Source organism: Arthrobacter sp. SRS-W-1-2016, assembly GCF_002009585.1.
GTDB lineage: Bacteria > Actinomycetota > Actinomycetes > Actinomycetales > Micrococcaceae > Arthrobacter > Arthrobacter bambusae_A.
Genome location: NZ_MTPV01000020.1, coordinates 57,341 through 100,477, shown reverse-complemented (window position 1 = coordinate 100,477; position 43,137 = coordinate 57,341). Strand labels below are relative to the sequence as shown.

The window sequence follows — 43,137 nt, the reverse complement described above, 5'->3', positions numbered from 1 at the left end:
CACCGGGAGGCCTTCGTCATGCCGGAAATCTATGCCGTGTTCTCACACGACTTCAACCAATGTCCCTGGGCAGTACAGCTAGTTGGGTGGGCGGGCAAAACTCGGGCCAGAAATACGAAGCGAACACGAGCGGCCCGAGCCCGGCACCAACCCGCGAGAACGTGGATGCCCAGCCGAAGCCTGAGCCACGGAGTTCGGTGGGGTAGAGCTCCGACACGTAGGTGTAGAGCACCGGGATGGCCACCTGGATAACGAATCCGAACGCCAGGAGCCAGAACACGGCTGCGTCCGGAATGTCCACCACCAACGAAACGATCACCAGGGTCAACGCGGACAGCGGCCCCGTGATGGCCAGGATCCACTTGCGGCCCACCCGTTCCACCAGCTCTGCCGCGACCGCCACGCCCAGGAGCCCGACGCCGGCCATCCCGGCCGTCGTCACGAACGCCTTGTACTCCTCGAATCCGGCGCCGATCAGAATCCGCGGCATCCACGTCAAGCTCAAGTAGTAGACCAGGAGGACGCTGAAAAACTGGGCCCAGGCCGCCGTCGTGATCTTCCAGTCGAACTGCCAGATCCGTCGCAGCTGCTCGGCTCCCGTGGCCAGGACGAGACTGTCGATGACGTCGGCTGCCTCTTGGCGCCGGTCCCTCCGGATGAGGAAGAGCGGGGATTCGGGCACGCTCCGCCTCGCCCAAAACACCAGCAGGGCAGGCAACACCATGACGAGCATCGTCAGGCGCCAGTCCGCGAAGGCGGCGACGAGTCCTGCCGAAATGAAGCCGCACAGAGCGGCCCCTATGGGCCACCAACCATCCATGGCCGTCAGCACCTTGCCGCGCTGCTTCCGTGGAGTGAATTCACCGACCAACGCGTAGTCCACCGGAATGCATCCGCCCAGTCCGAAACCGGCCACGAAGCGGAAGACGCAGAACCAGACGATGTCCGGGGCGAGGACGCCCAGCACCGTGAAGAAGGAGAACACCAGAAGGGTCGCGGTGAAGGCCCGTTTCCGGCCGATCGTGTCCGCGATGCATTCATTTCCCCTTCTGGGGAAACTCTATCCGTGCTTCTGGATCGCCTTCCTCAGGAAGCCGCCGGCCTCATCCAAAGCGTTCTTCGCCTGCGCCGGATCGATCCCCGTGAGCACCACGAGGATGGCCGCCTTGACCGATCCACCCACCGAATCCAGCGCGCGAATCGCCGTCTCAGCGTCCACGCCGGTGGCGTGTTGGATGGTCCGTTGGGACCTCGCGAGGAGTTTGTTGTTGGTGGCACGCAGATCGACCATGAGGTTTCCGTAGGTCTTCCCGAGCTTGACCATGGCGAGCGTGCTGATCATGTTGAGGACGAGCTTTTGGGCGGTCCCCGCCTTAAGCCGCGTGGAACCGGCAACGAACTCGGGACCGACGACGACGTCGATCGCCACGTCCGCCAGTTTGCTGATCGGTGAGTCGTGGTTGCAGGCGAGCGATGCCGTGAAGGCGCCGCGGCTGCGGGCCTCCTCGAGCGCGCCGATCACGTACGGCGTGCGTCCCGAAGCCGAGATTCCGACGACGGCGTCCGCCTCGGTCACGCTGATGTCGTGCAGGTCCCGGGCCCCGGCCGTGGCGTTGTCCTCGGCGTACTCCACCGGTTTCTGGATGGCCTGGGTGCCGCCAGCGATAATCCCGACGACGAGGCCCGGGGGAGTGCCGAAAGTGGGCGGGCATTCGCTCGCGTCCAATACCCCGAGCCGTCCGGCCGTTCCGGCGCCGACGTAGAGCAGCCTGCCTCCGCGGGCGAGGCGTTCCGCAACGGCGTCGACCACTGCGGCGATCTGCCCGCTGGCTTGCTCGACGGCGGCCGGGACGCCGCGGTTTTGCTCGTTCATTGCGGCGACGAGCTCGGCCGTGCCCATGGTGTCCAATTCACTGAGCGCGGGCGATGCCGCTTCGGTTTGGAGGCCCGCGAGCTCGGAACGGAGTTCCTCGAGCGGGTCCGGGGAGCCGGGAGGAGCTGTTGCGTCAGGCTGTTCCGTCACGGTGAATGTACCTTTCCTGGAGGAGCCCGCGGCGGTTCGCTGCGAGGGCGGCCCCGTCCATGCCATCGCCGAGTGCCGCAACCACCTCAATCCCAGCCGAAGCGAGGGCGTTGTGCAAGAGCCCGCCGAAGAACTCCGATTTCACGACGCCGCCAACGAGTGCCACCTGCTTGGTGTCGCCGGAGGCAAGGGTCACGGTGTTCGTGAGGAGTCGGCAGGCTTCATCCACAATGCCGCGTGCGACGGCGTCTCCCGCCTCCGCTTCGTCCAGCACCGCGGGGGCGAAACGCGCCATCGTCCGGGCCGGGTTGCCGGATTCGGCGAGCCATGCCGGAAGCTGCGCGGGCGAGCCGATCAGCCCGGCAGCTGCGCCGAGCAACGACGTGGCAGGGCCGCCGTCGTGCGCTTGAAGTGCGGCCTGGAGACCCTGCTGGCCGATCCACCGGCCGCTTCCGCGATCACCCAACAGCGGTCCCCAACCGTCGGCGCGGTGGAGGGTCCCGGCGTCGTCGAAGCGGAAGGCAACCGCACCCGTGCCCACAATCAGCACGGTTCCGGGTGCGCCGTCCAAGGCGCCGAGTTGCGCCGCGGTGGCATCCGAGAGAACCGCGGCCGGGACCTTGAAGCTCTCGGAAAGGAGGACGGCCAGTTCGTGGGAGTTCTCCGCCGAAGCCTCAACCCCGGCAACGGCCGCGCCGATTCCACGCAAGGAACCTTCCGGGAATGCTGCCGGAAGCCCTCGCGGCAGCATGGCTGCAGTGTCCGCGAGCAGTTGGAAGGCGAGCCGGGCGCCGTTGTCCATGCCCAGGCCGGGGAAGCCGTGCTGGTCCGCCGAGCCCAACACCTCGTCGCCCTGCCTAAGCTCGATCCTGCATCGGCTCTTGCCGACGTCGGCCACCAAAAACACATCCGCGGATTCCATGGCCCAACCATATGTTGCGGGCGCCCCCACGTCTCGAACGACGAAGAGGAGCCACAACACGATAAACTCGTCAGTATCCCCAGCAACCGCGGATTCCCGCGATATAAGACGGAGACTTTTGTGAGCTTGACGCAGCTTGACCGTGTTCCCATCCGCCGTGCACTGATCTCGGTTTACGACAAGACGGGGCTGGAGGAACTTGCGAAGGGCCTGCATGCAGCAGGAGTCGCCATCGTCTCCACCGGCTCCACCGCGAAGAGGATTGCCGCGGCCGGTATTCCGGTCAAGGAAGTCGAAGAAGTCACCGGTTCCCCGGAGATGCTCGATGGCCGGGTCAAGACCCTGCACCCGCGCGTGCACGGCGGCATCCTGGCCGACCGCCGGGTTCCTGCCCACATGGAAACGCTGGCCAAGATGGAGATCGAGCCCTTCGACCTCGTGGTGGTCAACCTCTACCCGTTCGTGGAGACCGTCCGCTCCGGCGCCGCGCAGGACGACGTCGTCGAGCAGATCGACATCGGAGGCCCCGCCATGGTGCGTTCGGCCGCCAAGAACCATGCCGCCGTCGCGATCGTTGTGGACCCGAACTTCTACGGCGCCGTGGTGGAAGCTGCAGCAGCTGGTGGCTTCGACTTGAAGACGCGCCGCCGCCTGGCCGCGAAGGCCTTCGCCCACACCGCGACGTACGACACCGCCGTCGCTACCTGGACTGCCAGCCAGTTCCTCGACGAAGACGGCGACGGCATCATCGATTGGCCCGCGTACGCCGGCCTCGCCCTGGAACGCTCCGAGGTGCTGCGCTACGGCGAAAACCCGCACCAGCAGGCTGCCCTCTACGTGGACAAGGCCGCGCCCGCCGGCATCGCCCAGGCTGACCAGCTGCACGGCAAGGCCATGAGCTACAACAACTTCGTCGACGCCGACGCCGCCCTCCGCGCCGCGTTCGACTTCTCCGAGCCGGCCGTCGCCATCATCAAGCACGCCAACCCTTGCGGCGTGGCCGTTGGTTCCGTCGATGCAGCCGACCCCATCGCCGACGCCCACGCCAAGGCCCACGCTTGCGATCCGGTGTCCGCTTTCGGTGGCGTAATCGCGGCAAACAGCATTGTCACGGCGGGCATGGCGCAGACCGTGGCCGGGATCTTCACGGAGGTTGTCATCGCCCCGGGCTTCGAGCCGGAAGCCGTTGAAATCCTGTCCAAGAAGAAGAACATCCGCCTGCTGGCCCTCCCGGACGGTTACGGCCGCTACCCGACGGAGATCCGCCAGGTCTCGGGCGGCGTCCTCGTCCAGCAAGCCGACAAGGTGGATGCCGACGGCGACAACCCCGCCAACTGGACCCTCGCCGCCGGCCAAGCCGCCGACGACGCCACGCTGGCCGACCTCGCGTTCGCTTGGACCGCTTGCCGGGCCGCCAAGTCCAACGCGATCCTCCTCGCCAACAACGGAGCCGCAGTGGGCATCGGCATGGGCCAGGTCAACCGCCTGGACTCGTGCAAACTGGCCGTTGAGCGCGCCAACACCCTGGGTGTCCAGGTAGAGTCCGACGTCGATGGTGCCGGCGGTGCCTCCAACGTCGGGACGAGCAGCGCTCCCGAGCGTGCCCGCGGTGCCGTGGCCGCTTCCGACGCGTTCTTCCCGTTCGCCGATGGCCTGCAGATCCTGATCGACGCCGGTGTCCGCGCCGTCGTCCAGCCTGGTGGCTCAGTGCGCGACGAGGAAGTGATTGCCGCAGCCAACGCCGCCGGCATCACGATGTACTTCACCGGGGCAAGGCACTTCTTCCACTAGGTCCTTTCCCGGGTCCGGGTGCTCCACCTGCTCCGCCCGCTCCGCTCGTTCCTCTCGTTCCACCAAAAAATGGACATGTCCTCCCTTCCCGGGTGGACATGTCCATTTTTAGTGGTCAGGACTGGGCATATTCGCAATATGTCCAGTCCTGCGAGCGAACAGGGGGCATGTCCCGTGCGCTCGGGGTGGGGTTGTGGTGCCGGGGAGGTTACGGGGCTGTGGACGCGGTCTGGTACGTGCCTTGGATGACTGAGCCCCAGTACGGGCCGTACATGTTGGTGGAGTTGCTGCCGTAGCCGTAGCTGTTCACCGAGTTCTGGTACCCGGCGGAGCTGGTTCCCGTGAACCATGGGCCGCCGGAGGAACCGCCCGTCATGTTGCACGGGATTCCCTGAGTGTTGTACTGGGGGTTGTAGGGATCGTTGGCGGCCGTGCCGGAGCAGCTCATGAGTGACTCTCCGGTAAAGGGAGCCGCCGCGGGGTAGCCGAACGACTTGTATGCGAGTCCGCGGGCGGCATTGAACTGGACTCCTGAGGCACCCACGACGTCAGCGAGCTTTTGGCCATTGAGGGGGTTCATGACGGCGAATCCGGTGTCGTACTGCATGGCTCCACTCGAGGACCACTGGCTGGTGGTGTACAGCGCCTTGGCCGTCCACTTTCCGTAGGGTGCCACGCCGTTCTGGTAGGCAGGAACAAACGTGAAGTTGCTCGCGAACGCCCCGGGGCCTTCGTTCAGGCAGTGGCCGGCCGTGGACACTGTGCTCTGGTTTGCCGAGGTGACGGAGTTTCCGGAGCAGACATAATTCACGCCGCCGAGAGTGAAGAACACCTTCCCGATGTGCGGGACGGGAGCCTCACCGCCATTGGCCTTGCGGTCCACGGCCGGGGACGGCGTTGCCGGGCTGGCGGCTTGCTGGCCTTCGATGGTGGTCAGGGCGCTCCCCAGGCCCGGAAAAACCTGATCGGGAGAAACCGGGAGGTCGGCAAGTCCGAGTGCGGCTTGTGCCCGCGTGAGAGCCTTGGTCGCCAGGACGTCGCCGGAGACGGCGTTCTTCATCCGCTCAGGAGTCCAATAGTCAGCAGTGTTGCCGTCCGACGCCGGATTGCTGCTGACGGTCGACGCATCGGCGCCGTGGCTTGTGGACGGAGCCGCAGAAGCTCCGCTGCCGGCGCCCAGCGAAAGCAGGGCGGCGGCAGTCAGGCTGAGCAGGCTTGTGGCCAGGGTCTTGGTTCTCGTCACAGTTGTCCTAGATATCGGGGGAGAGGCGGCCGGTTTTGTGGTGGCCGCGTGGACTGACGGAACCGAAACTACCCAAGTCGTGACAAAGATGTAAAGGGATTGTGAGATTTGACTTTCGTTTTGACAAGAAGCGAATTCTGCCCTATTTCCGGGTGGCCGGAAGGCCTAGGATCCGGACGCCAGCTCGTAGGCATCCCGGATCACGGAGCCCCAGTAAGGACCGTAGATCACAGCCGGGCCGCCGGGGTAACCGTAGCTCGTAATGGAGTTTTGGTAGGAATCCCGTTCGGAGTCGACCATCCAAGGTCCGCCCGATGATCCACCGGTCATATCGCAGGGAATGCCCTGCGCCTTGAACTGGGGGTTGATGGGATCCTTGGTTGCGTCGCCGGAACAGCTCTTCAACGATTGGCCGTCGAACGGCGGGGCAGCAGGGTAGCCGAAGGCTTCATAGCTGAGTCCCCGGTCCTGGTTGAACTCCACGCCCGACGCCCCAACGACGTCGGCCAGGTGTTTGCCGTTGACGGTGGCAGTGACCGCGAAGCCTGTGTCATAACGGATGTCGCCCGTGGTGCGCCACTGGGGTGTCGTGTACAGGGCTTTGGCCGGCCAGATGCCGAATGGAGCCTTGCCGTTGAGATAGGCCGGTACGAAGACGAAGTTCTTCACGAATGCTCCCGGACCCTCGTTGACACAGTGGCCAGCGGTCGCCACCGTGCTGTCGTTATCCGACACGACGACGTTGCCGGAGCAGACATATGCGAAGGCGCCCATGGTGAAAAAGACCTTGCCGACGTGGTCAATGGGGTCTTCGTCTTGATGCAGGCTCCCGTTGCTGCCCTTGGCGCTCGCGATTTTCACGGGCGGCCCGGTTTCGACCGCGGCAGCGGAGGTGCTCGATGCGCCCGCTCTTACGAGGGCCTTGCCTGCGAGGACGTCGCCGGGGATTGCTGCTTGCATCCGTTCGGGAGTCCAGTACCCGGTGGGGTCGGTGTTTGTTGTCGCCAGACTGACGAGCTGCTGCGTCCCAGGCGCTGCGAAGCTCGAAACCGCATTGAAAGGCGTTGCGGCTGCCGCCCCTCCAGCGGCACAGAGGGTCAAAACGGCGGAGGTAAGGAGGCTCAGGAGACCAGTGATGGGGAGTGATTTCTTTGTCATGATTGTCCTGCCAATCGTTTGGCGGCCACGTGACGTCGGCCACAGTTTGACCCAATGAACCTACTCCGATTTGTCGCTGAGGTACATAAGGTTCGGCGAGGTATGACGTGGTAAAGGTCCCAAGAATCCGTCCCGGTACGCGCCAATCCGGCCCCCTCAGGTAAGTTAGAGATGTTGAAATCTGCAGACTTTCAGGGAGATGCCCCGCCAATGGCAAAGATTATCTATACCCACACTGACGAAGCGCCGATGCTGGCGACGTACTCGTTCCTGCCGATTGTGGAAGCTTTCGCCTCAACGGCCGGCGTGGAGGTCGAAACCCGCGACATTTCGCTGGCCGGCCGAATCATCGCCGTCTTCGGTGACTACCTGACTGAAGAGCAGCGGATCAGTGACGCACTCGCCGAACTGGGTGAACTGGCAAAGAAACCCGAAGCGAACATCATCAAGCTCCCCAACATCAGCGCCTCCGTCCCGCAGCTGAAGGCAGCCATTGCCGAGCTCCAGCGGCAGGGCTACGCGCTTCCGGACTACCCGGACAACCCCTCCTCTGACGAAGAGACGGACATCCGCTCGCGTTACGACAAGATCAAGGGCTCGGCCGTGAACCCGGTCCTGCGTGAAGGCAACTCGGACCGCCGCGCGCCCCTGTCGGTGAAGAACTACGCCCGCCAGAACCCGCATTCCATGGGTGCCTGGAGCGCGGACTCCAAGACCAACGTCGCGCACATGACGGCGAACGATTTCCGCTCCAACGAGAAGTCCGTGGTCATCCCCGCAGATGACACCGTCAAGATCCAGATTGTCCGCGAGGACGGCACCGTCAAGGTCCTCAAGCCGGCCTTCCCCGTGCTCGCCGGTGAAGTAGTGGACGGCACCGTGCTGCGCGCGGCCGCCTTGGACGAGTTCCTGGCTGCCCAGGTGGTTCGTGCCAAGGAAGAGGGCGTGCTGTTCTCGGCACACCTGAAGGCCACCATGATGAAGGTCTCCGACCCGATCATCTTCGGCCACGTCGTCAAGGCGTACTTCTCGGAGCTTTTCAACACCTACGGCAAGCAGATCGCTGCTGCCGGCCTGAGTGCCAACAACGGCCTGGCTTCCATCCTTAACGGCCTCGAAGAACTCCCCGAGGACGTTCGCGAAGGCATCAAGGCGGCCATCAAGAAGGGCCTGGAAGACGGCCCGGCACTGGCCATGGTCGATTCCGACAAGGGCATCACCAACCTCCATGTTCCCAGCGACATCATCGTTGACGCTTCGATGCCGGCTATGATCCGCAGCTCCGGCCACATGTGGGGACCGGACGGCAAGGAAGCCGACACCCTCGCTGTCATTCCGGACAGCTGTTACGCGGATGTCTACCAAGTGGTCATCGATGACTGCCGTGCCCACGGCGCCTTCGATCCCACCACCATGGGTACGGTTCCGAACGTCGGCCTGATGGCACAAGCCGCCGAAGAATACGGCAGCCACAATAAGACCTTCGAAGTTGAGTACGCGGGAACCATGCAGGTTGTGGATTCCTCTGGAACCGTGCTGATCGAACACCAGGTCTCCCCGGGTGACATCTGGCGCGCCTGCCAGACCAAGGACGTGCCGATCCGCGACTGGGTCAAGCTCGCTGTGACCCGCGCCCGCGCTTCCAAGATGCCGGCTGTCTTCTGGCTCGACGAAACCCGCGCCCACGACGCCCAGCTGATCGGCAAGGTCAAGGAATACCTGAAGGACCACGACACCGAGGGCCTTCAGATCGAAATCATGTCCCCGGAGAAGGCCACCGCGTTCACGCTTGAGCGGATCCGCAAGGGCGAAGACACCATCTCGGTGACCGGAAACGTGCTGCGTGACTACCTCACCGACCTGTTCCCGATCCTGGAACTCGGCACCAGCGCCAAGATGCTCTCCGTGGTCCCGCTGATCAACGGCGGCGGACTCTTCGAGACCGGTGCCGGCGGATCGGCTCCGAAGCACGTCCAGCAGCTCCTGCAGGAAAACCACCTGCGCTGGGACAGCCTGGGTGAGTTCCTCGCATTGGCAGTTAGCTTCGAGCACCTCGCCACTACCACCGGGAACGCGCGGGCCCAGGTCCTCGCCGACACACTCGACCGCGCCACGGGCACGTTCCTCCTGGATAACAAGTCCCCGAAGCGCAAGGTGGGCGAACTCGACAACCGGGGCAGCCACTACTACCTCGCGAAGTACTGGGCGCAGGAACTGGCCCAGCAGAGCGACGACGCCGAGCTCGCAGCGGCGTTCTCCGCCGTCGCCGGGGCCCTGACGTCCAATGAGGACACCATCATCGCCGAGCTGCTCGCAGTCCAGGGTTCGCCTGCCGACATCGGCGGCTACTACCGCCCCGACGCCGCCAAGGCAGAGGCCGTGATGCGTCCCTCCGCAAAGCTCAACGAGGTTGTCGCGACGCTGAACTAAGCGCCCGCCCCACCCAACTGACTCGCAGTTGTTGTCGTTTTGAGAGCTCAGAACGACAACAACTGCGAGTCAGTTGCGTTTAAGCGCGGCGGAAGCGGCGCGGCGCGTCTATCCCGTCGACGAGATCGGCAAGTACGCGGCCAATTGCCGGGGTGAACTTGAATCCGTGCCCGGAGAACCCGGCCCCGACCACCAGCGGTCCAAAACGGTCGAGCACGAAGTCTTCGTTGGCCGTGCTCGTGTAGGTGCAGCTGATGGGAACCGCCGATTCGGCGTCGACCCCTGGCAGCCATTCACGAGCGTAGCGGCGGAGGGCCTCCAGCTGGACCGGCTCGGGTTGGAACGTGCGGGCATCAGGATCGGTGACCGGTCCTACGCCATGCCACCCCGCCTTGACCCCTTCGCCCGGTGTGAGCATCCCATAGACGGGGCTGTACCAATAGTCGTCGCGGGGATCACCGGGGTCCGGTGCGTGGTTGAAACTCGGCCAGGACTGGGAATCATCGATGGGCGGGAAATGGGCAGGTTGCTCCTGGGTGACTACCAGGCGGGGGAGGGGCACCTGCGTCCCGACAAGCTTGCTGGTCCAGGCGCCCGCCGTGATGACAACCCGGCGCGCGGTGATCTCCAGCGAATCAGTCACGACGACGGCGCGATCGTCGCGGAGGACACGGATGTCGCGAACCGGTGTGGAATACGTGAAGCGAGCACCGTGCGCCTCAGCTGATGCGCGCAGCGCCCTGAGGGCCTCGGCCGCACGGACCCGGCCCGAGTCCGGCACAAACAGAACATCGCTTCGGAAGACCATGCCCTGCCAGCGGTCTGACGCCTCCTTTGCGGAGATGAAGTGGCTTGCGATTCCCCGCTGTGCGTGCGCGGTGCGAACTTCCCGGAGCCGGGCAATATTTCCGTGGTTGGCCAGACCCACAAGATCCAACAGTTGCATTTCGGTCTCCTCTGCGAGCCCGTCCCAGAGGTCCCTGGCCTCGCTGACCAGGGCGAGATAGGCGTCCTCCGCGTAGGCCGTGTTGAAGTTGCGCGTTGCACCGTGGGAAGCGCCCACATGGTGCCCCTCTTCAAACTGCTCTAGGAGAACCACCGATCGCCCCCTGAGTGCGAGCTGCCTGGCCGCAGCAGATCCCATTGCGCCTCCGCCGACTACGACGACGTCAACATCCATACCGGCTTCACCCATCCCGTCCGGGCCTCCCAGCGAGGCCCACCGCAGTTTCCATTCTGCCGTGGACGAAGCGCCCGTTTTTGAGCTGCGCCATCCGCATGGAAGATTGGACCGGGTGAAACTCCTCCTTCCTTCGCAGACATCGTCCTCGCGCGGCATCGCGTTTTTGAGGATCGTGTTCGGCGGCCTTCTGCTGCTGCATGGAGTCCAGAAGCTCCTGGCCGGGCAGCCTGCGTTCGAGGCAACCATCGCCGCGATGGGTGTCCAAAAAGCGGAACTGATGTCCTGGCTGGTCATCTGGGGTGAAACCGGGCTGGGTGCACTTTTGGTACTCGGCGCCATGACCAGGGTGGCTGGCTTCCTGGCAGCGCTCATGTACGCCGGGATCTGGTTTGTCACCGAATCAGGCAAGCCCCTGCTGAGCGATAGTCCCGGAATCAACGCTGAGCTGCTGATTCTGTATATCGCGTTGGCGTTGGCGTTTGCCTTCATCGGCTCCGGGGCGCTTTCGGTGGACCGGAAACTGTTTGCCGGGAAGCCGGCCCGAAAGCCACGGCGCTAGGCGCCCTTAGCGCCGACCCGTCTGGAGACCCGCCCGTGCCATGGCGTCCGCGTAGGAGCGGCCCATTTCGATCAGCCATTCAGTCTGGCGTTCCTTGGAACCGGCGAAAGCGCGACCGTGCAGCGAGCGGGCCTTGTAGACCTTCAAGCCGCGGCGCCAGATCAGCTGGTTGTCCGTCTTGAGAAGCATCTGCGCCAGGCGGTTGGCTTCCGTTCCATGCGCAACGATCGCCGAGGCGCGCGGAACGAGTTTGAGGAAAGCGATGAGCGGCTTGAGGCCTGCTGCGACCTGCTCGGGAGTCAGCTTTCCGTTCGCCTCGCCGGGGGTGAACCACGGGTGGGTGTTCCACGGCATCATCCATTCGGGACGCAGGCCGAGCTGGAACTGCAGGCCCAGCAGGCGTGTGGCAGCGGCGTCGTCGCCGGCCCAGACAACCCCCCGTGGGGAGGGCTCGCTCGTGTTGGAAAACAGGGTGACAATCCGGCAATCCTCCACTGAATGCATCGGATCCACATAGGGGACCTCGAAGCCCGGGCGGAGCTTGCGGAGGAATTCCACATGCTGGTTGACCGCGGCGATGTGCGGGGCGAAGAAGGGGCTGTCCGGAACCCCGGGCGTCACGGATTGCTCCGCGGGAGCCGCTTCGGAGCTTGCCGGTTCGACGGCGACCGGCTCGACGGCGACCGGCTCGACGGCGGCTGGTTCGACGACGGCGACAGTCGGCGTCTCGACAACAAGGCCCGGCTCGACGACGGGAGCGGCCGGTTCGACGGCGGGAGCGGCCATGGGTACCACCCTGCGGGTAATGACCGGACTGGCCTTGGGCAACGACGTCGACGACGCCTTCTTCGGCGTGGCCGCCTTTGCGGAAGTGGCCTTTGGAGCATCTTTCTTGGCCGGGGTCTTCTTTTCGGCCTTGGCCGGTGCGTCGAAGTCATCCTCGTCGTCGAACAAGCCATCGAAGAGCTTGTCGAGCTCGTCGTAGCCGTTTCCGTAGTCGTCGTCGAGCTCGGGGCCGCGCCCGAAACCTTCCTCGTAGCGCGAGTCCAGTTCGGTGCGGTAATCCTCGTCGTGGACGTCGAAATAGTCAGGTTCGGCCAATGCGGTCATGAGAGCGGGGATCTCCTGGGGTCGGGCAAGGACCGGTACCGGGCGCGTGGGGGCACGTCCGTTTCCGGGCCAGTTGATGGGAGGCTCTCCGGGGCGACCGGTTGAGCCTTTAGATCTTAGCAAGCCCCAGGTGTTCTGATGTCCTTCCGGCGTTCATCTGACTCGGTATGTCGCTCGGCGTCAGCGCTCAAACATGGATGACGAATTGAGCAAGCGCCGCGGCCGCTATGAAACTTGCGGAGAAGGTGATTGTCGCCACAATGACCGTGCGCCAGTTGAGTGTCTTCAGCGCGTTGATGTCGCGTCCAACGTTCATGCCGAGCAGGGCGATTGAGCCGAGGCCCACGTAGAGCGGGTCAAGGTTGTGGGTGAAGGAGACGATCATGCCGCTGAAAGGAAGGATCGGAGCCGTCGCCAAGGTGGCGAGAGCAAGGACCCATACGCTGGACGGCACGGCCGGCACGTACTTGGCGAGGACGAACGCCACCGCGGTAAGGAGTCCAAGGACCACCACGCCAATGACGTCGTTGACACTGATGGACTTGGTACCCAATGCGTTGAGGACCACGCCCGCGGCGATGCTGGCACCGAAAGCGATGATCCACGTTGAAGGCTTCGTGCGCACTTCCGGGTCCTGGAGCACGGCTGAAACGTCCACTTTGCTTCGGCCCTGCGGCCGGCGCAGCTTCGCGGCAACGGCGTTCCCGTTGCGGTCAAGGCGCTTTCCCTCGTCATCCCGGCGGAAGAGGCGTGACCAGAACTTGTAGAGCCGCAGGGACAGCGGCAGCGAAAGGAAGGCTCCGGCGTAGAAGCCGACAAGGTTAGTCACCAGGTTCGACAGGGCCGCCAGCGCCATGATCTCCGGTGCCTGCCCCGGATACAGGATGGACAATGCCGCCACGCCGCCAAGCATCATGGATCCCGAGCCGAGGCCCAGGCCCAACGCCAACGCAAGCGGGTCGGGTCGAAGATGCCCATCCCGCCGAGTAGGCCGGCCAGGAGGGAGATGAAGACGGCGCCGAAGACGCTGCCCAGCAGCCACACAGAGAACACGCCGCGGTAGACGGGAGATTTCACGCCGAAACGCTGCAGTGCGTAGGCCAGGTAGGATTCCCGGTCGATTGCCCAGGTGGCACCGATCGCCGTGCGGCCCATGCCCAGCGCGACGCCGACCGGCAGGGCAATGATGACGGTTCCGAAGATGTGGCCGACTTCCTGGAGGAGGATAGCCGGGCCGAGGGAACTCAGTTTGGCAAAGGAGGGTCCCACTTGGGTGCCGAGCGCTCCCAGGAACATCACGATGCTGACGTTGAGCAATACCGATGCCACGGCACGGCTTTGGCCGGACATGGGGCGTACCTTCTGGACGCCGATGACAGCACCCATCAGCACCGCCCACAAGACGGGCATGAGCACGATTGCGGCGTTGCCCAGGGGAATCTTGTGTGTTCCGGCCAGGATGGCGACGGCGCAGACGGCTGTGGACAGCAGGATCATCGATCCCCATTGCCGCGCGGTGGGGGTGAAGAGGCGGGCCTGTCCGTGAGCGACATTGACTACAGGCATATCCACCTCCGGGGTGGTTGTGGATTGGTTCTTCATTGTTGTGCACCCTTCGTGTGCTGCATCTGCGAGGGACGGACATGTCCCGCACCATTTGGTATACCAAAAATGGTAAGATGGATCACATTGCGATGCAAGACATGTCACAAAAGTTGCTAGGATTCCTGAAACTTAGGGGATTCGCGCGTTCTGCCGGTTTCTAACTTGATCTGCGGCTTTCTGACCTGGAATACCAAATTTGGAAGGGTTCATGATTACTCAACTTTCTGCCCGGTACGTCCTCGGCTATGACGGGACCCGGCATGTGATGCACACGGATGGGCACGTGGTGATGCGGGATGACGTGATCGTCTATGTCGGTACCAACTACGCGGGCCCCGTGGACGAACGCCGGGATTTTGGACTGAGCCTGATCGCGCCCGGCCTCATCGATCTCGATGCGTTGACGGACATTGACCACATGATCTTCGATTCCTGGCCCACGGAGGAGACTGCTCCGGGTTTGCAATGGTCTGAGGACTACTTCCACAACCGCCGTCGCGATGTCTTCACCCCCGCGCAGCGCCAGAGCGTGCGCAAGTTCGCACTGGCGCAGTTGGCCCTGCACGGTGTGACCACTTACATGCCGATTGCCTCGGAGATCCACAGCTCATGGGCGGAAACCTTCGAAGAACTCAAAGGAATGGCACAGTCCAGCATTGATCTCGGCCTGCGCGGCTTCCTCGGCCCCGCATACCGCTCCGGGATCAATGTCACCGACGACGAAGGCCAGCGCGTGATCCTATTCGACGAGGAGGAGGGGCGCAAAGGATTCGCCGACGCCGCACGCTTCCTCGACTACGCCGACCAGCTCGCACATCCGTTGCTTACTGGCGTCCTGCTTCCGTGCCGTATCGAGACTCTTTCTGACGAATTGATGCGCCAGACCGCAGCGCTGGCCACCGACCGCAACGCTCTGGTCCGCCTCCATTGCCTCCAGGGTGCAAACGAAGACGGGTTCCTCGTCAAGCTCACGGGGCGCACCGTCCTGGAGCAGCTTGCGGATTCCGGCCTGCTGGACACCCGGCTCCTCATCCCGCATGGAGTTGTCATCGACGGCACGGACCCGTCGTCCAGCGCAGAGGGAGGGCCCTTGGATGTGTTGGCCCGGCATGGCGTCAGCATCATCCACTGCCCCCTGACGTCGTTCCATTACTCAGGCATGCTCAAGTCCTTTGACGCGTTCGCAGCCGCCGGGGTCAACATGTGCTTGGGAACGGATTCGTTCCCGCCGGACCTGATCAAGGGCATCGACGTCGGCACGCACCTGGCCCGTATCGCAGAGGGCCGCCGGGACGCCGGCGCGGTGTCTGCTTTCTTCGATGCTGCCACGCTGGGCGGCGCCAGGGCGCTGGGCCGCGACGACCTGGGGCGCCTGTGTCCGGGCGCCCAAGCGGACATCATGGTCGCCTCACTGGGTGACTTCCGCGACGGGGTGGTGGAAGATCCACTGCGCACGCTGATCCTCAACGGCTCGGCACGCAACGTCACCGACACCTACGTCGCCGGCCGCCCAGTGGTTGTGGACGGCTCGCTCCCAGGCATCGACCTGGATGAGCTACGCGCCGAGGGGCAGCGGCTTTTCGGACAGATGGTGCACGCCTACGGCGAACGCGACTACCGGCGTCGCGATGCGCCCGAGCTGTTTCCCCCGGTCTATGCCCCGGCGGCGGTCCTGATTCATGACACGACCTCGTAACGCGCCGTAAGGTCCGGAATTCCCGGTGGTGCCGCGCATAAGCTCCTCCGCGGGGCGGTTAGCCCTGCGGAGGAGCCGGGAACGGGCCACATCCAGTGAGGTGGCGCAGCCCGAGCCGGTGACTATGCGGGAATGGCTGCCCGGATCTTCCGGCTGCCCACCATCACGATGAGTCCAAGGAGCAGCAGAGCCGCCCCGAACAGCAACCACAAGCCATTGAAGCCAGTGCTAGCGAGAACAGCCGTTTCAGCGCCAACCGCAATCGCTGCAGTAGCTGAGGCAGCGCCGGCCTGCACTACGGTCCCGGTCGAAGGAACCGAGGCGGCAGGAGCAACGAAGCCTTGGGCATCGCTCGGCGCGTTCACGAACGGCGGGTCGACAACCCCAGGGGTGACCGTCGGCGGGTTGACCACGGGCGGTGTCACTGCCGAAGGGTTGACGACGCCGGTCGGCAGCCCTAGGCCAACCGAAACCGCGCCGCTCGTCAGCGGGAGGTCCAAAGCTGCTGTGAGTCCCGTGCCCGAGACGATGCCGGTACCTGTAGGTACGGAACCGAGCAGGTTCAGCGAGGTGTCACCGACCGTGGCGAGTCCGGTGCCAGGTGCTGTTGTGCCGGTGGTTCCGGTGCTTGTCGGCGTCGTGCTGAGGACGTTGACGGAGGTATCACCCACGGTGGCAAGTCCGGTGCCAGGTGCTGTTGTGCCGGTGGTTCCGGTGCTTGTCGGCGTGGTGCTGAGGACATTGACGGAGGTATCACCCACGGTGGGGGCCGTGGCGCCGGTGTTTCCGGTGCCTCCAGCGGTGCTTGTCGGCGTGGTGCTGAGGACGTTGACGGAGGTGTCGCCGACGGTGGCGAGTCCGGTGCCCGGTGCTGTGGTGCCGGTGGTTCCGGTGCTTGTCGGCGTCGTGCTGAGGACGTTGACGGAGGTGTCACCCACGGTGGCGAGTCCGGTGCCAGGTGCTGTGGTTCCGGTGGTTCCGGTGCTTGTCGGCGTGGTGCTGAGGACGTTGACCGACGTGTCACCCACAGCGACCGGTGCAGTGACCGGCGCGCTGACGGGAATCGTCGCCTGGGTGCCGGAGGCTGTTCCAGGGGCGGAATTGCTCAGAACTGCCAGTGAGGTGGCTCCGATATTAACAGGGACCGATATCGGAGCCACCACCTGGGTTCCGGACGGGACGGCTGCTCCGCCGGAATTGGTCGCCGGGGCCGGAGCCTGGGCGGGAACAGGGGCAGTGGTCGCGGCGCCCGAAAGTATCGAGAGCGACGTCGACCCGAGGTTCACCGGAATGGATACCGGTGCAACGACTTGAGTGCCCGAGGCACTGCCTTGCGCGCTTGTCGTGGCGTCTGCCGCGTTCGCGGCAGTTGCGCCGAGGGCTATCAACCCGCCGGCAAAGAGGGTGCCAAGCAGCCCTTTGCGAATCATGCTGTGCATTGTGTTTTTCTCCTGAATGATTAGTTCCCAAAGGCGCATCGGTCCGCAGGAAACTGCGGGAACGCCCGGATCGGCCGTTTGCCGCGGCCCGGAACGCATGTCCGGGGAGGCGGCAGAGCTCGGAACTAATCAGGGGAAGAACCCGGGTCAAACGACACCGGAGCCGGAACTCTGCCGGCAGAAGCCGTGGACACGAGCGTCCCGGCCAAGGGGCAAGACATGTTTGTGCCTTCGAGCCATGCAGCTGCAGCCCCCGAAGGATTGCCGGAAAGGACTGCAGATCCGCTAGCAGTATCGCTGCCGCCCGGTGTACCGGGCGGGAACGTCCCGCCTGGTGAGGGCGCTGGAGGATGGTCGGAACCGCTAGCCCTGACCGTTGCCTTCGAAGGTCCCCAGTTCAGGCCCAGCGGACCGCCGTGGCCTTCGAGGCCGGGCAACGAAGCCGCGGCATTCTGGGTGAGCGTTGAGGGGATCTCGGCAACGGGATCAAGAACAGTGGGACCGCCCGCAAGAGCATCGCCCATTACGACGTCATCGGGGAATTGGAGGGGAGGGGCCATGATGGGGTTCGCGGGGACAACAACCGGAAGACCGCCACCCGGAAGCGTCTCCACCGTGGATCCGACCGCTCCCAGGGCAGGGGTGACGACGTGGTCAAGCAAGGAACCAGCGCGGTCAACCGCGCTGGCCGCAGGCGATATAACGCCTGCAGTCACGGCACCAACGGTCCCCTGAGGAACGACGGCGCTGATCACGGGAGTGCTGGCCACAAACTGGTCGACGTTCCGAGCCAGCTGCGGAAGCTCGTTCAGAACAACTTCGGGCACCTGGACCGCTGGTAGCTGGACTGCGGGCACTGGAACGGGCTCCACAGCCGGCGCCGGCATGGACGCGACACTTGCCGGAACGGCATCGCCGACGACTCCGGAAAGCCCCCTTCCAGCGTCGTGCACGGCGTTGGAAACTGTGGAGCCCGCTCCGCCTAGAAGGGTGTGGTTGTTCGTGCTTCCGGAATCAGCGTTTGCCGCCGTGGAAGAGAGGGCGATCCAAACGACGGCGCCGGCGCCGGCGAGCATGACGGAGCGGAGAACGTGAAGAAAGCGCGACTTACTTTGCTCAGCTTCCATCTCGACACCCCCCAGCGTCAGCTTGGATCGACGATCGCTCCCATCCTAGGCCTCACTAGTTAACTAGTCCAGACGTTGGACGTAAGGATTCGTCAATAAGCTCAGCGGGCGTCGCTGGCGTACCGGACTCCCAACTGGGAGCGGACCCCGTCGAAGAGACGCATGGTGTTCAGCGAATCGTCCAAGGGCATCACGGGACTTTCCGTCAGTCCCTGCTGGACACAGCGGGTCACCTCACGGAGCTCGTAGGTGTAGCCGATCCCGACCGCGTCAAAGCGTTCGACCCGCGGTTCGTCCCAGCCGGTCCGAATCAGAAGCTCGCGCGGATTGTTGATGGACCCTTGCGTCTGAAGGAAGCCCTTGGAGCCGGCAACCGACGCAGAGCGTGGCCCGTGGGCCAGCAATGAAGAGGTCAGCTGGGCGATGGCACCGCCGTCGTAAGCCAGCGTGAGCGCATTCTGCGAGTCGACGCCGTCTTCCGTCAAAGTGCCGATCGCACTGACCGACTGCGGGAAACCGAGGGTACCCAAAGGCCAGAGCAACGCGTACACCGTGAGGTCCAGAAGGGCCCCGCCGCCGTCCGCCGGGGCCCAGATCCGGGCGGCGGGGTCATAGGGGGCGGGGAAACCAAGGTCGGCGCTGACCCACTTGATGTCGCCCAGTTCGCCGGACGCGGCAATGGCGAACGCCCGCTGCATGCTTGGCAGGAAGCGACTCCAGACGGCCTCCATCAGGAACAATTTCCGTTCCCGGGCCAAAGCGACCAGCTCTGCCGCTTCACGGCCATTGATGGTTATGGATTTCTCACACAGAACGTGCTTGCCCGCGTTGAGGGCGTCCCTGACGATCTCGAAATGTTGGGCGTGCGGAGTGGCCACATAGACCACATCGACGGCGTCATCGGCGAGCAGCCGCTGGTAGCCGGGCACACCGCCGTCGTCCCCGTAGGACTTCGCGACCCCATGCGTGGCGGCAAAGGCATCCGCGGATTCCTGGCGCCGAGAGCTCACGGCATACAACTTTGCGTCCTCGAGTTGGGCGAGGTCGCCGCTCACGGTCTTGGCGATCCCTCCGGTGGCGATGATGCCCCAGTTGAGGGCCTTGCCGGTGGCCGCGCGGGGATCCTGGTTCGGCTGGCTGAACAACCACGGCTTGGCGATATGCAGACTCATGCGGCCTATCCTCTCACTCCGCCGCAGGCGTTATACAGCTCACGCTCAAGACGGGAGGGCCGGGAACCTTGCGGTTCCCGGCCCTCCCGTCCGCTGCGGTTGTCCGAGGAGCCGGTCAGGCCCCCGCAGCCACTCGTGGGCGCACCGTTTCCTCGCTCAATTTGCCTTGCTGAAGCCTGAAGCGGCGTTCGGTCTTCTGCGCCAGGCTCCGGTCGTGCGTGACCACCAGAATGGTGGTGTTGTGGTCCCGGCTCAGCGAACTCAGCAATTCGATGATGTGCTCACCGGTCTGCTCGTCCAGGTTGCCGGTGGGCTCGTCGGCCAGGATGAGCTTGGGCTCGTTGGCCAGCGCCCGGGCAATCGCAACCCGCTGCTGCTCGCCGCCCGAGAGCCTGTTGATCCGCCGGGACTGTTTCTCCGGATCCAGCTGCACTTGCTCCAGGAGGGACCGCGCCCGCTCCAAGCGGGCGGTCTTCCGCATTCCCGCGAACTCCATCGGCAGCATCACATTGTCCACTGCCGAGAGATTGGGGATGAGGTTGAACTGCTGGAAAACGAAGCCGATGTCCCGGCGCCGGTATTCGGTAAGTTTGCCGGCCGGCAGCCCGGCCAGGCTTACGCCATCCACGACGACGTCCCCGCTGGTGGGCTTGTCGAGGGCGCCGAGCAGGGAGAGCAGGGTGCTCTTGCCGCTGCCGCTCTTCCCCACGATCGAGGCGAGGGTGCCTTTTTCGAGCTCGAAGCTCACGCCGTTGACGGGCTTGATGGTGCGGTCGCCGGACTTGAACTGGCGGACCAGGTCTTTGACTTCAATCATGGCTATTCTCCTCGGAGGACTTCGATGGGACGGATGCGGGCTGTAAACAGCGCTGGTACCAAGGCACCCACGACGGCGACGCCGAACACCGCGGCGACGCCGGCTGCAATGACGCCGGGGGAGGCGCTTGCCGTCACGGAGGTCAGCAGCTGGGAGGCTCCACCGAAGGGGTTCCCGCCTGGTCCGCCGAAGCCGCCGCCGCCGGGGCCGCGCTGGCTCGCAGTCGACGTCGAGCTGTTGGAACTGATCAAAGCCGATGCGATGCCGCCGCTGGCGAAGGAAGCGATGGCAGCGCCGACGACGCTGCCGAGCGCGACGAGGACGAGGGCCTCGAGCACGAACTGCAAGCCGATTGTCCGGTTGCGTGCGCCGATGGCCTTCAAGACTCCGATCTCACGGCGGCGCTCCCGGACCAGCATGACCATGATGAGCAAGATGATCAGGCCGGCCGTGCCCAGTGCCGCGATGAAGGCCACAAGTGAAATGTTCTTGACGCTGTCCAGTGAACTGACAGCGGTTTGGAGGTTTCGCTGCCCCTGGGTGACGTCGGCCTTGCTGGTGCCCAGGGCGTTTTGAAGGGCGGTCTTGGCTGCGTCGACGTTGTCCATGCTGTTGACGGTGACCACCATGCTGGAGAGCTCGCCCGGAGTCGCCGCGAGGGCCTGGGCCTCGGCGAGTGTCGTGTACACGGCATTGTTGCCGAACGTGGTTCCTGCGTCGAAGATGCCGGCCACGGTGAACGTCTTACCGGCGATGGTGAACGTTGAGCCGGCCTTCAGGTTGTTCTTGGTCGCGAGCGTGGTTCCGACGAGGGCCTTGGTGCTTGCCACGGTGTAGTCGCCCAGGCCGGTCCCGCTCGTGATGTTCAGGGCCTTGCCGGAGGTGTCCACCTCGGCGCCGATACCGGTCGCCGTGATGGGCAGGGAGAACGCCGGCGCGGTTCCGGTGTTTCCCGTGCCTGTGCTGCCCGACCCGGTGCTGCTGCTGGCGTTGTTTCGGGTGCCGAGCGTTCCGGCGTCGATGGCTGCTTGGAGGTTCGTGGTGACGCTCGTGCCCCCGCCGGGACCGCCACCACCCGGTCCGGCCTGCTGCGTGGTCGTGCCGGTGGTTGAGGTGGCTGCCGCGGTTGCGGTCTCGAGCCGCAATGCCTTGGTGCCCACCACGGAGACGACGTTCGGTACGGCAGCCGCCGTCGCGGTCTGGGCCGTGGTGAGCGGCTCGCCGCCCCCGTCGAAGCCCTGCGCGCCGGCGGGGTTGACTGTCAGGACCGTCCCCACGGAGGCGTTGAGCTCCTGGACTTTGCCGCCAACGGCCTGGTTGGCCACGAGCATGGCCAGCGCCAGCCCGATCGCGACGGCCAGCACTGCCACGACGGCCGCGGTTCTTATCTTGTTGCGGAAGGCATTGCCTACACTCCGGGCGAGGACGCTCACGATTCTCCTTAGGGACCCGGCCCGCCCCAGCGGCGCGCCTGCTCACCTAACAGTGCTCACCGCGGCTGTGCGGTTGTGCTGCTGTTGCTATGCGGGGCCTGTGAAGCGATGCGCGACGGCGGATGGAGCCGGACACGACGACGGCGGCCACCCCCGTGAGTGGGGATGGCCGCCGTTGTTGGTGCCTGGATAAGAGGTGCTACTTCGTGATCGGGCCGAGGATCGGATCGTCCACGTAGGCCGTCTTCACGTTGGCCAGGGTCACGATGACCGGCGGCAGCAGGTATGCCGGTACGGTCTTGACGCCGTTGTTGTAGGACTTGGTGTCGTTGATTTCCGGGGTCTTGCCGGACTGGATGTCGTTGACCATGGTGATGGCGTGCTCAACGAGCTTGCGGGTGTCCTTGTTGATGGTGGAGTACTGCTCACCGGCAAGGATGGACTTGACCGACTCAACTTCGGAGTCCTGGCCGGTCACGACCGGAATCGGCTTGCCGGCCGCCTTGACCGAGGTGATGATGGCGCGGGCCAGGGTGTCGTTCGGGGACAGTACGCCGTCCAGCGAAGCGCTGGTGTAGGTACCCGCGAGGAGGGTGTCCATGCGCTTCTGGGCGTTCTCTGCCTTCCAGCCCTGGGTGACTGCCTGCTCGAACGACTTCTGTCCGGAAACCACCTTGAGGGTTCCGTCATCGATCTTCGGCTGCAGGATGCTCATGGCGCCGTCGAAGAAGACCTTCGCGTTGGCGTCATCCGGGGAACCTGCAAACAGCTCGACGTTGTAAGGGCCGTTCGGCTTCTTGGCCTTGAGTCCGTCCAGCAGGGCCTGGCCCTGCAGCACGCCGACCTTGAAGTTGTCGTAGGCCACGTAGTAGTCCACGTTGGAGGTGTTCAGGAGCAGGCGGTCATATGCAATGACCGTTGCGCCGGCGTCCTTGGCCTGCTTGAGCTGCGTACCCAGCTGGGCGCCGTCGATGGCACCGACGATGATGAGCTTGTCACCCTTGGTGATCATGGCGCTGATCTGGTTCTGCTGCTCCGAAACGCCACCGTTGGCGAACTGCACGTCCGGCTTGTACCCTGCGCTCGTGAGCCCGTCGTTGAAGAGCTTCTCTGCGAGGACCCAGTTTTCACTGGTCTTCTGGGGGAGCGCGACGCCGATCGAGGATCCCTTGGGGAATGCCTCGCTGCCGCTTGATGAACCGCCGGAGCTGCCGCTGTCCGCACGGCCGCAGGCCGTCAGCGCCAGTGCCGCGATCGCAGCAACCGCTGCTGCCTTTCCTGCTTTACCAAACATTCGCATATCTTGGTTCGCTTTCTTTGTTGTGGATGGAACAAGTCGTCCCGAAGCCGGTCAGGCTTCCTTGGAGATGGCTTCCCTGGTTGAGGTGGTCTCGTCCGGAGCGTTTTCGCTGCTCCGGCCGAAGTTCTTCATCATCATTCCGATGATCGATTTCTTCCCCTGGGTCTTGTTGTAGACATCGAAGGCGACTGCTGCGAGCAGCACGAGGCCCTTGATGATCTGGGTGAGGTCTGCGCCGACGCCGAGGAGTTGCAGGCCGTTGTTGAGGACAGCCATCACGAGGCCACCGACGATCGAACCGATCACGGTTCCCACGCCGCCGGTGACCGCGGCGCCGCCGATGAAGACGGCCGCGATCGCATCCAGTTCCCAGCCGACGCCGTCGAACGGACCCGAAGCGGTGGAGCGGCCCACGAAGATCATGCCGGCGAGGCCGGCAAGGATGGACATGTTCATCATGACCATGAAGTTGACCTTCTTGGACTGGACTCCGGAGAGCTCGGCCGCGTGGCGGTTGCCGCCGACTGCGTAGATGTGGCGGCCGATGACCGTCTTGGCGGAAATGAAACCGTAGATCAGGACCAGGACGGCCAGGATGAGGCCGGGGATGGGGAACGAGGTGCCGGGGCGGCCCGTGGCGAAGAGGTAGGTCGCGTAGAGGATGGCGGCGCTCACCAGGACGAGCTTGGTGATCATCACCCAGCCTTCTTGTACCTCGGCGCCCAGTGCCTGGGCGGTGCGGCGGGAACGAATCGCACTGAAAATCACGAAGGCGACGGCGATCAGGCCGAGCAGGAGCGTCAGGTTGTTATACCCGGTTTTCGGCCCGACCTCGGGCAGGTAGCCGGAGCCCAGGTACTGGAAGTCTTCGGGCACCGGAACAGTATTGGACTTGCCGACGAACTGGTTGAATCCGCGGAACAACAGCATGCCCGCGAGGGTCACGATGAAGGCCGGGATGCCGACGTATGCAGTCCAGAATCCTTGCCAGGCCCCGATCAAGGCGCCGAGCAGGAGCCCGAACAGGACTGCCACATACCAGCTCAGATGCCAGTCCCTGATGGCCAAGGCCACCGAGATACCGACGAAGGCGGCCACCGAACCTACTGAAAGGTCGATGTGCCCCGCGATGATGACCAGGACCATGCCGATGGCCAGGATCAGGATGTAGGAGTTGCCGTTGAAGAGGTTGATGACGTTGCCCGGGGTGAGGGTGCGGCCCGAGGTGAAGATCTGGAAGAAGATGACGAGTGCAACCAGGGCGAAGATCATGCCGAATTGGCGGGTGTTGCCACCGAATAGCTTCTTGAGCGCGTTCATTGTTTTGGGTCCTTGTGTCCGTGTGGTTCTGGGGATGACCGGGATCAGGCGGCTTTGCGGCTGGATGTCATGAGCTTCATGAGGCTCTCCTGGCTGGCTTCGTCCTTGTTGAGTACGCCAGTGATGGAGCCCTCGAAGATGGTGTAGATGCGGTCGGAGAGGCCCAGCAGTTCGGGAAGCTCGGAGGAAATCACAATCACGCCCTTCCCTTGGTTGGCCAGCTGCTGGATGATTCCGTAGATCTCGTACTTGGCCCCCACGTCGATTCCTCGCGTGGGTTCATCCAGGATGAGAAGGTCCGGATCGGTGAACATCCATTTGGCGAGAACAACCTTTTGCTGGTTTCCGCCCGAGAGCTTCGAGACGCCTTCCTCCACGGACGGCGTCTTGGTGCGCAGGGACTTCCGGTATTGCTCGGCCACCATGAATTCCTTGTTGGTGTCCACAACGATTCCCCGGCTGATCTTCTTCAGGTTGGCAGACACCGTGGTGGTCTTGATGTCGTCGAGGAGGTTCAGTCCCAGGCTCTTGCGGTCTTCCGTGACGTAGCCGAGACCGGCGTCGATCGCCTGGCGGACGCTGCGCATGGTGATCGGCTTGCCGTCTTTGTAGACCTGCCCCGAGATGAACCGGCCGTAGGAGTGGCCGAAGACGGACCGGGCAAGCTCGGTGCGGCCAGCGCCCATCAGGCCGGCAAAGCCGACGATTTCGCCGCGGCGCACGTGGAAGCTGGAGTTCTTGCAGACCAGGCGGTCCTGGATCTGGGGGTGCCCGACGGTCCAATTCTTGACCTCGAAGAACACTTCGCCGATCTTCGGCGTGTGGTCCGGGAAGCGGGACTCAAGCGTCCGCCCGACCATGCCCTTGATGATCCGGTCCTCGTCGACGCCGTCTTCCACCACGTTGAGCGTCTCGATGGACTTGCCATCGCGGATGATGGTGATCTCGTCCGCAATCTGCTCGATCTCATTGAGCTTGTGGGAAATGATGATGGACGTGATGCCCCGGCCCTTGAGGCCAAGGATCAGGTCCAGCAAGTGCTGGGAGTCCGATTCGTTGAGGGCGGCCGTGGGCTCGTCGAGGATGAGCAGCTTGACGGACTTGTTCAGGGCCTTGGCGATTTCCACCAACTGCTGCTTGCCGACACCGATTTCCTTGATGGGGGTGTCCGGGTCCTCGCGCAGGCCGACCCGTGCGAGCAATTCGATGGACCGCTTGCGCGCCTCTGCCCAGTCGATGATGCCGCGACGGACCGGCTCGTTGCCGAGGAAGATGTTTTCCATGATGGACAGCTCGGGGATCAGCGCCAGTTCCTGGTGGATGATCACGATTCCCGCATGTTCGCTGGCCCGGATGTCCTTGAACTGCTGGACTTCCGCCTGGTACACGATGTCGCCGTCGTAGCTGCCGTAGGGGTAAACCCCGGAGAGCACCTTCATCAACGTGGACTTTCCTGCGCCGTTCTCGCCGCAGATCGCGTGGATTTCGCCCACCTTGACCCGGAGGCTAACGTCCGAGAGCGCCTTCACGCCGGGGAATTCCTTGGTGATGGACCGCATCTCGAGGAGAACCGGATCCTGGTGCGTTATGGGGTTCGACATACCCTCGCGCCTCCAATGTTTGACGTCGTTGTCGGCTCGGGGATGGCGAGCCTATCTGATGAGAAAGTAAACTGGATCACACCGCTTGTCGTCAAGACTTGAACGCAAGACGGCGGTAACAGCGTGATAACGAAATGTTCAGGACTGCTTGATTCCGGCGTGCTGGAACACCAAGGCGGCCGCTCCGAGGGCCTCCGCCCGGGCGCCCAGCGAAGACATCGCCAGGTGTGTGGTCTCGCCGATAACGGGCACCGCATGGCGCACGAGGCCGCGCCGGATCGGGTCCAGGAGGATGTCGCCGAGGCCGGCCAAGGGGCCGCCCACCACGATGACTTCCGGGTTTATGAGATTCGCCACATTGCCCAACGCGCGCCCCACCGCGAGCCCCGCGTCGTCCACCACGCGAAGGGTCGCCGGATCCCTCGCCAAGGCATTGCGGACAATGTCCTCGGGCTCGAGGTGCAGCCCCGAGCCCTTTCCGAGCAGCTCGATCATGGTGGAGGTGGAAGCCATCGTTTCCAAGCAGCCCCGGTTGCCGCAGCGGCAGATTGCACCGTATTCGTGGATGGTCGCATGGCCGATCTCTCCCGTGATTCCCACCGCCCCGTAGTACGGTGCGCCATTGATGATGAGGCCCGCTCCGATGCCGGAACCGATCTTGAGGAACATGAGGTTGCCGATCCCGCTGTGTGGCCCCCACGTGACCTCGGAGAGCGCGCCGAGATTGGCGTCGTTGTCAACGTATACGGGAAGATCGAGGGCTTCCTCCAGCCGTTCGAGAATCTGGATCCCCACCCATTCGGGCAGGATGGCACCTTGTGCCACAGTCCCGGAACGGCGGTCGATGGGGCCGGCTATGCCAGCGCCCGCGCCAACCACCGCGCTGCGGTCCACTCCGCTTTCGAGTAGTAGTTTGTCGAGGAGGGCGACGGCGGCGCTGATCCCCTGTTCGGCGTGGTGGCCAAGGGGGAGGGTGACTGTTTCCTCGACGATGATGTGATAGCCCAGGGAGGCCAGGACTACCCGCAGGTGGCGCCGGCCGAAATCGATCCCGACGGCGACCGCGCCGTTGCTGTTGAGCCTGACGTTCAGTGCCCGGCGTCCGGAGCTGGTGATCGGTTCGGTGGAGACGAGCCCTGCGTCCTGCATGATCTTGACGATGTTGGACACTGTTGCCGTGGATAAGCCGGTCTGCCTGGCCAGCTCGGCTTGTGTGGAAGGGCCGCTCAGCAGGCATTCGATGAGCCGTTGCTGGTTCAAGTGGCGCAGCGCTGATTGCGAGCCGGGGTTTTTGCGATGGCTCTTCGTCGAGCTGGATGTTGCAGGCATGACATGAAGCGTGCCTCAAATCACAGTTGCAGTCAAGAAGTTAACGCAATGGGGTGAACTTGCGTCGGCATCATGAACTATGCCGCGGATTTGTACGAACCATCCCCGCCGGGTAGCCCGCAGGTCCATTTGTCCTGTGGGACCGGCCTGCGGCTGGCTAGGCTGGAATCACGAGTAATCCCGGGCATGTCTCCCAAGAACGCCCGACGGGGATGCAAGGTGCTATCGAGGTGGTAATGATGCTGCTGTCCGTTCTGCAGGCCAACGCTGTTGTCTTGGACGTCGACGCCAATCTGAAGACGCTCGATGCGGCGGCACAGCGTGCTGCCGCGGCCGGGGCATCTTTGTTGCTGACCCCGGAGCTCTTCCCAGTCGGGTATGCGCCGCTGAGGCTCCACGCGGAGCTCGATCCAGCGGTTATCCCGGGCATCCGAGGGCGTCTGGCGGACATTGCGCGATCACGGGCCATCGGGCTCGTTTACAGCCTTCCCGCACCAGCTGCCGACGGCGGCTGGCATATCTCCGCCACTCTTCTCGACGCGCACGGAACCGTGCTCCTGGACTACGACAAAGTGCACCTCTTCGGCGAGGAGGAGCGAAAGGCGTTCTCAGCCGCCCAAGCAGCTCCCGGCGTCGTGGACTTCAACGGGGTCAAGACGTCGCTCCTGATTTGCTACGACGTCGAGTTTCCCGAAAGCGTCCGCGCTGCGGCCAGGCGCGGCGCTGAACTCCTGCTGGTCCCTACCGCCCTGTCCGCGGGCTTCGACGCCGTGCCGCAGGTCCTGATCCGGGCACGGGCCCTGGAGAGTCAACTGAACGTGGCCTACGCAAACCACAGCGGCCACGAGGACGGCTGTGACTTCCTTGGCGGAAGCGTGGTGGCCGGTCCGGACGGTTCATTGCTCGCTGCCGCCGGGGATGGTGCGGCATTGCTGTTCGCCGAGATCTCCACCGAAAGCGTGAAGGCGGCTCGGGAGCAGGTGCCCTACCTGCGCGAACGCCGCCCGGAGCTGTACCGCGAGTGGGAAGACTCCGCTCCACAAGGTTGAGGGTTGGTGATCCCGCGCTGGCGGCACTTGTCCAGGGCAACGCAGGAGCGCTGGACCTGGTGATGGAGTTGTCGTCAATTTTCATCGCGGATCCATAACAAAAATGAGAGTTGCGTCTCGATTGCCTCCGATAGAAGGTAGAGTAGGGCGGGTGGGGACCATAAAAAATTCGCTCAAACAGGAACGACGCATTTTGTTTACTGTATGGGCTGTCGCTGTTGTCGCGGGCGTGATTGGAGGCCCTTTTCTTGCCACGGTAACGGGCCAGCCCGTCTGGGTATTTCTCGGTCTGTTAGTCCTGGCGGTCCTATTGGGCTTTTGGCATAGCAGTTTTCGCCGGCGCTCGCAGAGACCCGGATAAGGAAACCGCAGCGAGGGAAGGTTCTCAACAGCTATTGCGGAGCCTAGGATGCGATCTGTTGCTTCAATAGGCGTCCCCTCCGCCCACCAAGCCGTCCGTGTACTGGAGCGCGATCCAAAGCTCCGCCCGCACCTGGGCAAGGTTCAGGTCGGCGTCGAGCAGTTCGGCGAGCAGGCCGATCTGGCGGCGCACGCTGTTGCGGTGCAGTCCCAGCAGTTTGGCGGAGGCGTCCCAGCTGCCGTTTTCGCTGAGCCAGCCCCGGAGTACCGCTAAGAGGGGATCGCGCCGATCGGCTTCTAAAGCGAGTACCGGTTCAAGGAGCCTCGCGGCAAGCATGGATCCGGCCTCGCGTCCCAGGAGTCCCGTAACGGACCAGGTCACCTCGTCGACGCGGGCGCTCCGTCCGCTGGACTGGACCCGGGATCGCAGCGATGTTACGCGTTGGTGCGCTGCGGCGAGGCCGGTCAGTTCCGTCGGCTCTCCGATGACGAGCCGCCAGCCGAGCTTTTCGACGTCCGCCAGGAGCGAGTCGTCCACCTTCAAACGAGTGATGGCAGCGAATCCGTAATCGGTGATTTCCACCAGTTTGGTGTCGAAGAGGCGACGCCACTGCAGTAGCTCGCGCACCGGGCTGTCGCCGGCAGGCCACTCAGGCGAGTCCACCTTGATGCCTTGGACCACGCGCAGGGGAGCGGATCGCGTAGAGGACAGGCTCTGGGCGAGGAGGTCCTTGAGCCCGTTGACGTGCCGGGTCCCGCCGGTGGCAAGGGTTTCAGGGTGCAAAAGCAACGCCGTCGCCAATTGGCTCGGCGCGAGCGAGCCGCTGGTCCGTTGGCGGACGAGCAACTCCAGCAACCCCACGACGGACTGCACCACGCTGTTCTGGGCGGGAGTCAGCGCGGCGTCCGAGCCCAGGATCAGGGCGCCCAGGTTGGCGTCCTTGGTGCTCCGGAGCGGATGGCCGAAAACCATCTCCGATCCCGGCTGCTCAAAGCCGTCCACCTCTACCCGCGGCCCGCTGCCGGAAAGGAGCCGTTCGAGCATGGGCTCCAGCAATGAATGCTCGACGCCGGTGCTGCCGCCGGCAGCGTGGGCACGCGCACGCACCCGCCCATCCGCTCCGACGAGAAGTGCCCAGACGGGCACCTTCTGGACCAACGCGGCAAGCAGCTCGTGTTCCGGTCTGGGGGAGAGGACCGCCCGCATGAGTTGCCGGTTGGTGTCCGCGAGCTGGCGGAAGACCTTCGCGTTATCGGACTCCAGGAGCTGGGAGAACTCAAGGCCGATCGCGGCGAACGGGATGGACTCCGGGATCTCGATCAAAGTGAGCTTATGCCGCCGGCACGCCTTGAGTAGCTCGGCCGGGACGGCGTCGAAATACGGCCTGATCCCGAACCCCAGCGCCGCCACCTTGGCCCCCACCAGCCGTTTCACATACGCGTCGACATTGTCGCTGGACCCGCCCTCTCCCAGGAAGGGGAGTCCCGCGGTCAGCAGGAACTCCCCGTCCGGCAGGTAGGGCGTGGGATCGTCCAGTTCGCTGGGTTCAACCCAGCGCAGCAACTCCCCGCCGCTGCCGCCGTCGTGGAGTATCTCCAACTCGGGCGGCAGCTGCTTCAGGAACTGCTCAAGCGTGACGAAACTCAGGCGGCTGGGGCTTGGCTCAGGAGACATCGCTCGCGGCCTCCTGGTAATCGGGGCACTCGTAGGCGCTGGACTCATACACACGCGGGAGTCGTGGTGCGATCCGGTTGATGATCTCGTCACCGTGGCTTCCGATGGCGGCGCCCCAATCGTCGGCGCTCGCAGCCCCTCCGGCCGGATCGCCGAACAGGACCGCTGTGTCGCCGACCTCGATCCCGGAAGCATCCGGGCCGAGGTCCACCATGAACTGGTCCATGCACACCTTGCCGATCACGGGGACTTTCCGTCCGGCGATCTGGACCAGGCTCCGGCCGCTGACGCCCTTGGGGATGCCGTCGGCGTAACCGAGGGGGATGAGGCCGAGATAACGCGGCTCGTGCGTGATGGCCTGATGTTCGTAGCTGACGCCGGTCCCCGCCGGGACCTTCTTGACCATGACGAGCGGCGCCGTCACGCTCAAAGCGGGGCGCAGCCCGAAGTCGGCGGGATCCAGGTGGTCGGCGGGGGCCAAGCCGTAGATCGCCAGTCCGGCGCGGACCATGTCGAAATGGAATTCGGGCCGGTCCAGGATGTTTGCCGAGCTCGACACGTGCCGCAGCTGCGGGTCCAGTCCGGCGGCGCGGGCTTCGTCAACGGCGTCTTCGAACCCGGCCACGGCTGCAGCGTTTCCGGGGTGGGCGGGAACGTCGGCCCAGGCCAGATGGGTCCAGATGCCGCGAACCAGAACCGTGCCGTCCTGCTCCGCCTTGCGAGCCTGGGCCACGAGTTCGGACCAGTCTTCCTTGCGAGCGCCGCCGCGGCTGAGGCCGCTGTCCAGTTCCAGGTGCACGACGGCGGGGCGGCCCAATTGCCTCGCGATCCCGGCCAGGACCTCAAGTTGAGCGACGCTCCCAAGAGAAACGTCGACGTCGTACTCCAGTGCTTCCCGGATGGTCGCGCTGGTCTGGGATGCCAGATATAGCCAGGACAGGACCGGCGCCGTGATGCCCGCCTTGCGCAAGGTGATCGCTTCGCTCAATTGGGCGGTTCCCAACCAATCAGCTCCTGCCGCCACCGCCGTGCGGGCCACCTCCACGAGGCCGTGACCGTAGCCGTTCCCCTTGACGACGGCCATGAAATGCGGCGCGGCAGTGCGCTTTTTGAGGGCTTTGATGTTGTCTGAAATCGCAGACAGATCAACGCTGACCTGCCCGGAGAGCGCCGCTTCCGGCGTCGTTTCTGATTGTGCAATACGTCTCATGGTTGATCACTATAGGTCATTTTGCACCGCCGTGAGAGCTGGCTCACAGGCTTACGGTTGTCAGGGGAATCCGCCAACTACTCTGAAGGGACGTCAACGGTGACTGTGCCTACCTCCACCCAGACGAAGCCAACGCACGCCACGAATACGGACGCCGGCCACGCCGCCCTCCGCCCGGGGCTCGGTTCGCAGCTGCTGCGCCGCAAGCCGATCGGGCAGATGGTCAGCGAGGCCGGAAGCAGCAAGAGCGGTACGCCGTTGGTCCGCAGCTTCGGCGTCCTCCAGCTCACGATGATCAGTGTCGGCGCGACCCTCGGCACCGGCATCCTGGTGATCCTGGGTGAATCCGTGCCGCTGGCCGGGCCCGCAGTCTGGATCTCCTTCGTGGTGGCAGGCCTTGCCGCCTTGTTCTCAGCCGTGTCCTACGCGGAGATGGCGGGCCTCGTGCCCGTTGCCGGATCCAGCTACTCCTACTCCTACGCCACGATGGGCGAGGGCATGGCCTGGATCTGTGGTTGGTGCCTCGTCCTCGAATACGCGGTCTCCGTCGCAGCCGTCGCCGTCGGTGCGGGGCAATACGTGAACGAAACCCTCTCCGCGTTCGGGCAAGTCCTGCCGGATGCGATGTCGCAACCACCGGGCAGCGGCGGTGTGGTCAACATACCGGCCATGCTGATCGTCGTCCTCGCGATGATCCTGCTGGTGCGCGGGGCCAAGGAAAGCGCCTGGATCAACACCGCGATCGTGACCATCAAGATCGTCATCCTGTTGTTCTTCTGTGCCGTTGCCTTCACCGCATTCAACGCCGGCAACTTCGAACCCCTCATGCCCATGGGTGCCGCAGGCGTCTCTGCCGCCGCCTCCCGGGTATTCTTCTCCTACATCGGCTTCGACGCAGCCTCCACCGCTGGCGAAGAGGCACGCAACCCCAAGCGTGACCTGCCCCGGGCCATCCTGCTCTCCATGGTGATCGTGACCAGCATCTACGTCCTGGTAGCCGTGGCCGCCATCGGCGCCCGTCCCTGGGAATGGTTCGGAGGCACCGAGGCAGCACTCGTCCAGATCCTCGAGGAAACCACCCACCAGCCCTGGATCGCGCTCGTCTTCTCCATCGGAGCCGTGCTCGCCATCGCCAGCATCGTTCTGACCGTGCTCTACGGCCAGACCCGCATCCTGCTCTCCATGTCCCGCGACGGACTGGTCCCGGAGGTCTTCGGCCGGATCTCCCCGCGCACCGGCACCCCGGTGGCCGGAACGCTCATCGTGGGCACCGCCGTCGCACTCACCGCGGGACTCGTCCCGCTCGGTGCGCTGGCCGACGCCACCAGCATCGGCACCCTCTTCGCGTTCGCGCTCGTCAACGTCGCCGTCATCTACCTGCGGCGCAACCGCCCGGAGCTCACGCGCAGCTTCCGCGTCCCGCTCTACCCAATCACCCCCGTCCTCGGCACGCTGATGTGCGCCTACCTCATGGCCAACCTGGGTGCTGACACCTGGGTGGTGTTCGGTGGCTGGATGCTGGTGGGCATTGCCCTCTACTTCGGCTACGGACGCCGGAACTCCAAGGTAGCGGCGCTCAGCGAAGAGGAATACCGTGAACTATCCGCAAGGGTCGCCGACCCGGAAACTGTGAAGGCAGAACTTTCATGACCATCGCCACCGAATTGCCCACGGAACCCACACCCCGCGGTGACACCGGGATTACCCAAGCAACGCCGGCCGACGCTCCCATCACGATGCTGAACCCGGACTTCCCGTTCAGCTACGACCACTACCTGGCCCACCCGGACGGCCTGGCGGTTGTTCCGCCAGAGCTGTACGGCACGGAGGTCGCGGTGATCGGTGCCGGCTTGTCGGGACTGGTCACGGCCTACGAGCTCATGAAGCTCGGGCTGCGCCCCGTTGTCTATGAGGCTGACCAGATCGGCGGACGGTTGCGCACCGCGAGCTTTCCTTCCGCCCCCGGCGTGGTGGCAGACCTCGGCGGCATGCGCTTCCCGGTGTCCGGAAAGGCGTTCTACCACTACGTGGATCTCCTCGGCCTGGACACCCAGGAATTCCCCAACCCGCTCGCTCCCGCAACATCGAGCACCGTGATCGAGCTGGCAGGACAGAAGCATTACGCCGCCACCTCCGCTGACCTTCCGGAGTTCTTCCACGAGGTTGCCGCAGCCTGGAAGGCAGCCGTGAATGACGGCGCCGCGTTCCAGGAAATGCAGGAGGCGATCCGGGCCCGCGACACCACGCGAATCAAGGAGCTATGGAATGAGCTGCTCCCGCTCCTCGACGAACAGACCTTCTACGGCTTCATCGCCGCGAGCACGTCCTTCAAGGAGGCCGGATTCGCGCACCGCGAGGCGTTCGGCCAGGTAGGTTTCGGCACAGGCGGCTGGGACACCGACTTCCCCAACTCCATCCTCGAAATCCTGCGCGTCGTCTACACCGACGCCGATGACCAGCACCGCCTCATTACCGGTGGAGCGCAACGGCTCCCCGAGGCACTCTGGCACCACGCGCCGTCGGGCATGGCCCACTGGCCCGAGGGCACCTCGCTCGCATCGCTGCATTCCGGCTCCCCACGCGGAGCCGTGGACCGCATCGAACGAGGCAGCGTTGACGGCGACCTCATGGTGCGCGAACGTTGGGGCCGCGAAACCGGGTACCCCGCCGTCGTGACCACCTGCCAGTCCTGGCTGCTGTCCACGCGCATCCACACCCAGGAATCGTTGTTCCCCTCGGAACTGTGGACCGCGATCGAGCGCTCGCACTACATGCAGTCTTCCAAGACGTTCGTTATGGTGGACCGGCCGTTCTGGAAGGACATCGACCCCGAAACGGGCCGCGAGGTGTTGTCCATGACATTGACCGACCGGCTCAACCGGGCAACGTACCTGCTCGACGACGGTCCGGACAAGCCTGCCGTCATCCTCCTGTCCTACACGTGGAACGACGACGCCCTGAAGTGGCTCTCGCTCAGCGCCGAAGAACGCGTCAAGCTCATGCTGCACTCGCTTGAGCAGATCTACCCGGGTGTGGACATTGCGAGCCACATCGTTGGCCAGCCCATCACCGTTTCCTGGGAAGCCGACCCCAACTTCATGGGCGCCTTCAAGGCCAACCTGCCCGGCCATTACCGCTACCAGCAGCGCTTGTTCACGCACTTCAAGCAGGACAAGCTGCCGGAAAGCCAGCGGGGCATCTTCCTGGCTGGCGACGACGTCTCGTTCACCGCAGGCTGGGCCGAAGGCGCCGTCACCACGGGACTGAACGCCGTGTGGGGCGTGGTGAACCACCTCGGCGGTTCGTCCGTGGCAGGCAACCCCGGTCCCGGCGACGTGTTGGACGAGCTGGGGCCAATAAGCCTGGACTAGCCCTGTGCGTGCATCCCGCGGTGCGCCGCCGCCAGCTCCCGGTAGTGCGCCGCGTTGTGCTTCACGCCGTCGAGCTCTTCTTCGCTCAGTTCGCGGCGCACCTTGGCGGGCACGCCGGCAACCAGGGATCGGGGCGGGATGACGGTTCCCTCAAGCACGACGGCGCCGGCGGCCACCAGCGAACCGGTACCGATGACGGCGCCGTTCAGGATGGTGGCGCTCATGCCGATGAGGCAGTCGTCCTCCACGGTGCATCCGTGGACGACGGCGCTGTGGCCGACGCTGACGCGCTCGCCGACGGTGCACGGGAAACCCGGGTCGGCGTGCAGGACCACATTGTCCTGGAGGTTCGAGCCGGCGCCGACGCTGATGGCAGCGGTGTCGGCACGGACCGACACACCATAGAAGGCGCTCGAGTCCGCGCCGAGGGTGGCCTTGCCGATGATGGAAGCCGTGGGTGCCACGAAGGCAGTGTCATGGATGGCCGGGGTATCCCCGGCAAACGTGTAAATGGGAGCCATGGGGCAAGCCTAGATGACGGCGTCCGGTCCACCCATCCCAACTGGGTCGCATTTGTTGTCGTTATGAGCACTGAAAACGACAACAAATGCGAGTCAGTTGGGTGGGCCGGAAGGAGTACGGAGGACCAGGAACTGGTAGTGCTGGGTCAACTGGCCCGCGCCGGGTCCGGACTCGGCTCCCGTGCCCTCGGGCCAGGTCTCGAAGTGCTCGACGTCGCCGTGCGCGCCAAAGATGCGTCGCACGGCGTCGTCGCTCCGCCGGCTGAAGAACCGCCGCGGCTCGTCTTGGTCCTCGGGGTTGAGGACTTCTTCATCGTCGCCGGACCAGAGCCCGACGGCGATTGGCGCACCAGCCGCGCTGACCCGCACGAGTTCACGGACGACGTCGTGGATTTCCGCGTTGGGGACGTGCAGGAGGGTGCCCATGGTCCACACGGCCGGGAAAGTGGCATCGGCGAACGGCAGGGACCGGCCGCTGGCAACGCTGGCGTCGAGCCCTTTGGCGCGGGCGGACTGGATGCTCTCCTCGGACAGGTCAACTCCCGTGTAATGCAGTCCCGCCCGCACGAAATCCAAACCTTCGACGCCTGTGCCGCAGCCAAGTTCGAACAGAGAGTGCCTGTGTTCGTCCTTGAGCAGGCGAATGAACCAATCGCGGCATTCCGTCCGATGCGGGGTCATAGGCCCGGTCCCGTCCATGGTCCCAGCGTAGAACACCCAACTAGCTCGCAGTAGGTGTCGTTATGAGGCGTCAAAACGACGTTAAATGCGAGTCAGTTGGGTGGGAGAGCGTTAGTTGAACACCACCGTGCGGGTGCCGTCGAGCAGGACGCGGTGTTCGGCGTGCCACTGCACGGCCTGGGCGAGCGTGCGGCCTTCGACGTCGCGGCCCATCTGCACGAATTGCTCGGCCGTGCGGGCGTGGTCCACCCGGATGACTTCCTGCTCGATGATCGGACCCTCGTCGAGGTCCGCCGTGACGTAATGCGCAGTTGCGCCGATGATCTTCACTCCCCGGGCATGCGCCTGGTGGTAGGGCTTGGCGCCCTTGAAGGACGGCAGGAAGGAGTGATGGATGTTGATGGCCTTGCCGTTGAGCTCGGTGCAGAGCTCGTTGGAGAGGACCTGCATGTACCGCGCCAGGACGGTCAGCTCGATGCCGTGCTCGTGGATGAGTTCGAGCAGCTTCGCCTCGGCCCGGGGTTTGGTGTCCGGGGTGACCGGGATGTGGTGGAAGGGGATCCCGTAGAACTCCGCCAGGCCTTCGAGGTCCCGGTGGTTCGACACGATGGCCGGTACCTCGATGGGGAGGGTTCCGGTGCGTTGCTGGAAGAGCAGGTCGTTGAGGCAGTGTGCGTCCTTCGAACCCAGGATCAGGGTACGGACTTTCTGGCCCACCGGGTTGATCTGCCACTTCATGCCGAATGCTTGGGCCACCGGGGCCAGCGCCGAACTCAGCTCGGCCTCGGTCGAGGACGTGGTGGCTTCCACCCGCATGAAAAAGTTTCCCGTGCTGGGGCTGCCGTATTGCTGGGAATCGGCGATGTTGCAGCCTGCCTCCAACAAGGCGCCTGCAACGGCGTGCACAATTCCGGGCCGGTCCGGGCAGGACAGGGTTACAACAAAAGACGTAGGCAGGGTGGATTCAGTCACACGATCAAGCCTACCGTGGCGCACCTGTTGTACTGTTTAAGTCGTCGCGACTGGCGTTGGGTGGTGTACCACCAGGGAGCGGCACTGATGAAGACCACGGATCGTACGCCTGGGCCGAGGGTCACGTTTTACCGTCGCTCTGCCACGCCCCGTAATCAAAGGCATGGAAAAAACCCAGCCGGTAGCCTGACCTGTAGAAATACCCGTTGCCTATCCAGGAGATCTTCGTGACCACCTCCACCATCACCTCCGCGACCATCAGCAACCAGCCGCTCGCCGAGCTCGACCCCGAGATCGCCGCGGTTCTGGAACAGGAACTCGGCCGCCAGCGCGGCACCCTGGAAATGATCGCTTCCGAGAACTTTGCGCCCCGCGCCGTCATGGAGGCCCAGGGCTCCGTCCTGACCAACAAGTACGCTGAAGGCTACCCGGGCCGCCGCTACTACGGTGGCTGCGAATACGTGGACATCGCCGAGCAACTGGCCATCGACCGCGTGAAGGCCCTCTTCGGCGCAGAGTATGCCAACGTGCAGCCGCACTCCGGCGCGCAGGCCAACGCAGCAGCCCTGTCCGCCATGATCACTCCCGGCGACAAGATCCTCGGCCTTTCGCTCGCCCACGGCGGCCACCTGACCCACGGCATGAAGCTCAACTTCTCCGGAAAGCTCTACAACGTAGCTGCATACCAGGTTGAAGAAGACACCTTCCGCGTGGACATGGACAAGCTCCGCGAACAGGCCATTGCCGAGAAGCCCCAGGTCATCATCGCCGGCTGGTCCGCTTACCCGCGCCACCTCGACTTCGCAGCCTTCCGTTCCATCGCCGACGAGGTCGGCGCGCTCCTCTGGACGGACATGGCCCACTTCGCGGGCCTCGTCGCAGCAGGGCTGCACCCGAGCCCGGTGCCGCACTCCGACGTCGTTACCTCCACGGTGCACAAGACGCTCTCCGGCCCCCGCTCCGGCGTGATCCTCGCCAAGCAGGAATGGGCGAAGAAGCTCAACTCCAACGTGTTCCCGGGCCAGCAGGGCGGCCCGCTCATGCACGTGATCGCCGCGAAGGCTGTTGCCTTCAAGATCGCTGCAGGCGAGGAATTCAAGGAGCGCCAGGAGCGCGTCCTCGAAGGTGCCAAGATCATCGCCGATCGCCTCAACCAGGCCGACGTCGCCGAAGCCGGCGTTTCCGTGTTGACCGGAGGCACCGACGTGCACTTGGTCCTCGTGGACCTGCGCAACTCGCAGCTGGACGGCCAGCAGGCCGAAGACCTCCTGCACTCGGTGGGCATCACCGTCAACCGCAACGCCGTTCCGTTCGACCCGCGTCCGCCGATGGTCACGTCCGGCCTGCGCATCGGTACCCCGGCCCTGGCTACCCGCGGCTTCGGTGCCACCGAATTCACCGAGGTTGCCGAGATCATCGCTTCGGCGCTGAAGGCAGGCTCCGCCACCGATGTTGAAGCGCTCCAGGCCCGCGTCGACAAGCTCGCCGCAGACTTCCCGCTGTACCCGCAGCACGAGCAGTGGTGAACCCGTCCATGGCGCAGACCGCGAAGATCCTTGACGGCAAGGCCGCCGCAGCCGCCATCAAGTCTGAGCTGACTGAGCGCGTCGCTGCCCTGAGGGCCCGCGGCGTAACTCCGGGCATTGCCACCGTGCTCGTAGGTGCGGACCCTGCCTCGCAGCTCTACGTGTCCATGAAGCACAAGCAGTCTGTGGAGATCGGGATGAACTCGATCCAGCGTGAGCTTCCGGCGGACGCCACCCAGGCCCAGGTTGAGGCCCTCATCGACGAACTCAATGGGGACCCCGCCTGCCACGGTTACATCGTGCAGTTGCCGCTGCCCAAGCACCTGGACACAGACGCAATCCTTGAGCGGATCGACCCCGCCAAGGATGCCGACGGCCTGCACCCGACCAACCTGGGCCGGCTGGTGCTCAACGTCAACGGAGAGATCACCTCGCCGTTGCCGTGCACGCCCCGCGGCGTCATCGAGCTTCTGGAGCGCAACGGCTACAGCCTGGCCGGCAAGCACGTAGTGGTGGTCGGGCGCGGCGTCACGATCGGCCGATCGATCGGCCTGCTGCTCACGCGGCGGGCCGTGAACGCCACTGTGACACTCACGCACACCGGCACGAAGAACCTCTCGGAGTTGCTGCGGCTGGCGGACGTGATTGTGGGCGCTGCGGGTGCCAAGCACATCGTCAAGCCTGCGGACGTGAAGCCCGGCGCGGCCGTGCTCGACGTCGGTGTCACCCGTGAAACCGACCCCGAGACGGGCAAGAGCAAGGTCCACGGCGATATCGATCCCGCTGTTGCCGAGGTGGCCGGGTGGATTTCGCCGAACCCCGGCGGCGTGGGTCCCATGACCGTGGCGCTGCTCATGACCAACGTGGTCGAAGCCGCGGAACGCCAATTGGCAGCGGGAAGCGTCTCCGGCGTCGCCTGATATTGCTTCCCACCAGCGCGTAGGGCGCCTACTCCCGCAGGAGTAGGCGCCCTACGCCGTTAACCCGACGACGCGGGCGCCGTCCGCGGCTAGGCTCGGAGCATGCAGCGGCGATTCCAGGGCCCTCCCACGAGTTTCATCGTGATCGCGGCGGCCCTGATCCAGGTCCTCGGGACCGTCTTCTCGGCGAGCCACCAAGCCGGCCCCCGCCCCTTGGACCCGCTCGCGTTCCTGCTGTTGCTGGCGGGCCCGGCGGCCCTGGCTTTCCGGACCCGCAGGCCCGCCGTCATGCTGCCGACCACCCTGGCGGCCACGTCCATCTACCTCCTCCTTGGTTATGCCTGGGGCCCCATCGCGCTGTCCCTGGCGCTCTCGATCATCCTGACTGCCGCCGCGGGGTTGCGCTGGCTGGCGTGGCTTGGGGCCGGGATTTCGGCCGCGGCCGTCGTTCTGACGGCTGTCCTCGCCGGGGATGAGACGGGGCTTGTCCGGGCCTCCGCCGGCGTTGCCTGGGCGGCGATCCTCGTCCTGATCGGTGAAGGCTTCCGACGGCGGGGCGAACGGATGGCCGAATACCGGCGACGGCGGGAGGCCGCGAAACAGGCCGAACGGGACGAATACCGCCTTACCCTCGCCCGTGACATCCACGACGTGGTGGCTCACTCCCTGTCGATGATCAACGTCCAGGCCTCCGTGGCGCTCCACCTGGGCACGAACGATCCCGAGAAGCTCCGCCCGGCGCTGGAAGCCATCAAGGCCGCGAGCAAGGAATCCCTGGCCGAGGTCCGTCAACTCCTCGGGGTGCTGCGCGACGACGCCCCGCTCAGTCCCGCGGCACCGCCGAATCTGGGACGGATCCTGGAACTCGTGGAAGACGCGCGGCGCGGCGGCCTGGAGGTGCGGTTTGAGAACTCCCTAGACGGGGACGGAGTAGGTGCTGCACAGCAGGAAGCTGCCTACCGGATCGTCCAGGAAGGGCTGAGCAACGTCCGCAGGCACTCAGGCGCGGCGTCCGCTGTCGTGCATCTGGACGTGGCAGGGAACGCGCTGAGGGTGAGGATCGACGACGACGGCGGAGGCCTCCGGGGAGCGCCCGCCGGGAACGGGCTGAGGGGCATGCGCGAGCGCGTCAAGGCCCTGGGCGGCACGCTTTGCCTGACGCCTCTGGAGCCCGGGCTGCGCGTGGAAGCGAGCCTCCCGCTGAACCCCCACGAGGGAGGACACCAACGATGATCCGCTTGCTGCTCGCCGACGACCAGAACCTTATCCGGGCCGGATTCCGGGCCCTCCTGGACGCTGAACCGGACATGGAAGTAGTGGCTGAAGCCGGTACCGGCCGGGATGCCGTCAGGCTGGCCGAGCGTGAGGCACCCGACGTCGTCCTCATGGACATCCGCATGCCGGACGGCGACGGACTGGCCGCGACCCGGCAAATCCTGGCCAACCCGCGACTCGTCCACACCCGCATCATCATCCTCACCACGTTTGAGCTGGACGAATACATCGCCGAAGCCGTGCGGGCGGGTGCCGCGGGCTTCCTCGTCAAGGACACTGAACCGGAGGAACTGATCCGCGCGGTGCGGGTGGTGCACGACGGCGACGCGCTCCTTTCGCCATCCGTGACGCGCCGCATCATGGCGCAGCTCGCCCTGCACAGCAAGGCGGCGTCGAAGACAGTGCCCCTGGACCAAATCACCGAGCGTGAGCGGGAAGTCCTGGCGCTGGTAGGGGAGGGCCTGAACAACGCAGAGATCGCCGAGAGGCTGTTCATCACCCCGTTGACTGCGAAGACGCACGTCTCACGGATCATGAGCAAACTACTGGTGCGGGACCGTGCGCAATTGGTGGTGCTGGCGTACGAATCCGGCCTGGTCCGGCCCGGCTGGAGCAGCTAGCCCCGGCCCGCAGTCTCCCTGGGGAGTAGGCGGGAAGCTGCAAGTGACTCCCGGTGGCCGACGCGATTCGATGGGCCGAAAACCAGACTGGAACCAGAGCCGAGATACGGCCTGTTGAGAGTTTGGACTGGACATGTTGACATCACTGAGCACCACCCTCGGCGTCGCGGCCGCCCAGCTGCCCGCCGACGTCGTCCATGGACCCGGGGGCGGATTCGTCTTCTGGCCGTTTTTCCTCCTGATCCCGCTGTTTTGGATCCTCGTGATTGGATTCTTCATCTTCTTCGGGCGCCGGATGTGGCGCCGTAACCACTACTGGGCAGCAACCCAGGGCGCCGAAAGCGTGCTGAGGGAGCGCTACGCACGTGGCGAAATCGACGAGACCGAGTATCGCCAACGCCTGGAAGTGTTGCGGGCACATCCCACGAAATGAGGAACCGGCGGATTCTGCTGGATCACTCGCCGGGATGAACCATCAGGCCTTGGAACCACGCGGTTCCAGGGCCTGAGGTGTGGAGTGATCCAGCAGCATGTCGCGCAGGGTCCAGCAGGTTAATCCAGAAAATTGCGGAATACCTCTTTCACGCATTCCTTGGCTCTACTAGTCTGCTGGGGTGCACAATGAAGCCACCCGTTCTTTCTCCACGTCAGCCAGCTTCGAGATGAACCCAGCCGCAGTCATCACAGCCGAAAACCTCACCAAGAGCTACGGCGAGCTCACCGCCGTCGACGGTATCTCGTTCGAGGTTCCGGCAGGGGAGTCCTTCGGCCTGCTTGGCCCCAACGGCGCCGGCAAATCGACCACCATGAAAATGATCGGCGGGGTCTCCCAGCGCACGTCCGGGAAGCTCAGCATCATGGGCCTGGACCCGGAAACCCATGGGCCGGAAGTCCGTGCGCACCTCGGAGTGGTACCGCAACAGGACAACCTGGACGAGGAACTGAAGGTCCGCGAAAACCTTATTGTCTATGGCCGCTACTTCGGCCTGCCCTTGAGCTACTTGCGCCCCAAGGCAGATGAACTGCTCGAGTTCGCCCAGCTGACGGACAAGGCCAAGTCCAGGGTCGATGCCCTCTCCGGCGGCATGAAACGGCGCCTCACGATTGCCCGCTCGCTCATCAACGAGCCGAAGATCCTGCTCCTGGACGAACCCACCACGGGGCTGGATCCCCAGGCCCGCCACATCCTCTGGGACAGGCTGTTCAGGCTCAAGGAACAAGGGGTCACGCTGATCCTCACCACGCACTACATGGACGAGGCCGAACAACTTTGCGACCGGCTGATTGTGGTGGACAAAGGCCGGATCATGGCCGAAGGCTCGCCGGCGAGCCTGATCCGGGAGCATTCCACGCGCGAGGTCCTGGAACTCCGCTTCGGTTCGGAACGCAACTCGACCATCGGCGTCGAACTCGAGGGCATCGGCGAACGCGTCGAGACGCTACCGGACCGGGTGCTCATCTACGCGAACGACGGCGAAGCGGCGCTCGAACAAGTCTCCGCACGCCGGCTCCGACCCTTGACCTCGCTGGTGCGGCGTTCTTCGCTGGAGGACGTCTTCCTCCGGCTGACCGGACGGAGCCTCGTTGATTAGCGCCCACTCCCCGGCTGTCTCGGCCAGCCGGGCGAAGCGCTGGGGATCCTTCTTCTACGCCGAGCAGGTCCTGCGGGTGATGCGTGGCTACGGCTGGTCGGTGTTCC

The 43,137-nt window shown here is 64.6% G+C and carries 36 protein-coding genes and 1 pseudogene (1 of these 37 running past the window's edge); 14 read left to right on the top strand and 23 right to left on the bottom strand.

Annotation, left to right across the window (positions count from 1 at the left end; genetic code table 11):
- Nucleotides 1–100: 100 nt before the first annotated feature.
- The 3 genes and pseudogenes from BMF89_RS05280 to BMF89_RS05270 all read right to left on the bottom strand — a co-directional run.
- Nucleotides 101–1,033 (bottom strand): annotated as a pseudogene (locus tag BMF89_RS05280) (MFS transporter); the annotation flags it as partial.
- 27 nt (nucleotides 1,034–1,060) lie between these two features.
- A complete protein-coding gene (gene murQ, locus BMF89_RS05275; protein WP_253190713.1) occupies nucleotides 1,061–2,023 on the bottom strand; it encodes an N-acetylmuramic acid 6-phosphate etherase in 963 nt (320 codons plus the stop codon).
- Entirely contained in the window at nucleotides 2,007–2,945 is a 939-nt protein-coding gene (locus tag BMF89_RS05270) for a BadF/BadG/BcrA/BcrD ATPase family protein (RefSeq protein WP_078106023.1), read from the bottom strand. Before BMF89_RS05270 ends, murQ begins: the two co-directional genes overlap by 17 nt.
- Before the next feature lie 120 nt (nucleotides 2,946–3,065).
- Here BMF89_RS05270 and purH point away from each other — a divergent pair, with 120 nt between their 5' ends.
- The gene (gene purH, locus BMF89_RS05265; protein WP_078106022.1) at nucleotides 3,066–4,736 is read left to right on the top strand and encodes a bifunctional phosphoribosylaminoimidazolecarboxamide formyltransferase/IMP cyclohydrolase; all 1,671 of its coding nucleotides are present in this window, start codon (nucleotides 3,066–3,068) and stop codon (nucleotides 4,734–4,736) included.
- A 208-nt stretch (nucleotides 4,737–4,944) separates the two neighbouring features.
- Here the strand turns inward: purH and BMF89_RS05260 are convergent, their stop codons facing one another.
- On the bottom strand, nucleotides 4,945–5,979 hold the full coding sequence (locus BMF89_RS05260; RefSeq protein ID WP_078106021.1) for a hypothetical protein: 1,035 nt from the start codon (nucleotides 5,977–5,979) through the stop codon (nucleotides 4,945–4,947).
- Between the two features lie 165 nt (nucleotides 5,980–6,144).
- The gene (locus tag BMF89_RS05255) at nucleotides 6,145–7,137 is read right to left on the bottom strand and encodes a hypothetical protein (RefSeq protein WP_078106020.1); all 993 of its coding nucleotides are present in this window, start codon (nucleotides 7,135–7,137) and stop codon (nucleotides 6,145–6,147) included.
- A gap of 210 nt (nucleotides 7,138–7,347) precedes the next feature.
- Here BMF89_RS05255 and BMF89_RS05250 point away from each other — a divergent pair, with 210 nt between their 5' ends.
- Nucleotides 7,348–9,567 (top strand): NADP-dependent isocitrate dehydrogenase, encoded by a 2,220-nt coding sequence (locus tag BMF89_RS05250; RefSeq protein ID WP_078106019.1) that lies wholly within the window; start codon nucleotides 7,348–7,350, stop codon nucleotides 9,565–9,567.
- A 79-nt stretch (nucleotides 9,568–9,646) separates the two neighbouring features.
- Here the strand turns inward: BMF89_RS05250 and BMF89_RS05245 are convergent, their stop codons facing one another.
- On the bottom strand, nucleotides 9,647–10,747 hold the full coding sequence (locus BMF89_RS05245) for an FAD-dependent oxidoreductase (RefSeq protein WP_078106032.1): 1,101 nt from the start codon (nucleotides 10,745–10,747) through the stop codon (nucleotides 9,647–9,649).
- Nucleotides 10,748–10,862: 115 nt separating this feature from the next.
- Between BMF89_RS05245 and BMF89_RS05240 the strand changes: the two genes are divergently transcribed.
- Nucleotides 10,863–11,309 carry a DoxX family protein gene (locus tag BMF89_RS05240; protein ID WP_078106018.1) on the top strand — a complete coding sequence of 149 codons (447 nt, stop codon included), beginning with the start codon at nucleotides 10,863–10,865 and terminating at the stop codon, nucleotides 11,307–11,309.
- 6 nt (nucleotides 11,310–11,315) lie between these two features.
- Here the strand turns inward: BMF89_RS05240 and BMF89_RS22740 are convergent, their stop codons facing one another.
- From BMF89_RS22740 to BMF89_RS22355, 3 genes are all read right to left on the bottom strand, one after another.
- Nucleotides 11,316–12,419, bottom strand: coding sequence for a hypothetical protein (locus BMF89_RS22740; protein ID WP_366214757.1), 1,104 nt, complete (start codon nucleotides 12,417–12,419; stop codon nucleotides 11,316–11,318).
- A gap of 187 nt (nucleotides 12,420–12,606) precedes the next feature.
- Nucleotides 12,607–13,335, bottom strand: coding sequence for a DUF3100 domain-containing protein (locus BMF89_RS22360; protein ID WP_253190712.1), 729 nt, complete (start codon nucleotides 13,333–13,335; stop codon nucleotides 12,607–12,609).
- Complete coding sequence (locus BMF89_RS22355) at nucleotides 13,332–14,021, bottom strand: DUF3100 domain-containing protein (protein ID WP_253190711.1); 690 nt, start codon at nucleotides 14,019–14,021, stop codon at nucleotides 13,332–13,334. The genes BMF89_RS22360 and BMF89_RS22355 overlap by 4 nt, the downstream gene beginning before the upstream one ends.
- Nucleotides 14,022–14,232: 211 nt before the next feature.
- Here BMF89_RS22355 and BMF89_RS05225 point away from each other — a divergent pair, with 211 nt between their 5' ends.
- Nucleotides 14,233–15,720: a chlorohydrolase family protein gene (locus BMF89_RS05225; protein WP_078106017.1), complete on the top strand. Its 1,488-nt coding sequence runs from the start codon at nucleotides 14,233–14,235 to the stop codon at nucleotides 15,718–15,720.
- A 122-nt stretch (nucleotides 15,721–15,842) separates the two neighbouring features.
- Here BMF89_RS05225 and BMF89_RS05220 read toward each other — a convergent pair whose 3' ends face one another.
- From BMF89_RS05220 to BMF89_RS05180, 9 genes are all read right to left on the bottom strand, one after another.
- Nucleotides 15,843–17,159, bottom strand: coding sequence for a hypothetical protein (locus BMF89_RS05220; RefSeq protein WP_078106016.1), 1,317 nt, complete (start codon nucleotides 17,157–17,159; stop codon nucleotides 15,843–15,845).
- 125 nt (nucleotides 17,160–17,284) lie between these two features.
- Nucleotides 17,285–18,286, bottom strand: coding sequence for a hypothetical protein (locus BMF89_RS05215; protein ID WP_078106015.1), 1,002 nt, complete (start codon nucleotides 18,284–18,286; stop codon nucleotides 17,285–17,287).
- Nucleotides 18,287–18,387: 101 nt separating this feature from the next.
- The gene (locus BMF89_RS05210) at nucleotides 18,388–19,458 is read right to left on the bottom strand and encodes a Gfo/Idh/MocA family oxidoreductase (protein ID WP_078106014.1); all 1,071 of its coding nucleotides are present in this window, start codon (nucleotides 19,456–19,458) and stop codon (nucleotides 18,388–18,390) included.
- A 115-nt stretch (nucleotides 19,459–19,573) separates the two neighbouring features.
- A complete protein-coding gene (locus tag BMF89_RS05205; protein ID WP_078106013.1) occupies nucleotides 19,574–20,275 on the bottom strand; it encodes an ABC transporter ATP-binding protein in 702 nt (233 codons plus the stop codon).
- 2 nt (nucleotides 20,276–20,277) lie between these two features.
- Complete coding sequence (locus BMF89_RS05200; RefSeq protein WP_078106012.1) at nucleotides 20,278–21,708, bottom strand: FtsX-like permease family protein; 1,431 nt, start codon at nucleotides 21,706–21,708, stop codon at nucleotides 20,278–20,280.
- A gap of 199 nt (nucleotides 21,709–21,907) precedes the next feature.
- Nucleotides 21,908–23,008, bottom strand: a complete 1,101-nt coding sequence (locus BMF89_RS05195; RefSeq protein WP_078106011.1) for a sugar-binding protein — start codon at nucleotides 23,006–23,008, stop codon at nucleotides 21,908–21,910.
- Nucleotides 23,009–23,059: 51 nt separating this feature from the next.
- The gene (gene mmsB, locus BMF89_RS05190; protein ID WP_078106010.1) at nucleotides 23,060–24,328 is read right to left on the bottom strand and encodes a multiple monosaccharide ABC transporter permease; all 1,269 of its coding nucleotides are present in this window, start codon (nucleotides 24,326–24,328) and stop codon (nucleotides 23,060–23,062) included.
- A 44-nt stretch (nucleotides 24,329–24,372) separates the two neighbouring features.
- On the bottom strand, nucleotides 24,373–25,929 hold the full coding sequence (gene mmsA, locus BMF89_RS05185; protein ID WP_078106009.1) for a multiple monosaccharide ABC transporter ATP-binding protein: 1,557 nt from the start codon (nucleotides 25,927–25,929) through the stop codon (nucleotides 24,373–24,375).
- A 138-nt stretch (nucleotides 25,930–26,067) separates the two neighbouring features.
- Nucleotides 26,068–27,258, bottom strand: a complete 1,191-nt coding sequence (locus BMF89_RS05180; protein WP_078106008.1) for an ROK family transcriptional regulator — start codon at nucleotides 27,256–27,258, stop codon at nucleotides 26,068–26,070.
- Nucleotides 27,259–27,494: 236 nt separating this feature from the next.
- On the opposite strand from BMF89_RS05180, the gene BMF89_RS05175 reads away from it, so the two are divergent.
- Nucleotides 27,495–28,307, top strand: a complete 813-nt coding sequence (locus BMF89_RS05175) for a nitrilase-related carbon-nitrogen hydrolase (RefSeq protein ID WP_139359546.1) — start codon at nucleotides 27,495–27,497, stop codon at nucleotides 28,305–28,307.
- 424 nt (nucleotides 28,308–28,731) lie between these two features.
- Here the strand turns inward: BMF89_RS05175 and BMF89_RS05170 are convergent, their stop codons facing one another.
- The gene (locus tag BMF89_RS05170) at nucleotides 28,732–30,342 is read right to left on the bottom strand and encodes a PucR family transcriptional regulator (RefSeq protein ID WP_078106007.1); all 1,611 of its coding nucleotides are present in this window, start codon (nucleotides 30,340–30,342) and stop codon (nucleotides 28,732–28,734) included.
- Nucleotides 30,332–31,552, bottom strand: a complete 1,221-nt coding sequence (gene alr, locus BMF89_RS05165; protein WP_078106006.1) for an alanine racemase — start codon at nucleotides 31,550–31,552, stop codon at nucleotides 30,332–30,334. The genes BMF89_RS05170 and alr overlap by 11 nt, the downstream gene beginning before the upstream one ends.
- A 219-nt stretch (nucleotides 31,553–31,771) precedes the next feature.
- Between alr and BMF89_RS05160 the strand changes: the two genes are divergently transcribed.
- Together BMF89_RS05160 and BMF89_RS05155 are read left to right on the top strand one after the other, a co-directional pair.
- The gene (locus tag BMF89_RS05160) at nucleotides 31,772–33,202 is read left to right on the top strand and encodes an amino acid permease (protein WP_171983404.1); all 1,431 of its coding nucleotides are present in this window, start codon (nucleotides 31,772–31,774) and stop codon (nucleotides 33,200–33,202) included.
- 86 nt (nucleotides 33,203–33,288) lie between these two features.
- Nucleotides 33,289–34,923 (top strand): NAD(P)/FAD-dependent oxidoreductase, encoded by a 1,635-nt coding sequence (locus BMF89_RS05155; protein ID WP_078106029.1) that lies wholly within the window; start codon nucleotides 33,289–33,291, stop codon nucleotides 34,921–34,923.
- Here BMF89_RS05155 and BMF89_RS05150 read toward each other — a convergent pair.
- From BMF89_RS05150 to purU, 3 genes are all read right to left on the bottom strand, one after another.
- A complete protein-coding gene (locus BMF89_RS05150) occupies nucleotides 34,920–35,444 on the bottom strand; it encodes a gamma carbonic anhydrase family protein (protein ID WP_078106004.1) in 525 nt (174 codons plus the stop codon). The genes BMF89_RS05155 and BMF89_RS05150 overlap by 4 nt on opposite strands.
- 93 nt (nucleotides 35,445–35,537) lie before the next feature.
- Entirely contained in the window at nucleotides 35,538–36,125 is a 588-nt protein-coding gene (locus BMF89_RS05145; RefSeq protein WP_253190710.1) for a class I SAM-dependent methyltransferase, read from the bottom strand.
- Between the two features lie 111 nt (nucleotides 36,126–36,236).
- Nucleotides 36,237–37,097 carry a formyltetrahydrofolate deformylase gene (purU, locus tag BMF89_RS05140; protein ID WP_078106002.1) on the bottom strand — a complete coding sequence of 287 codons (861 nt, stop codon included), beginning with the start codon at nucleotides 37,095–37,097 and terminating at the stop codon, nucleotides 36,237–36,239.
- A gap of 227 nt (nucleotides 37,098–37,324) precedes the next feature.
- On the opposite strand from purU, the gene glyA reads away from it, so the two are divergent.
- From glyA to BMF89_RS05105, 7 genes are all read left to right on the top strand, one after another.
- The gene (glyA, locus tag BMF89_RS05135; protein WP_078106001.1) at nucleotides 37,325–38,623 is read left to right on the top strand and encodes a serine hydroxymethyltransferase; all 1,299 of its coding nucleotides are present in this window, start codon (nucleotides 37,325–37,327) and stop codon (nucleotides 38,621–38,623) included.
- Between the two features lie 8 nt (nucleotides 38,624–38,631).
- Nucleotides 38,632–39,543, top strand: coding sequence for a bifunctional methylenetetrahydrofolate dehydrogenase/methenyltetrahydrofolate cyclohydrolase (locus tag BMF89_RS05130; protein WP_078106000.1), 912 nt, complete (start codon nucleotides 38,632–38,634; stop codon nucleotides 39,541–39,543).
- A 102-nt stretch (nucleotides 39,544–39,645) separates the two neighbouring features.
- Nucleotides 39,646–40,776, top strand: a complete 1,131-nt coding sequence (locus BMF89_RS05125) for a sensor histidine kinase (RefSeq protein ID WP_078105999.1) — start codon at nucleotides 39,646–39,648, stop codon at nucleotides 40,774–40,776.
- Nucleotides 40,773–41,438 carry a response regulator transcription factor gene (locus tag BMF89_RS05120; RefSeq protein ID WP_078105998.1) on the top strand — a complete coding sequence of 222 codons (666 nt, stop codon included), beginning with the start codon at nucleotides 40,773–40,775 and terminating at the stop codon, nucleotides 41,436–41,438. Before BMF89_RS05125 ends, BMF89_RS05120 begins: the two co-directional genes overlap by 4 nt.
- A 133-nt stretch (nucleotides 41,439–41,571) precedes the next feature.
- On the top strand, nucleotides 41,572–41,871 hold the full coding sequence (locus tag BMF89_RS05115; RefSeq protein ID WP_078105997.1) for an SHOCT domain-containing protein: 300 nt from the start codon (nucleotides 41,572–41,574) through the stop codon (nucleotides 41,869–41,871).
- A 229-nt stretch (nucleotides 41,872–42,100) separates the two neighbouring features.
- A complete protein-coding gene (locus BMF89_RS05110; protein WP_078106027.1) occupies nucleotides 42,101–43,030 on the top strand; it encodes an ATP-binding cassette domain-containing protein in 930 nt (309 codons plus the stop codon).
- Nucleotides 43,023–43,137 carry the beginning of an ABC transporter permease gene (locus BMF89_RS05105; RefSeq protein ID WP_171983402.1) on the top strand. 707 nt of this gene lie beyond the right edge of the window, so only the first 115 of its 822 coding nucleotides appear in the window; it begins with the start codon at nucleotides 43,023–43,025; its stop codon lies off the right edge, out of view. The genes BMF89_RS05110 and BMF89_RS05105 overlap by 8 nt, the downstream gene beginning before the upstream one ends.

Excerpts from the sequence above, each read along its gene's own strand:
- BMF89_RS22740 (WP_366214757.1), bottom strand. The coding sequence starts at position 12,419 with ATGACCGCATTGGCCGAACCTGACTATTTCGACGTCCACGACGAGGAT.
- BMF89_RS22355 (WP_253190711.1), bottom strand. The coding sequence starts at position 14,021 with ATGAAGAACCAATCCACAACCACCCCGGAGGTGGATATGCCTGTAGTC.
- BMF89_RS05195 (WP_078106011.1), bottom strand. The coding sequence starts at position 23,008 with ATGCGAATGTTTGGTAAAGCAGGAAAGGCAGCAGCGGTTGCTGCGATC.
- BMF89_RS05145 (WP_253190710.1), bottom strand. The coding sequence starts at position 36,125 with ATGACCCCGCATCGGACGGAATGCCGCGATTGGTTCATTCGCCTGCTC.
- BMF89_RS05255 (WP_078106020.1), bottom strand. The coding sequence starts at position 7,137 with ATGACAAAGAAATCACTCCCCATCACTGGTCTCCTGAGCCTCCTTACC.
- alr (WP_078106006.1), bottom strand. The coding sequence starts at position 31,552 with ATGAGACGTATTGCACAATCAGAAACGACGCCGGAAGCGGCGCTCTCC.
- BMF89_RS05205 (WP_078106013.1), bottom strand. The coding sequence starts at position 20,275 with ATGATTGAAGTCAAAGACCTGGTCCGCCAGTTCAAGTCCGGCGACCGC.
- BMF89_RS05220 (WP_078106016.1), bottom strand. The coding sequence starts at position 17,159 with ATGCACAGCATGATTCGCAAAGGGCTGCTTGGCACCCTCTTTGCCGGC.
- mmsA (WP_078106009.1), bottom strand. The coding sequence starts at position 25,929 with ATGTCGAACCCCATAACGCACCAGGATCCGGTTCTCCTCGAGATGCGG.
- BMF89_RS05150 (WP_078106004.1), bottom strand. The coding sequence starts at position 35,444 with ATGGCTCCCATTTACACGTTTGCCGGGGATACCCCGGCCATCCATGAC.
- BMF89_RS05250 (WP_078106019.1), top strand. The coding sequence starts at position 7,348 with ATGGCAAAGATTATCTATACCCACACTGACGAAGCGCCGATGCTGGCG.
- BMF89_RS05115 (WP_078105997.1), top strand. The coding sequence starts at position 41,572 with ATGTTGACATCACTGAGCACCACCCTCGGCGTCGCGGCCGCCCAGCTG.
- BMF89_RS05270 (WP_078106023.1), bottom strand. The coding sequence starts at position 2,945 with ATGGAATCCGCGGATGTGTTTTTGGTGGCCGACGTCGGCAAGAGCCGA.
- BMF89_RS22360 (WP_253190712.1), bottom strand. The coding sequence starts at position 13,335 with ATGATGCTTGGCGGCGTGGCGGCATTGTCCATCCTGTATCCGGGGCAG.
- BMF89_RS05160 (WP_171983404.1), top strand. The coding sequence starts at position 31,772 with ATGGTCAGCGAGGCCGGAAGCAGCAAGAGCGGTACGCCGTTGGTCCGC.
- BMF89_RS05245 (WP_078106032.1), bottom strand. The coding sequence starts at position 10,747 with ATGGATGTTGACGTCGTCGTAGTCGGCGGAGGCGCAATGGGATCTGCT.
- BMF89_RS05110 (WP_078106027.1), top strand. The coding sequence starts at position 42,101 with ATGAACCCAGCCGCAGTCATCACAGCCGAAAACCTCACCAAGAGCTAC.
- BMF89_RS05120 (WP_078105998.1), top strand. The coding sequence starts at position 40,773 with ATGATCCGCTTGCTGCTCGCCGACGACCAGAACCTTATCCGGGCCGGA.
- BMF89_RS05175 (WP_139359546.1), top strand. The coding sequence starts at position 27,495 with ATGATGCTGCTGTCCGTTCTGCAGGCCAACGCTGTTGTCTTGGACGTC.
- BMF89_RS05130 (WP_078106000.1), top strand. The coding sequence starts at position 38,632 with ATGGCGCAGACCGCGAAGATCCTTGACGGCAAGGCCGCCGCAGCCGCC.
- BMF89_RS05155 (WP_078106029.1), top strand. The coding sequence starts at position 33,289 with ATGCTGAACCCGGACTTCCCGTTCAGCTACGACCACTACCTGGCCCAC.
- BMF89_RS05125 (WP_078105999.1), top strand. The coding sequence starts at position 39,646 with ATGCAGCGGCGATTCCAGGGCCCTCCCACGAGTTTCATCGTGATCGCG.
- BMF89_RS05210 (WP_078106014.1), bottom strand. The coding sequence starts at position 19,458 with ATGAGTCTGCATATCGCCAAGCCGTGGTTGTTCAGCCAGCCGAACCAG.
- mmsB (WP_078106010.1), bottom strand. The coding sequence starts at position 24,328 with ATGAACGCGCTCAAGAAGCTATTCGGTGGCAACACCCGCCAATTCGGC.
- BMF89_RS05225 (WP_078106017.1), top strand. The coding sequence starts at position 14,233 with ATGATTACTCAACTTTCTGCCCGGTACGTCCTCGGCTATGACGGGACC.
- BMF89_RS05215 (WP_078106015.1), bottom strand. The coding sequence starts at position 18,286 with ATGGAAGCTGAGCAAAGTAAGTCGCGCTTTCTTCACGTTCTCCGCTCC.
- BMF89_RS05170 (WP_078106007.1), bottom strand. The coding sequence starts at position 30,342 with ATGTCTCCTGAGCCAAGCCCCAGCCGCCTGAGTTTCGTCACGCTTGAG.
- BMF89_RS05180 (WP_078106008.1), bottom strand. The coding sequence starts at position 27,258 with ATGCCTGCAACATCCAGCTCGACGAAGAGCCATCGCAAAAACCCCGGC.